Here is a 56,026-nt window from a genome sequence, read left to right on the forward strand (position 1 = left end):
CTTGCCCTTGTCCTTGCCGGACAGAACGACCACCAGGTCGTCCTTACGAATGCTCATCTTATTCATGTCTACTCCTACCCCCTTACAGCACTTCGGGAGCCAGAGACAGGATCTTCATATAATCCTTGTCGCGCAGCTCGCGGGCCACGGGCCCAAAGATACGGGTACCGCGGGGATTCTTGTCGTCCTTGATCAGGACGGCGGCGTTCTCGTCAAACCGGACGTAGCTGCCGTCGGTACGGCGGACGCCCTTGGCGGAACGGACGACGACGGCCTTCACGACCTCGCCCTTCTTCACGGTGCCGCCGGGCTGAGCCTTCCGGACGGAGGCCACCACGACGTCGCCGATGTTGGCGTACCGGCGGCTGGAGCCGCCCAGCACGCGGATGGTCTTGATCTCCTTGGCGCCGGTGTTGTCGGCCACCTTCAGATAAGTTTCCTGCTGAATCATACCGACACCTCCTTACTTCGCCTTTTCGATGATCTCGACCACGCGCCAGCGCTTGTCCTTGGACAGGGGCCGGGTCTCCATGACCCGCACGCGGTCGCCGATGCCACACTCGTTCTTCTCGTCGTGAGCCTTCAGCTTGTAGGTGCTCTTGACGATCTTCTTGTACAGGGGGTGGGCCACACGGTCGGCGATGGCCACCACCACGGTCTTGTCCATCTTATCGGAGACCACCAGGCCGACTCTGGTCTTGCGGGAAGAAGTTCTGTTTTCCATGTCCTAGTTCCTCCTTCTTATCGGCCTGCGAGCTGCTGCTCACGGATGATGGTCTTCACGCGGGCGATGTCCCGCTTGACCTCAGCGATCTTCACCGGATTCTCCAGCTGATTGGTGGCGTGCTGAAGACGCAGCTGGAAGAGATCCTTCTTCAGGTCGCCCAGCTTGTTCTCCAGCTCGGCGGCGCTCATCTTACGGATTTCAGTAGCCTTCATCTTCATTCACCACCATTCTCGGTCTCGGCGGTCTCTTTCGCCACAATCTTGCACTTGACAGGCAGCTTGTGGGAGGCGAGACGCAGGGCCTCGCGGGCAGTCTCCTCAGGGACGCCAGCGATCTCGAACATCACACGGCCGGGCTTGACCACGGCCACCCAGTACTCGGGAGAACCTTTACCGGAACCCATGCGGGTCTCAGCGGGCTTCTCGGTAATGGGCTTATCGGGGAAGATCTTGATCCACACCTTACCGCCACGCTTGGTGTAACGGGTCATGGCGATACGGGCGGCCTCGATCTGGTTGCTGGTGATCCAGCTGGGCTCGGTGGCCTGCAGGCCAAAATCACCGTAGGTCACGGTGTTGCCGCGCATGGCCTTGCCCTTCAGGCGGCCACGGTGCACGCGGCGGTATTTCACTCTCTTAGGCAGCAGCATTAGTTGGACCCTCCTTCCTTGGGAGCGGCAGGACGGGCGCCGCCCTGAGGCCGGTTGTAACCGCCCTGGGGACGGTTGTTGTTGTAGCCGCCCTGAGGACGGTTGTTGTTGCGGTTGAAGCCGCCGTTGCGGTTGAAGCCGCCCTTGCGGTCGCCGTCGCGGCGGTCGCGGCGGGGACGGTCGGAGCGCTCCTTGAAGTTCTTGGTGTCCAGAGTGCGGGGGGTGGTCCGCAGGGTCTGGGTCAGCACCTCGCCCTTGTAGATCCACACCTTCACGCCGATGCGGCCGTAGGTGGTGGCAGCCTCAGCGAAGCCGTAGTCGATGTCGGCCCGCAGGGTCTGCAGGGGAATGGTGCCGTCGTGATAGTGCTCGGTGCGGGCGATCTCGGCGCCGCCCAGACGGCCGGACACCTGAGTCTTGATGCCCCGGGCGCCCATCCGCATGGCGCGGCCCATGGCGTTCTTCATGGCGCGGCGGAAGCCGATGCGCTTCTCCAGCTGCTGGGCGATGTTCTCAGCCACCAGCTGGGCGTCCATGTCGGGGCTCTTGACCTCGACGATGTTCAGGGCAACAGCCTTGCCCAGCATCTTCTCCAGCTTCAGGCGCAGGGCCTCGATGGCCTCGCCGCCCTTGCCGATGACCACGCCGGGACGGGCGCAGTGCAGGTAGATGCGCACCTTGGCGTTGTCACGCTCGATCTCAATCTTGGGGATACCGGCGGAATACAGGGTCTTCTTCAGGTAGTCCCGGATCTTCTTGTCCTCCACCAGCAGGTCGCCCACCTTCTCGTTGCGGGCATACCAGCGGGAGTCCCAGTCCTTAATGACGCCCACGCGCAGGCCGTGGGGATTCACTTTCTGTCCCATATTCTTCCTCCTCCCTTAGCGCTCAGCCACGGCGATGGTGATGTGAGAAGTGCGCTTGTTGATCCGATAGGCACGGCCCTGAGCCCGGGGACGCATCCGCTTGATGATGGGGCCGGGGCAGGCGAACACCTGGGAGACATACAGCTTCTCGGGGTCCATCTGGTGGTTGTTCTCCGCGTTGGACGCGGCGCTCTTGAGGAGCTTCAGCAGCAGCTCGGAGGCAGCCTTGGGGGTCGCCATCAGGATGGCGTTGGCCTGGGCCACGCTCTTGCCGCGGATCAGGTCACAGACGATCTGGACCTTACGGGGAGAGATACGGGCATATCTCAGATGTGCTTTTGCTTCCATGTTCTCTCCTCCTCCTTACTTACCAGACTTGGCGCCGGCGTGGCCGCGGAAGGTACGGGTGGGGGCGAACTCGCCCAGCTTGTGGCCAACCATATCCTCGGTCACATAGACGGGAACGTGCTTGCGGCCGTCGTGCACGGCAAAGGTGTGTCCGACGAAAGAGGGGAAGATGGTGGAGGCGCGGCTCCAGGTCTTCAGGACCTTCTTCTCGCCGGTCTGATTCATTTCGTCGACCCGCTTCAGCAGCTCGGGGGCGCAAAAGGGGCCTTTCTTGATACTTCTGCTCATCTTTTACTGCCTCCCTTACTTCGCGTTGCGGTGCTTGACGATGAACTTCTCGGTGCGGTTCTTCAGCTTGCGGGTCTTGTAACCCATAGCAGGCTTGCCCCAGGGAGTGACGGGGCCGGGACGGCCAACAGGGCTCTTGCCCTCGCCGCCGCCGTGGGGGTGGTCATTGGGGTTCATGACGGAACCGCGGACGGTGGGCCGCCAACCCATGTGACGCTTACGGCCGGCCTTGCCGATCTGGATGTTGGACCAGTCGGTGTTGCCAACCTGGCCGATGGTGGCCTTGCACTCCTCGCGGACGTAGCGGACCTCGCCGGAGGGCAGACGGACCTGAGCCATGCCGTTCTCCTTGGCCATCAGCTGAGCGGCCTCACCGGCGGCACGCACCAGCTGAGCGCCCTTGCCGGGGTACAGCTCGATGCAGTGGATCAGCTCGCCCACGGGGATGTTGGCGATGGGCAGGCAGTTGCCGGGCAGGATGTCGGCGTTGGGACCGGTCATGATCTTGTGGCCGGCCTTCAGGTTCACGGGAGCCAGGATATAGCGCTTCTCGCCGTCCTCGTACTGGATCAGGGCGATGTTGGCGGAGCGGTTGGGATCGTACTGCAGGTTGATCACAGTGGCGGTGCCCTCTTTATCCCGCTTGAAGTCGATGATGCGGTACTTCTTCTTGTTGCCGCCGCCGCGGTGGCGGACGGTGATGCGGCCGTAGCTGTTGCGGCCGGCATTCTTCTTCAGGTTTTCCAGCAGGCTGCGCTCGGGCTTGGCCTTCTTGTCGATGCCCTCGAAGGCGCTCACGGTCATGTGGCGGCGGGAGGGCGTTGTGGGCTTATAAGTTTTGATAGCCATTGTTCCTTATCCTCCTTACACCATGCCTTCGAAGAACTCGATGGTCTTGGAGTCCTCAGTCAGGGTGACCATAGCCTTCTTCCAGCTGGCCCGGCGGCCGGCGGGGAAACGGCCGGTGCGCTTCTCCTTACCCTGCATGTTCAGGGTGTTCACCTTGGCCACCTTCACGCCGAAGATCTCCTCCACCGCCTTGGCGATCTCGATCTTGTTGGCGTCCTTGGCCACCTCGAAGGTGTACTTCTTGGCCTCGGTCTCCGCCATGGACTGCTCGGTGATGACGGGGCGCTTGATGATGTCGTAAGCGGTAGTAGCCATTACGCAAACACCTCCTCGATGACGGCCAGAGCCGCCTTGTCAACGATGAACTTGCCGGCGTTCACGATGTCGTAAACGCTGAGGATCTTGGCAGTGGTGGTCACCACGCCGGGGATGTTGCGGGCGGACTTGATGACGGTCTCGTTCACCTCGGGGGTGACGATGACGGCCTTCTTGGCGCCCACGGTGTTGAGGAAGCCCTGCATGGTCTTGGTCTTGACCTCGTCCAGGTTCAGGCCGTCCACCACCACGATGTCGCCGGAGGCGGCCTTGGCGGACAGAGCGGACTTCAGAGCCAGACGCTTGACCTTCTTGTTCAGCACGTAGCTGTAGTCGCGGGGCTTGGGAGCAAAAACGATACCGCCGTGGGTCCACTGGGGAGCGCGGGTGGAACCCTGACGGGCACGGCCGGTGCCCTTCTGGCGCCAGGGCTTGATGCCGCCGCCGGAGACCTCGGCGCGGGTCAGAGCGGACTGGGTGCCCTGACGGCAGTTGGCCAGGTGGTTCTTGACCACCTCGTGGACAACGGTCTGATTGGGCTCGATCCCGAACACAGCTTCGGAGAGCTCCACTTCGCCGACCTGGTTGCCGGCCATGTTCACAACGATTGCCTTAGGCATTTGAGTTCTCTCCTTTCTTACTTGTTACGGGCGGAAGCCTTCTGGGGATTGACGCGGGCGGAAGCCTTCTGCGGGTTGACGCTGGCGTTGGCGGCGGCGCCCTTCTCCTTGACGTTGATCACGGAGTTGCGCAGATACACGATGCCGCCCTTGGGACCGGGGATGGCGCCCCGGACAGCGATGATGCCCAGCTCGGTGTCGACCTTGATCACGTCCAGGTTCAGGACGGTGACCTGCTCGTTGCCCATCTGGCCGGCGCCGATCTTGCCCTTGAAGATCCGGGAGGGATCGGTGCTGGAGCCCATGGAGCCGGCGTGACGGTGCACAGGGCCGGTACCGTGGGATTCCTTCAGGCGGTGAGCGCCGTGACGCTTGATGACGCCCTGGTAGCCGTGGCCCTTGCTGATGCCGGTGACATCAACGCGGTCGCCCTCGGCGAACACATCAACCTTCACCTCGTCGCCCACGTTCAGGGCGTCGCAGTTGGCCAGCTTGAACTCCTTCAGGGTCTTCTTCCGGGCGTCGCCGGCCTTCTTCAGGTGACCCAGCTCAGGCTTGGTGAGCTTCTTCTCGGCTACGTCCTCGTAGCCCAGCTGAACGGCGTTGTAGCCGTCCTTCTCCTCGGTCTTCTTCTGCACCACGGTGCAGGGGCCCGCCTCGATGACGGTGACCGGGATGACCTTGCCGGCTTCGTCGAAGATCTGCGTCATGCCGACCTTCTTGCCGATAATGGCCTTTTCCATGTGTTTTCCTCCTTATTAAGGTTATTGGTTGGACGAGGTACCCATTGGCTGGTATTGCTCGGCCAACTTGACCCGTCCGCCTCAAAACGCGGCGGACTGCGGTACTAACAAAGGAATGGGTTGCTGTCTCTTACAGCTTGATCTCGATCTCCACACCGGCGGGGAGCTCCAGGCTCATCAGAGCCTCCACGGTCTTGGGAGAGGGCTTCAGGATGTCGATCAGGCGCTTGTGAGTGCGGCGCTCGAACTGCTCGCGGCTGTCCTTGTACTTGTGGACGGCCCGCAGGATGGTGACGACTTCCTTCTTGGTGGGCAGGGGAATGGGGCCGGACACGGAAGCGCCGGTGCGCTTGGCGGTCTCAACGATCTTCTCAGCGCTCTGGTCGATGAGCTGATGATCGTAGGCCTTCAGGCGGATGCGGATCATTTCTTTCTGAGCTGCCATGGTGTTGTTCCTCCTTAAACATACGAAGTGGTGTGCGCTTTCGCCGGGTCCACGGGGCTCCAGCGCGGTGTTTTCCTCGCTTCGTACGGTGAGGGATTTCAGTACACGTTTCCGTGCGTATCACTCCGTGACATGAAGAAAACCGGCACAAGCAGGCCGGTTTCTTCCCTGCATGGCGATATACGCCGTGCACGGATCCCTCAGCCGCCCGATTCTAGCTCGGACATACTCCGCGGAAGTTACCTCATTGCTGAGCAATCTCCCGCATCATCGCACAATACGCCCTAAACAGGCGCTCAATAATAATAGTACAACTTTCTCCCAAAGTCAAGGGGATTTTTGAATTTTTTCCGCACTTCTTTACAGCACGCCGGAAAGCACTTTCTTCATCCGGGCGGCGTCGATCTGGGCGCCGGTAAAGTACTCCAGAGCCAGCACCGCCTGGTTGACCAGCAGGCCGAAGCCGTTGACTGTCTTGTGGCCCCGCTGCTTGGCCTGGCGGAGCAGCTCGGTCTGGGCGGGGGCGTAGATCAGATCCACCACCGGCACACCGGGGCGCAGTCCGTCCAGGAAGGAGAAGTCCTCAAACTGGCCCTTGGTGCCCGCCATGCCCAGGGAGGTACAGTTCACCAGCAGATCGCAGCTCTGCGCCTCCTTATATAAGACAGCGGCGTCAAAGCCCGCCGGGCGGAGATGGGCCGGGTCGTGGGCGCAGATGGCCTCCGCCTTTTCCAGGGTGCGGTTGCACACCGTCACGGCTGCTCCCGCCTGGGCCAGTTTGAGGCACACCGCCTTGGCTGCCCCGCCGGCGCCCAGCACCAGGATCTGCTTTCCCGCCGGGTTGATGCCCTCGTCGGCCAGTGAGCGGAGGAAGCCCTCCCCGTCGGTGTTGTAGCCATAGGCTTTCCCATCCCGGATGCACACGGTATTCACCGCCCCGATGAGGGCGGCGTCGGCGTCCAGCTCATCCATCAGGGGCACCAGCTCCTCCTTGTGGGGCATGGTGGCGTTGAAGCCGGCGTAGCCGGCGAATTTGGCGCAGTCCAGCCACTGCTTACACTTGCCCCGGGGCACCGGCTGGCAGAGATAGACATAGTCCAGGCCCAGTTCCCTGATCATGGTGTTCTGGATCAGGGGGGACTTGGAGTGGAGCACCGGGTCCCCGATGACGCACAGCTTTTTGGTGGAGTTATCCACTTCCACTTTCATATCTGATTCCCCCCGTTTGGATTCCGGCCGGTGGTCGGGCAGGGCGGCGTTGACCGCCAGGGCCACCAGCAGCCCCACCACCGTCTCGATCATGCGGGCGGCGGCGTAGTAGTACCGGGTCACACCGGTGACCCCGGTAATAAGGATGACGCAGGGCAGGATGCAGGCCATGCCGCAGGCGGTGGGCCGCTTGATGAGCAGGCAGATCCACACCCCCGCCACGCATACCGCCCCCAGCACCAGCGTCTTGATCCAGAGATTCTCCAGGGCCGGACCCAGCAGCAGGGTAGCGGTACCCAGGGCGCCCCCTACGATCACCCCGATGAGCCGGGAGATCCCCTGCCGGAAGGTCTGGCCCAGGGTGCTCTGGGTGCAGATGATGCAGGCGATGCAGGCGTACAGGGGTCCCATCTGGCCCAGCACGCCCCCCAGCTCCTCCCGATAGGTAAGCCCGAAGGGCAGAAACAGGGCGTAGGACACCATCACCGCCACAGCGGTCTTGATCACCCGCATGCCGATGCGGGGCAGGGGCACGGAAGGACGTCTCATAAAATCTCCTCGCTCAGGAATGGAAGCTCTCTTTGGTTACTTTCTCTCTCGAGAGAAAGTAACCCATAGCAGCCTCGTAACCGTAGAGGCCCAGGCCGCAGATCTGGCCCACGCAGGCGGGGGCGGTGACGCTCCTGTGCCGGAACTCCTCCCGCTGGTGGACGTTGGAGATGTGTACCTCGATGCAGGGCACGTCCACCGCCTTCAGGGCGTCCAGAATGGCGTAGGAGTAGTGGGTGTAGGCCCCGGGATTCATGACGATGGCGTCAAACTTCCCCTGGGCGGCGTGGATGGCGTCGATGATGGCCCCCTCGTGGTTGGACTGGAAGCACTCCGCGGTGGAATCGTGGGCGGCGGCAAAGTCCGTCAGCCGCCTGCACAGGCTCTCATAGGTATTTTCCCCATAGATACCCGGCTCCCGCTGGCCCAGCAGGTTCAGGTTGGGACCGTTGATGACCAAAAACTTCATGCGTTCAGCACCTCCAAAATCCGCTGTGCGGTCTCCACCGGGGTGGGCTGCACATCCACCACATGGTCGGCCCATTCCAGATAGATGGGTTCCCGGGCGGCGTACCGCTCCAGGAAAGCCTCTCTCCCCTGCTGGCCCAGGGGGCGGCCTCCCATGGACACGTTGTCATAGATCTCCCCCGGGTCCCGCCGGAGGAAGATCACCGTGCCGCTGTATTTCAAGCTGGCAATGGAATCACAACGGGTGGGCAGGCCCCCACCGCAGGAAATGACCAGCCTCCGCTGCTGAGCCAGCTCCTCCGCGGCACCCAGCTCCCAGTCCCGGAAGAAGGCCTCCCCTTCCTTGGCAAAGACGTCGGGGATGGAGCGGCCCAGGGCCTCCTCGATGTACTGGTCGGTGTCCACGAAGGTGAAGCCCAGCTTTCTGGCCAGCAGACCCCCCACCGTGGTCTTGCCGCAGCCCATCATGCCGATGAGCACCACGTTGTCCCTCATGGCTCGTACCCCCGGTAGTTGCCCAGAATGCGGAACTCCGCCGCCAGCTGGCTCAGCTCATGGAGCACTCCGTCCATGCCGTCGGCGGCCAGGTCACCGGTGAAGTCCAGGAAGAACAGATACTCCCAGCCCCGGCCGGGGATGGGCCGGGATTCGATCTTCAGCAGGTTGAAGCCCTGGACGGCAAAGATGGTCAGAATCTCATGGAGGGAGCCGCTCTGGTGGGGCAGGCGGAACATGGCGCTGATCTTGTCCCGGCCGGGCCGCAGCTCGGGCACGGGAGACACCACGGCGAACCGGGTGTGGTTCATGCTGTTGTAGTTGACTCCCTCCGCCAGGATGTGCAGGCCGTAGAGCCTGGCCGCCCGGCGGGAGCAGATGGCGGCGGCGGTGCGGTCCCCGGTCTCGGCCACCAGCTTGGCCGACCCGGCGGTGTCCAGGGTGGGCACCCGCTTCCAGCCCCGGTGGGCGTCCAGATATTTCTCGCTCTGCATCAGACCCTGCTCATGGGAGTAGACGGTCCTGATGTCAGAAAGGTTTACCCCCGGCAGGGCCATCAGGCAGTGCTCCACCTTCACCTGCCACTCCCCCACGATGGAGTAGCGGTACTGGGCCATCAGGTCGTACACCTGCCGGATGGACCCGGTGGAGGAGTTCTCCACCGGCACCACGGCGTAGTCGGCCTCGCCCCGCTCCAGAGCGGCAAACACGTCGTTGAACCAAGGCAGGCCACGGCTGTCCACATCATCCCCGAAGAAACCGGCGGCGGCCTCCTCACTGTAGCAGCCCGGCTCCCCCTGGTACACCACCCGGGGGTGGGCCACCGGCTCTCTGGCCCGGGCCCGGTCGGCCAGGTAGGCGGCGTAGCCCGGGTCCTCCGCCCCCTCCCGCACCAGATGGCGCTGCTGCCGGCGGGAGATGGCCATGATGCTCTCATACAGGGCGGCGATGTCCGCCTTCCGGGCGGGGTCGTCGGTGAGGGCGGTCTTGGCGGCGATGACCTGTTTCTCCCGGCCGGCGTCCAGCACCGGGATGCCCGCCCGCTGCTTGTATTCCCCCACCTTGCCGGTGACCGCCATCCGCTCCAGGAACAACTTGACCAGTTCCCCGTCGATACGGTCGATCTCCTGCCGGTATTGCTCCAGTTCCGTCATTTCTATTCGCTCCTTCAAATGCCCAGCACCGCGCAGGCGGCCAGGGCGGCGGCGGCCTCCACCACCGGCACCGCCCGGGGGACGATGCAGGGGTCGTGGCGGCCGTGGATCTCGATTTCCGTCTCCTCCCCGGTGCGCAGGTCCACGCTCTGCTGGGGCAGGGAGATGGAGGGGGTGGGCCGGAAGGTGGCCTCAAAGACCACCGGCATGCCGTTGGTGATGCCGCCGTTGATGCCTCCGGCGTGGTTGGTGGTGGTGACCACCTTGCCGTTCTCCACGGCGAAGGGGTCGTTGGCCTCGCTGCCCCGCATGAGGGAGAAGGCCGCCCCCGCGCCGAAGTCCACGCCCTTGACGGCGGGCACGGCAAACAGGTACTGGGCGAAAATGCCCTCCACATTGCAGCCGAAGTCGGGGGCGCCCAGCCCGGCGGGCAGGCCCCAGACGGCGCACTCGATGGCACCGCCCACGCTGTCCTGCTGCTCCTTGGCCTCCAGGATGGCCTGGCGCATCTCCTCCCCCTTCTCATCATTGAGGACAGGGAAGGGCTTGTTGGCCACATCCTTCATCTCGTCCAGGTCCCCCAGGGGGGAATCGCAGATGCCGTAGATGGAGCTGATGTGGGCACCCACCCACACGCCCTTGCGCTCCAGCACCTGCTTGGCCACCGCGCCCGCCGCTGTCAGGGGGGCGGTGAGCCGGCCGGAGAAGTGGCCGCCGCCCCGATAGTCCAGGCAGCCCTTGCTCTTGATAAACCCGGCGTAGTCCCCGTGGCTGGGCCGGGGGGTGTAGCGGATGGATTCATAGTCCCTGGAGTGCTGGTCGGAGTTGTAGATCACCATAGCCAGGGGGGCGCCGGTGGTCTTGCCCTCAAACAGGCCGGAGAGCACCTCCACCTTGTCCGCCTCCTTCCGGGCGGTGGCGGTGGGGTCCTTGCCGGGCCGCCGCCGGTCCAGCTCCCACTGGACTTTTTCCAGGTCCAGCTCCAGCCCGGCGGGCACCCCCTCCAGCACCACACCGACGGCGGGGCCGTGGGATTCGCCGAAAATCATGTGCCGCATACCAGTTTACCTCCCAATTTGCGGTAATCCTCCCAGAAATCCGGGTAGGACTTTTTGACGCACTCCGCGCCGGTGACCGTCACCGGCTTCTCGCACCGGATGGCGGCGATAGCGGCCATCATGGCGATGCGGTGGTCGTTGTGGCCGGAGACAGTGACCCCTCCCGCCAGGCGCTCTTTTCCATGGATCACCAGGTGGTCGTCAAATTCCTCCACCTCCGCCCCCAGGGCGTTCAGCACCTGGGTCACCGTGGCCAGCCGGTCGCTCTCCTTGATGCGCAGCCGGGCAGCGTTGACGATAGCGGTGGTCTCTCCCCCCCGCAGGGCGGCCATGGCGGCCAGGGGAGGCACAAGGTCGGGACACTGGCTCACGTCCAGGTCCACCGGGCCCTTCCCCTGTAATTTCATAAAATAGGGCACAATGCGCATATCCCCCTGGGCGGAACAGGCGTTGAGGCCCTGAATCTCCAGATCACAGCCCAGAAAGCAGGCGGCGTACCAGAAGGCGGCGTTGGACCAGTCGGCCTCAATGGTCAGGTCCCGGGGCTGATACGCTTGATTTCCCGGCACCCGGAAGATCCGGTCCCCGTCGTATTCCGCCTGTACCCCGAACTGCTCCAGGGCGTCCAGGGTCATGTCGATATACCCCCGGGATTCCAGGGGGGTGGTCAGCAGGATCCGGCTGTCCCCGCCCAGCAGGGGCAGGGCGTACAGCAGGCCGGTGACGAACTGGGAGGACACGTCCCCCGGCAGGGTGTAGTCCCCTGGGGTCAGCTTTCCCTCCACCGTCAGCGTGCCGTCCTGCTGTTCATAAGAAATCCCCTTCTCCCGAAAGATGGCGAAGTAGGGCTCCTGGGGCCGTTCCATCAGCCGTCCGTGGCCGGTGAACCGTCCCCCGCCCCGGAGGGCCAGGGCCACCGGGATGAGAAAACGCAGGGTGGAGCCGCTCTCGCCGCAGTCCAGCTCCGGCAGTTCCGCGCCCGGCGCTTTCAGGGCGGCCATGCACCGGAGGGTAGCGTCGATGTCCTGGGAGTGGGCCAGATTTTCAATATGGCTCTCCCCCGCCCCCAGGCCGGCGGCGATCAGCAGCCGGTGGGCCTGGGACTTGGAGGGGGGCGGGGTGATGGTCCCCGCCAGCCGGCCCGGCGTGATGGTCACGTTCATTTCAATTCCTCCAGAAGGTCCGCCTTGGGCATCTTGTGGGGCACCGCCCGGCCCAGCTCCTCCAGCAGGATCACCGAGATGTCCGCCCCGGCCCCCTTCTTGTCCAGGCCGATGGCGGCAGTGTATTCCCCGGCGGTACAGGAAATCTCCACCGGCAGGCCCAGAGGGGTCAGCACCTTGACAATGGCCTCTGCCGTCCCGGCAGGGGTTATCCCCAGCTTCTCCCCCAGCTTGGCGGCACGTACCATACCGGCGGCCACCGCCTGGCCGTGGGTCCAGGTCTCGTAGTGCCCCGCCAGCTCATAGGCGTGGCCCAGGGTGTGGCCGAAGTTCAGAAGCATCCGCTTTCCCGTGTCCCGCTCGTCTTGCTCCACTACCATTCGTTTTAAATCGCAGCAGGTATACAGAATGTGTTCGATTTCCCCCATCAGCTGAGCCCGGGAGGGCCGGGCGGCCAGGAAATCAAAGAAGGGTCTGTCAAAAATACAGCCGTATTTGACCACCTCCGCCATGCCGTCGGCAAAGGTGGCGTCGGGCAGGGTGTCCAGGGTGTCCGGGTCCATGAGCACCAGTCTGGGCTGCCAGAAGGCCCCGGCCAGGTTCTTGCCGTGGTCCAGGTCGATGGCCACCTTGCCCCCCACGGAGGAATCCACCTGGGAGAGGAGGGTGGTGGGGATCTGAATAAAATCCACACCCCGGAGGACGGTGGCGGCAGCAAAGCCCGCCAGGTCCCCCACCACGCCGCCGCCCAGGGCCACCACGGCGTCGGTGCGGGTGAGGCCGAAGCCCATCATGGCCTCCCACAGCTGGGCCAGCCGGGCGGCGCACTTGGCGCTCTCCCCGGCGGGGACGGTGTGGACCGTCACGGAAAACCCGGCGGCGGTCAGGCTGCGCTCCAGCCGGGCCCCGTAGAGGGGGCCCACGGTGGAATCGGTGACCACAAACAGCTTGCTGGCCCGGGGCAGCACCGCCCGGCAGTGCTCCCCCGCCCGGTCCAGCAGGCCCCGCTCAATCAGAATGTCATAGCTCCGCCCCGGCAGGGACACGGTGAGGGTTTTCATGGGCTCAGTCCTCCTTGGGATTTTGCGGTATCCGCTTTATTTTATCAAAGTCTTGCCCACCAGGTCAACCAGAGCGGACACCTTGTGCATGAGGCCGTCAAACTTCTGGGGGGTGAGGGACTGCTGGCCGTCGCACTTGGCGTGGGCGGGGTCGTTGTGGACCTCGATGATGAGGCCGTCCGCCCCGGCGGCCACGGCGGCCAGAGCCAGAGGCTCCACCATCCAGTACATGCCGGCGGCGTGGGAGGGGTCCACGATGACGGGCAGGTGGCTCATCTGCTTGACGGCGGGAATGGCGGACACGTCCAGGGTGTTGCGGGTGTAGGTCTCGAAGGTACGCACGCCCCGCTCGCACAGGATCACGTTCTCGTTGCCCTCGCTCATGATGTACTCGGCGGACATGATCCACTCCTCGTAGGTGTTGGCCAGGCCCCGCTTGAGCAGGATGGGCTTGCTCATCTTGCCCACCTCTTTCAGCAGCTCGAAGTTCTGCATGTTCCGGGCGCCCACCTGGACCACGTCCACCTCCCGCTCGAACAGGTCGGCCATGCGGGGATCCATGATCTCGGTGACGATGGGCAGGCCGGTTTTCTCCCGGGCCTCCATCAGCAGGTCCAGGCCGGAGGTGCCCATCCCCTGGAAGGAGTAGGGGGAGGTGCGGGGCTTGAAGGCGCCGCCCCGGAGCAGAGCCGCCCCGGAGGCCTTCACGTCGGCGGCCACCTGGCAGATCTGTTCCTCACTCTCCACCGAGCAGGGCCCGGCGATGACGGAGAAGTTCCCGCCGCCGATCTTGGCGTTCCCCACGGTCACCACGGTGTCCTCCGGGTGGAATTTGCGGTTGGCCTTCTTGTAGGGCTCCTGCACCCGCATGACCCGCTCCACGTGGGGGTTGATGGAGATCTTGTCCATGTCCACGGCGGTGGTATCGCCCACCAGGCCCAGGATGGTGCAGCCGATGCCGTTGGTGACGCCCACTTCCAGATCCAGCTTCTTGAGTTTGGCTACCAGTGCGTCAATATCCTGCTTGCTGGTGCCCGGCTTCATTACGACTACCATAAGTTTCCTCCTTCTTCATAACAAAAAGGGCGCCCATTGATGAACTCAATGAGCGCCCCAAGTTTACCTGGTCCTACAGAGCCCCACAGGGGCCCCGCCCATTTCCTTCATCCCGCTGTTTTCTCCATGCCAAAAAAGCCGGTGCCCATAAATCGAGCCCAGCCAAAGGAAAACAGATAGGATGCAGTTGTGAGGCTTCGGTCGTTCATAATAAAATCCCTCACAATAACAGGTTGTTGCCATTATAAACCCATCGTTTTACAATTTCAATCGGGATTTTTCACAAATGGACCCCCGCTCCGCCTGGGATATGGGGTCATCTCGTCCGTCAGGCCCAGGAGGTAGTCCACGCTGGTACCATAGAACCGAGCCAATGTTACCACCACTTCCAGCGGATAATTCAGCGTACCGGTCTCATACTGCGAATATGTGTTCTGCTTGATATGGAGTACATCCGCAACCTCCTGCTGGGTCAGGTCCCGGTCAACCCTGAGGTTTCGAATTCGTTCATAGCGTAAAGGTTCCACTCTCATATTATCACCTACGCCATCTTAAAATATCTGTTTTTCAGATATTGCTTTTTATCTGAAAATCAGATATTTTAGAATTGAGGTGATCTTATGGATTTATACAAGGAAATTCTGATCCACGCCCTGGCCTATCAGGAGGTGGAGGTACGCTTTCCCAACCTGTCCCTGACCGGAGAGGAACTGGTCCATTCCGTCTGCTACAAGGCCCTGGTACAGATCCGGGACATCGTGCGCAACGAGGCTCTCTCCGACCCGGAGTGCTTTGATCGGGTGGAGGAGATCGTCCGGGCGCTAGAGGCCGCCGGCAGCGACGGCGGTTTCCGCCACGATTTCGGCTAGAAAACCGCAAAAAAGCCCGGAGCAGTCGCTCCGGGCTTTTTTCCAATAGAATAGATCTTAGTAGGCCACGCCCCAGTACACCATGTGCTTGGCGGGCTTGCCGCAGACGGGACACACGTCGCCCAGGTGCTCCTGCTCCAGCGGGATGCAGCGGGAGGACACGCCGGCGATCTCCTTCATCTTCAGCTCGCACTCCAGGTCGCCGCACCACATGGTCTTGGCAAAGCCGCCCTGGGTGGCCATCTTCTCCTTGACCTCCTCCACGGTGGAGCAGGCGTAGGTGTTCTCCTCCAGGTTCTTCTTGGCCTTGTCGTACAGGCCCTTCTGCACCGCGTCCAGCATGGTCTTGACGGTCTCCTCGATGTTGTCCAGGGAGACGAAGCTCTTCTCGCCGTTGTCCCGGCGGACCAGCACGCACTGGTTCTTCTCCATGTCCTTGGGACCCATCTCCAGACGCAAGGGCACGCCCTTCATCTCATACTCGGCGAACTTCCAGCCGGCGGACTGGTCGGACACGTCCATCTTCACCCGGATGCCGGCGGCCTTCAGGCGGGCCATGACGGCCTCGTTGGCCTCGATGACGCCCTCCTTGTGCTGGGCCACAGGGATGATGATGACCTGGGTGGGGGCGATCTTGGGGGGCAGCACCAGACCGTTGTTGTCGCCGTGGGTCATGATGACGCCGCCGATGAGCCGGGTGGACACACCCCAGGAGGTCTGGAAGGGGTGGTGGGGCTTGTTGTCCTTGCCGGTGAAGGTGATGTCAAAGGCGGTGGCGAAGCCGTCGCCGAAGTAGTGGGAGGTGCCGGCCTGGAGGGCCTTCTTGTCGTGCATCATGCACTCCACGGTGTAGGTGGCCTCGGCGCCGGAGAACTTCTCCTTATCGGTCTTGCGGCCCTTTACCACGGGCATGGCCAGGTAATTCTCACAGAAGTCGGCGTAGATGTTGAACATCCGCACAGTCTCCTCCATGGCCTCCTCGGCGGTGGCGTGCATGGTGTGGCCCTCCTGCCACAGGAACTCCCGGTGGCGCAGGAAGGGGCGGGAGGTCTTTTCCCACCGCAGCACGGAGCACCACTGGTTGTACAGCTTGGGCAGGTCACGGTGGGAGTGGATGATGTTGGCGTAGTGCTCACAGAACAGGGTCTCGGAAGTGGGGCGGATGCAGTAGCGCTCCTCCAGCTTCTCGGAGCCGCCCATGGTCACCCAGGCGCACTCGGGGGCGAAGCCCTCCACGTGGTCCTTCTCCTTCTGGAGCAGGCTCTCGGGGATCAGCATGGGCAGATACACGTTCTCATGCCCGGTCTCCTTGAACTTCTCGTCCAGAATCTTCTGAAAATTCTCCCAGATGGCGTAGCCATAGGGGCGGAGGATGAACATGCCCTTGATGGAGGAGTAGTCGATGAGCTCCGCCTTCTTGCACACGTCGGTGAACCACTTGGCGAAGTCCACCTCCATATCGGTGATCTGTTCCACCTGCTTTTTGTCCTGTGCCATAACTCTATCTCAATCCTTTATTATAAAATACAACATGGGTTCTTCCTATTTTATTCATTCGGTGCCCAAAAGTCAAGGGTTACCCGGCGTTTGCAGCCGGTGAGACGCATAAGATCCCGTTTTTTCCGCACACTGAGGGGGAAAGGGCGGTGTCGGACAGTGCTGGTAGGCGTCTGGGAGGAAAACGAGGGCATCGGGGCGGCGGTGGAAGCCGGCGTAAAGCGGGCCGGCGGAAGGCTGGTGACCGGGCGGCACCCGGCGGAGCTGGCGGAACAGGGGCTGGATCTGCTGGCGGTGTCCCCCGGGGCCCGGGGCTGGGCGGGTGCGGGGGCCATCCCCTGCCGGACGGTGCTTCTCCCCGGCGGCGTGGGGGCCCTGGCCCGCCACCTGCGGGCGGAGCAGGCGGTGAGCTACGGCACCTCTCCCCGGGATACCATCACCTTTTCCAGCCTGGAAGGGGACCGGCTGTGCCTGGCCCTCCAGCGGGAGCTGGTCACCCTCACCGGCACGGTGGTGGAGCAGCAGGAGCTGGTCGTACCCTGTCCCAGCGGCCCCTCCCCTCTGCCCACTCTGGCGGCGGCAGGGATCCTTCTGCTGGCCGGGCTGCCGCCGGAGGCGCTGCCCGGGCTGCTGGGAGTCTAAAAAAGGCCCGGACCGTCCGGTCCGGGCCTTTTCAGCTGTTTATGCCATTTTCACAACCAACGTAGCCACAAATTCGCCGCCGGAATAGCTGCCGTAGATCTGCACCGAATCGCCGGCCTTTAACCCGCCCAGGGAGGTGCTGCCGCCGGAGGCGGTGACAAAGCTGGCATCCGACACATCAATCGTCAGGGTGTTGCCGTTGTCCGGCTGGATCATCAGGGTCTTGGCAGAGGAGTTGGTCAGCAGCACCTTGCCGGTAAGCTGGGTGTTGGAGCCGGAACCCTTAGCCACCTCGATGGAGATGACCTCGTCCCCGCTGACCACCATGGCCACCTTGTCATTGGGCTTGAGGGAGTAGAGGGAGACGATGGAGCCGTTCTGGGTCACCGTCACCCCTTCCGCCACAGTGTAGGAGGTGGTGGAGCCGCCGGCAAGCTGCACATCAATGGTAACGCCGGAGGTGTCCTGCACCACCCGGGTGATGGTGCCGGTGACGTTGGCGCTCTGGCTGGTGGTCTCCAACCGGTTCACCTGGTGGTAGCGGACGGTGACGATGATGGAGTCCCCGCTGCGGATCTTGTCGATGGTGCTGCTCTTGCCGTCCCGGTAGACGGTGGGCAGGTTGGTCAGATCGATCTCAAAGGTCACCACGCCGCCGTCGGCAGTGCGCACCGACAGAGTGGTGGGGGTGCCGAAGGCGATGGATTCCACCACGCCCTCGGTGGTGGTGGAGCCGGGCCAGGCGTCGATCTCCGCCGCCTGACCGCCGGAGAGCCGGACGGTGGCGTAGCTGCCCTTCTCCAGGTTCTTCAGGGCGATCTCCGCGCCGTTGTAGCGCACCACGGCATTGGCGGCGATGTTATAGGTGGTGTAGGAGCTGGAGCCCACCTTGCTGATGGTAATGGTGTTCACGTCCTTGGCGTAGGTGTAGTTGTTCACCACGCCCTGGATATACTGGGTGACGGTATCCACAGAGAGGCTCACCAGCTGATTGCCGCTGTCGTTGCTCACCCGCATGCTCACATAGTCCCCCACATGGGCGGTGGACAGGCTGCCCACCACGCCGTTGACGGTGACGCCGGCGCCCACGGGCAGGGTGTACCGCTGGGTCTCGCCGTTGAAGGAGGACACCTGGAGGCTCTGGCCGCTGGAGGCCTCCACCACGGAGACCAGGATGCCCTCGGCGCTGTGGCTGCCGCCGGAGAGCTTCAGGCCCGCCAGATGGCCCATGGAGTCCACATAGCACTGGGCGGTGGTGTAGCCCGCCTGGAGGTCAATGAGCTCCGCTCCGCCGGCGGTACCCCCCACCTGCACCGCAGTAAAGCGGTCAATGGCCAGGCTGCGGGTAGTACCGTTGGCCAGCAGATTCACCCGGTCCCGGGTGATGCTGTTCACCGTTCCGCTGAAGGCAGTCAGGGTGCCGCCCAGACGCACCGACTGGGCGGTGCCGCTCTTGCTCAGGTTCACCCGGGCATACTGGCCCACCCGCAGGGCGGAGGTGCCGGAGAGCATGTTGTTCTCATAGATCTTCACATCGGAGGGCAGGGAGATGCTGGTGGTGCCGGTGATGTCGCTGTTCAGGGTCAGCAAGGTGGTGCCGCTGCCCCCGGAGGTCACCGCGGCGATGGTGCCGCCCGTCCAGGCATAGTCGGTATAGGCGGGCAGCTCAGCGTACAGGCCCCGCTCCTCCATGAAGTCCATGGTACGGCGGAGCATGACGGCCATCTCCGCCCGGGTGAGGGAGCGGCTGGGCAGGAACTGGTTGTACTGATTGCCCTCCACGATGCCGTAGCTGTAGAGCACATATACGTAGGGCTGCAGCGCGGCGGAGATGGAGGTGGCGTCGGCAAAGCTCAGCGGATAGCTGGTCAGGCTTTTGGCCAGAGGCTCCAGCTGCATGGCCCGTACCAGGTACATGGCCAGGGTCTCCCGGCTGATGGCCTTCACCAGCCCGCCGGACTGGCTGAGGGAACGCAGTTCGGTCTCAGAGATGATGCCGGTCTCCAGGCAGACCGCCATTTCCTCCCCCGCCCAGGAGTACAGGGATTCGGGCATGATCTCCTTCAGAGTGGCCGCCCATTTCTGGGAGATTTTGGTCTTGTCCGTGGCGGACACGCCGGTGGCACGGGAACAGAAGATCACCGCCTCACAGGCGGTCATGGCCCGGTCGGGAGTAAAGGTGGTGGCGCTGGTGCCGTTGATCACGCCCTGGGTGGCCAGATATTCCACATCGGTCTTGGCCCAGTGGTTGGTCATATCGGAAAACGTGACGGCCCCTGCGGTCACCGTCAGCAGAGAGATGGTCAGAACGACCGTCATGGCCCAGGCCAGAAATCGCTTCCCTTTCATACTCGTCCCTCCATTATGCAGGTTGGTTTCCATAACTATCATAAATTATAACGGCTCCCTATGGAAAAAGCAACAGCAAAAAGGCGCCGGGGAATCCCCCGGCGCCTTTGGGTCCCCGGCGGAGTTCAGGCCGCCAGGTTGCGCACGATATTGAAGATGGAGATGGCCAGCACGATCAGCTGGACCGCGTTGAAGGCCTTTTCCACCGACGCCTCGGAGCACTTCTTGTTCAGGCTGGCTCCGATGAAGCCGCCGGCGATGGCGCCGATGATCATGACCGGGGCGATGGACAGGTCAAAGGCCCCGAACCCGGTGGTGAGGGCCACCGTGCCCAGCTTGGAGATCTGGGCGAACAGGATGGTCACCAGGGAGCACACCGTGGCCGTCTTGGTGTCGAAGGAGAACAGGTAGATGATGAGGGCCACGTTGATGGGGCCGCCGCCGATGCCCAGGAAGGAGGAGCAGACGCCCAGGAAGACGCCCACCAGCAGGGAGACCACCACGCCGCTCAGGTGCTTGCTGGGGATACGGCTCTTGTTCTTCATGTAGAGGAACACGGCCAGGATCAGCAGGGAGAGCACCACGTTCTGCACCACCGTCACGGCGGAGTTGGCCTGGAGCGCGTCCACGATGACCTGGAGCAGCTTCTCCCCCACCAGGCCGCCCACCACCGAGCCTAACGCCAGGGGGATGGCGGTACCGAAGGGGATCTTGGTCTTGGCCAGCATCTGCTTGCCGATGGAGACCACCGACATGGAAAACACGGTGAGGGAGGACAGCACCCCGATGGTCTGCACGTCAAAGCCGTGGAGCACATCCATCAGGGGCTTGATAATCACCCCACCCCCCATGCCCGTCAGGGAACCCACAGTGGTGGCCCCGATGGCGATGAGGAAATAGATTACATACTGCAAGGCAGCGCCTTCTTTCTATCGGTCAGTCCGTCCTCAGCACCCGCAGGGAGTTCCGGCAATGGGGGTCCCGTTGAGGGCGGGGTCCTTCATGCACAGATGGACCGCCGCGGTGGTGAAGGTCTTGGGCAGAGCCAGAATGTTGGGGTTGGGGCCGGTGTACTTCTTCATGGCGTCCTGGAGGGCCTCCTCAAAGGTGGCCCGGGTCTTCAGGCCCATGCCGCGGGCGATGCCGGGCTCCCGGGCGCCCACGATGTAGATGGCGCTGGTGTTCATCTCGGCGATGTGGCCGCAGCTCATCATGGAGAAGCCGTGGAAGGGGTGGAAGGCGTTGGCAAAGCGGTATTTGCGGATATACTCCTCCTTGGTGGCAAAGTACTCGCCGTACCGGTTCATGTCCGCCAGGGTGTTCATATAGTCGTGCTGGAACATCTCGTACAGCTCCCGCAGGTAGGGCCAGCGCTCGTCGTGGAAGTAGCCGTCGCAGATGGAGGAGACGATGAACACGCAGTGGTCGGCCATGATACGCTTGTGCCGGATCACCTGGGCGGACAGGGCCTGCATCATCTGGATGGGGTTGGTGCCCATGCCGTTGCCGTAGTGGAAGTTGGTGGGCATGCCGAAGACGATGATGTCGTACTTCTTCTCCGCCCAGTGGACGTAGGTCCGCTTGTCGGCCATCTTCCAGGAGATGGGCTGCATCTCCTTGGCCCAGCCGGAGTTGATCTCGATCTGACGGGACTTGGTATCCAGCACCGCGTCGCAGCAGAAGAACTTCTTGCCCATCTTCTCTTCCATGTGCATGCCCTGCTGGTCGAATTTGTGCCGCATCTCGCTGTTGGTGGACACGGGCACAAAGTCCTGCCGGTGCATGACCTGGGGCACGTGGTGGGCGGAGATGCTGCGCCAGTGGGAGATGCCGGTGGCGCAGTGCTTGTAGCCGCCGGAGTAGCCGCCGTAGGGGTTGCCCTGGGTGTGGCCGATGAGGATGGCCACGTCGGCGTCGTACACGTACTTGTTCATGATCACGTGGTCGCCCTGGGCGGTGTAGCCCAGATCCACCAGGTGGTCGTAGTCCTCGCTGTCGTGGCTGGTGATCTGGCCGGAGGGGTAGAACTCGTTGAACAGCTCCTCGCCCAGGATGGTGCGCATCTCGGCCACGGTGGCACGGGGGTGCAGGCCGTTGGAGAAGAGCAGCAGGATGTCCTTCTTCTCCACGCCGGCGGCGTACAGCTCGTCCAGGCAGGCCCGGATGGCCACCTTCCGGTGGGAGGTGGGCTGGTTGCCGCCCTTCACGATGTCGGGAATGACGATGACCACGGTGCTGCCCTTGTGGGCCAGCTCCCGCAGGGTGGGCATGCCGATGGGGTGCCGGATGGACTCCATGGTGGCGTTGTACAGGCTGTCCCAGTCCTGAGGCAGGCAGGGGGGATCCGCCACCGTCTCGCCGGGGATGAAGATGTCGGTGCTGTCGGGCAGCTCAGCGCTCATCAGGCCCTGGCCGTACTCAAAATCCAGTTTCATAGTTTACCTCCGTCTTTTAATGGCCCATGTAGAGCCGGATGATTTCCAGATACTCCTCCGGGTAGAAGCCGATCTCCCCGCTGAAGCGGGTGAGGGCGATGAGACCGCCGTCGATCTCAGGGATGGAGGCCAGCATGGCGGCGTTGTCCGCCTTCAGGCCGCCGCCGTACACCACATCCAGGCCGCCGGTCTGCTCCTTGACGAAGCGGGCGATCTTCTCGATGTAGGGCTTGTCGGCAGGGGTCTTGCCGGGGCCGATGGACCAGATGGGCTCGTAGGCGATGACAACCTTGCTCTTGTCCACCCCGTCCAGGCCGATGGAGAGCTGGTCACCCAGCACCTTCTGCCACTGGTCCTGCTCCTCGCTCTTCTCGCCGATGCAGTAGAGCACCTTCAGGCCGGCGGCCTGAGCGCACTTGATCTCCTGGTTCAGCAGGCGGTTGACGGCGGCGGTGTCGGTCACCCCGGCCTCAGCCAGGATGCCCACCTTGTCGTTGCGCTCCTCGCAGTGGCCGATGAGGGTCCAGCCGCAGCCCAGGGCGGCGGCGGCGTGAGCGGGCCGGTTGGTGGTGAAGGCGCCGAAGTTGCCGCCCACGGCGGTATCCGCCCGGTACACGCTCTGGCAGCCCAGCTCCACCTTGCTGTCGGGGGTGCGGGCGGCGGCGGCGGGGATCAGATGGGCCTCAGGGAAGAAGTCCACGAACTCCACCTCATTGGCGGCGTAGCCGGTGAGGCCCTTCTGGGTCTCGGACACGATGACCTTGCCCCAGTCGGCCATGGGGGCCAGGCGGTTCACGCCGCCCAGCTCCACCGGCACGTCGAAGCGCTTCAGATTCAAAAAGATGTGTTTCATTCAGTTAGCACCCGGCTTTCCCAGATTTTTGAACATATAGCCCTTGTAGGCCTCCACACCCGGCTGGTCAAAGGGGTTGACCCCGGTCAGCTTGCAGGACAGGTAGCAGGCAAACAGGAAGAAGTAGAACATCTCGCCCAGGGTGTGGGCGTCCAGAGCGGGGACGGACAGGTTCAGGCAGGGGATGCCTCTCTCGCTGTGGGCCTCGATGGTGGCTTTCCGGGCGGTGTCGTTGATGTCCCAGAAATCCTTGCCGTCCAGGTACTGGAAGTAGTCCTTCTTGGTCTCTTCCGGCATCACCACGCTGAAGTCCCGCTGGCGCACCTCGATAAAGGTCTCGAACAGGATGGGGCTGCCCTGCTGGATGAACTGGCCGATGGAGTGGAGATCCTCGGAGTCGGAGGCGCACACCGGGTACAGGCCCTTGCCCTCCTTGCCCTCGCTCTCGGCGAAGGCCTGGATCCACCACTTGGCAAAGTAGTCCAGCCGGGGCTCAAAGAAGGCCATCATCTCCAGCCGGAAGCCGTGGTCGTACATCAGGTTCCGCAGGCAGGCATACTTCAGGGCGATGTTCTCCTCAGCGGGCTCGGAGAAGAGCCGGTCCCGCATGTCCCGCATGCCCTGGGTCATGGTCTTGATGTCGATGCCCGCCACCGCCATGGGGAACAGACCCACGTCGCTGCCGATGGAGTACCGGCCGCCGATGCGCTCGGGAAACTCCAGGAAGGTGTAGCCGTTGTCCTTGCACAGCTGGTGCAGGGTGGAGCCGGGGGTGCCGGTGGCGAAGATCCGCCGGGCGGCGTCCGCCTCCCCGTACCGCTTCTCCAGATAGTGCCGCAGCATCCGGAAGGCGATGCCGGGCTCCAGGGTCTCAAAGTTCTTGGCGATGCAGTCGATGTAGATGGATTTATACTGGTCCAGCTCCTCCAGGGTGCGGGCCATCTCGCAGGCGGAGATGGTGTTGCCAGCCCACAGGATGGCGGGGCCATCCTTGGGCCGCAGGGCCTTCACCGCGGCACGGGAGGCCTGGTTGGAGCCGCCGATGCCGATGACCACGAAGGCGTCGCCGTCAGCACGGACCCGGGCGGCCTGCTCCAGCAGGAAGTCCACCCGCTCCGGACCGGCAGCCTCGTCCACGCTGAACCAGCCCAGGCTGTCCTGGTACTGCTCCTCACCGGCCACTACCGCCGCCAGCACGGGGGCGGCAGCTTTGACCTTTTCCTCCAGCTCGCCGGGAGCCAGCACCGGCTTGCGGTCCAGGTAGGAGAGGGTAATGTCTTTCATGTTACACGCCCTCCTTGGCGTACCGGGCGGCCATGTCCTCCAGGGAGGCCATCTCCACCAGAGGAGCGCGGCCGTAGCTGCCGAACTCCACGATCAGGGTGCCCACGGCCTCCTTCACGCCCCGGCGCATGGCGTCGGTGACCAGAGCCACGGAGCCCTCGTCGCCGGTGCCGTACATGACGGTGTCCATGATGGGGGCCAGGAAGGCCCGGGGATCAAAGGCGTCCCGCTTCTCGTCCAGCAGCTTCCAGATGCCGCCCACCTTGGCGTCCTCCTTCAGCTCGGGGTGATCCCGGAACAGCTCCCGGAAGTTGCGGGTGACGGCCAGACGGATGTCGGTATCCACGTTGATCTTGCCGATGCCGCAGGGGATGGCGGCCTTCAGCTCTTCCTTGGAGATGCCGTAGGCGTTCTTGATGTCGCCGCCCAGGGCGTTGATCTCGTTGACGATGTACTGGGGCACGGTGGAGGAGCCGTGGGACACCAGCACGCCCTGGATGCCCTCGTGGTTCATGCACTCCTTGATGGCGATGGGGATCTCCTTGCGGAGCTTCACGTTCTTGCCCTTGCTGGCGCCGTGCATGGTGCCGTAGCTGATGGCCAGGGCGTCCACGCCGGTCTTCTTGAAGAACTCGATGGCGGACAGGGGGTTGGTGTAGGTGGAGTTGGCGGCGAACACGTGGTCCTCCACGCCGGCCAGCACGCCCAGCTCGCCCTCCACGGACACGCCGCGGGCATGGGCGTACTTCACCACCTCACGGGTGAGCTCCACGTTCTCCTCAAAGGGGAGAGAGGAGCCGTCGATCATCACGGAGGTGTAGCCGCCCTCGATGGCGGCCACGCAGGAGTCGAAGTTCTTGCCGTGGTCCAGATGGAGCACCACGGGGATGGGGCTGTCGGCGGCGATCTTCTTCACCGCCTCGGCGATGTTGCGGGCGCCCTTCTTCTTGTCCTCCAGGGTGCCGTTGGCAAAGTCCACCCGGCCGCCCATAAAGGCGTTGGCCAGGTCGGCGCCCTGCAGGATGGCGGGGGAACGGAACATCTCATGGACGGCGATCACGGCCTCAGCCTGGGCCACAGCGTTCACGTTGAAGGCCCCCTGGGCGTAGCCATACTTCACAGTGGCGTCCAGCACGGGACGCATAGGTACCAGAGGCATAATCATTCTCCTTTACAAATTTAATCTATGTTCAGGTGCGGGTATACACAGTACGGCCGCCTACGATGGTGCGGACCACCTGGGAATCGGCGTCCAGGAGCACCAGGTCGGCGTCCTTCCCCTGGGCGATCTCGCCCTTGCCGGTCCAGCCCATGAGCCGGGCGGGGTTGGCGGTCATCAGGGGCACCACGGTCTCGGTGCTCTTGCCGGTGAACTTCATCAGGTTGCGCAGGGCCTGGGCCAGGGTGAGGGTGGAGCCGGCCCGGACGCCGTTGAGCAGCTTGGCGTCTCCGTCCTCCACCACCACGTCGTTGACCCCCAGCTTATACTTGCCGTCGGGCAGGCCGGCGGCCATGATGGAGTCGGTGATGGCCAGCACCCGGTCGTAGCCCTTGGCCTTCAGATAGAGGCGGACGGTGCCGGGGTGGAGGTGGCGGCCGTCGCAGATGGCCTCCGTATACACATCGGTCTCCAGGGCGGCGCCGAAGATGGCGGGGTCATGCTGGTGGAACAGCCGCATGGCGTTGCCCAGGTGGGTGCAGGAGCGGACGCCGGCCTTGACGCAGGCCATGGCCTGGTCGTAGCTTGCCCCGCTGTGGCCCATGGCACACACGATGCCCATGGCGGTGAGCTGGGGAATCAGCTCGGCCACCCCAGGGATCTCCGGGGAGAGGGTGACATAGCGGATGTGGCCGCCGCTGGCCTTCTGATAGCGCTCAAACAGCCCGGCGTCAGCGGTGTGCATCAGCAGATGCTCGGGCATGGCGCCCTTGTATTCGGTGGACAGGCAGGGGCCCTCCAGATGGACGCCCAGCAGGGCCGCCCCGTCGTAGGGCCCGCCCTCGATGACCTGCTTGGCCTGCTCCAGACACCAGAGGGTCTGGTCCACCGTGTCGGTGAGGATGGAGCACAGCCAGCCGGTGACGCCCTGGCTGGCGAAGAACCGGCCGATGGTGCGCAGGCCCTCCACGTCGGCGGCGTTCACATCCACCCCGGCGGCGCCGTGGGTATGTACATCCAGGAAACCGGGCACCACCCGCATCCCGGCGGCGTCCAGCTCAGGCAGAGCCTTCACGTTGTGACAGCCCTGGGTAACGGCGGTGATTTTGCCGTCCTCCACCGCCAGGTCGGCGGGGACGAAGGCGCCGTTCAGCAGAACGGCACCGTTTTTCAGATAAAAGGAGCCTTCCATGGTGGCCTCCTTAATAGGCCTTCTGGGCGGCGTTGGCGTTGACGTACAGCACCGCGTCAGGGTGGGTCTGGGCCAGGGTGGCGGGGAAGGAGGCGCTCACCTCGCCGTAGGCGGCCCGGCGGCACACGGCCCGGTGCCAGTCGCGGAACACGGCCAGACGGATCTTCCGGGCGGAGAGGATCTCCTTCATGCCGATGGTGACACACTTGTGGGGCATATCCTCCAGAGCGCCGCCCAGGTCGCCGATGCAGTTGGTGGCCCGGGTCTCGGCGGAGATGTTCAGCACCCGGGTGGGCAGCTGGGCAAACTGCTCGGCCGTCAGGTCGGGCTGGGGCTCGTTGAAGGCCAGGTGGCCGGTGATGCCGATGCCGCCGAAGGTGATATCCACGCCGCCCAGCTTCTCAATGAGGGCGGGGATATGGCCCAGGTCGTTAGGATCGGGGAACACACGCTGCTCCTCGGGCATCAGCAGCTCGGGGTCGATCTTGCCGTACACCTCACGGGCCATGAAGCCCCGGAAGGACAGGGGGTCGTTCTTGTCGATCCACTGGCCGTCATCGGTCAGGTACTCGTCCATGTTGATGAACCAGCAGTTCTTCAGGGACAGCTTCTCCCGGTTGACCAGGCGGACAAAGATGGGGTACTGGCCCACAGGGCCCACAGGGCAGATGAACACGGTGTGCTTGCCGGCGGCGTTGTTGGCGCGGATCTCGGCGCACATCTCGGCGGCCAGCTCATAGAAAACCTCACCGGAGTCGCCCAGCTTCACGATGGGCAGCTTGGCGTCCTTACCCAGGTCCTGGGCGGAAATGTGATAGTAATCCATAACAATATCTCCTTCCATTACTGAAACAGATGCTCCAAACTCATCTGATGGATCAGTTTGACGATTTCTTTGGTGCGGGAACAGCCGAACTTGTTCAGCAGTCCCTTGATCTGGGTCTTGACGGTGACCACCTCCACGCACCGCAGCTTGGCGATCTCCGCCACCTTCTTGCCCTGGAGCAGCAGCTTGACCAGCTCGTGCTCGGCAGGGGTCAGGTGGGCCACATTGTTGATGAAAAAGATGAGGGAACGCTCGCTGCGGCGCAGGCGGGCGTACTCCTGCATCACGGTATTCTGGATCCGGGGCTCCAGCTCCGCCCGGCCCTGGCTGGCCCGGCGGATGTGCTCCAGCAGCTTCTCCTCCTCGCAGCCCTTCACCACATAGTCCACCGCGCCGGTGCCCATGGCATTGGTGATCATATCATCGGTCTCGTGGGCGGTGAGAAAGAGGATCTTGATCTCCGGGTTCTTGGCGGTAATGACCTCCGCCGCCCGGATGCCGGCGTCGATGGTCTCCATCTCAATGTCCATCAGGATCACGTCGCAGGGGGTCTTGGCCGCCAGGGCCACGATCTCCTCCCCGGAGGCGGCGGACCCCACCACCTCCATATCCTCCTGGGAGGATACCACATCACAGAAGTCCTCCCGCAGCAGAGGCAGGTCCTCCGCTACCATCACACGGATCTTCTCTTCCACGGCTCTCCCTCCTTTTGATGGGTGTCATACAGGGGCAGCATGATAAAAAAGCTGGTCCCCCCATCTGGGCGGCTCTCCAGCCGGAGACGGCCCAGATGGCTTTTGACGATTTTCCTGACATAGTACAGCCCCATGCCCCAGTTGTGATTGGTGTTCTTGCTGGTAAAGAAGGGCTCAAAGATCTTGTTCTGAAGCTCCTGTGGGATGCCCTTTCCGTTGTCGGCGGCCTCTATCACGGTCCACATCCGCTCGCCCCGCACCCGCAGGATTACCCGGGGGTCCTCCCGGCCGGCCTGCACCGCCGCCTCATAGCCGTTGCACAGCAGATTGCAGATGGCCTCGCTGAGATGGCCCAGATCGGCCAGCACCTGCCGGTGGGTGGTCAGCTCCACCGTCACCGGCTGGTCCGGGTACTTGCCGTGGAAGCACTCCACGGCGGTGAGGGCCAGCTGCTCTACCGTCACCGGGGTCAGGGTGATGGCGTTGTTCTTTACCGAGCGGTACAGCTCGTCCATCCGCCGCAGCATGCCCTCGTTCAGGTCGTTGAGCTGTCTGGCACAGGCCCGCACCTGCTCCAAATCCGGCGGATCCTCCGCCAAAGCCCGGGACAGCTTCTTGTGGAGCACCCGGCTGGAGAGCAGCTGGTTCTTCACCCCGTGGACGAATACCGACACGCCCATGCCCGCCGCGTCAAACTTCCGCTGGAGGATCATGTCCTGGCGGGTGTCGTCATAGCCGATCTGAGTATAGCGCACCATATTATAACTGCCCAGCACCACGGTAAACACCGTGCACAGGCCCAGCATGATCCAGCCCAGTCCGGGCAGAGTGGAACTGATGTAGCTGGTGATCCCCAGGCGGATGTACTCCGACATAAACATGTTGTAGATCTGGGCGGGGTCCTTGCTGGCATAGAGCAGGTAGAGGACGGAAATGCTGAGAAAGCTCAGCAGCACGTAGCGGAAGTTGCGTTTGAATACCGGCATGGTGGTGGCCCGGTACTCCAGCACCATCAGGACCGCCGCAGCCGCCAGATAAGCCACAATCCCCGCCAGCATCAGGTTGATGAGGATGGGCAGAATCCACAGCCGGCCGTTGATCAGCCGGTAAAAAAACGCCGGATAATAGTAGACCAGCCACAGGGCAGGGATCACACATGACAGTATCCGCAGACTTTTCAGCCTGCGGCGGAAAAAGGGTATCATCGTGGTCTCCAGGGCGGCCAGCAGGGCAAACAGTGGGAACAGGGAGCGGCCGACGGCCACCACGTAGCCCAGCTTGTCCATGGGCAGCGGAAGAAATTGCAGCCAGGTCTGCAGTTCAGGTACCAGGAACAAAAAGGCGCGCTGCTGGGCGGCCGTGCCGCCCATTTTTGCGATATAGATGACGATACCGGTCAGCATAACCAGGTTGCAGACGCTCATGCCCAGCAGATAAAGTGCCAGTATGTCCCGCCGGCGCAGAGCCACGTACACCGCCGTGCCCAGGCACAGAATCAGCACCAGGATCAGCACAGTCCTCACCCCCATCAACCGCTATTATACCCCGTAAGCCCCCGTCGTGTAAACACCGACAATAAAAGAGCGCCGGGGCTCCGCCAAACACGGAGCCCCGGCGGGGTAAGCAGTCGTTTACTTGGAGGCGCTGTAAGCGTCGTAAGCCTGCTGCATCACGTCGAAGAGCACATAGTTGTCAACGGGAACTTCCTCGGTGATGGTGCCGTTGTTCAGGAACACCTGCTGCTGAGCCTCGTACAGGCTGCGGATGGTGTCGAAATCACCCATGCAGTCCACGGCGCCCTGCCAGTCGCCCTCACCCACGGAGAGGAGCATGGTATCCTCGGGAGCGTCCAGGTCGGCGGCCAGGGTCTTGGCGACCTCTTCGATGTTGGCGGCACGATAGACCTGAGCCTTCAGGATGGCCTGGGAGAAGCGGACCAGGATGTCCTGGTTGGCCTCGGCGTACTCGGGGGTGCAGATGAAGCTGGAGGGGAAGGCGGCCTGGTCGGTGTAGTCGGTGTTGGTGCCCAGAACCAGGTAGTCATCGCCCAGGGTCTGCTCCAGGGTCACGGTGTTGGGGGACCAGGTAGCAGCGGCGTCGATCTGGCCGGAGATCAGAGCGGTGGTCATGCCTTCCACGTTCATCTCGACGGTGTTGATGTCGTCCATGGTCAGGCCGGCGTCAGCCAGCACGAACTGGAGGATGATCTCGGAGGAGGTGCCGGAGGACACAGCGACGGTCTTGCCCTTCAGGTCAGCGGCGGTCTCGATGCCCTTGGCCTTGTTGGCCACCACGGCGTCAGCCTGGGAGAGCTGGTCGAAAGCGAACACAACAGCGTCGCCCTGGATGCACAGGGAGTGGGCGCCGTGGCCGATCTGGGAGATGTCGATGTCGCCGGAAGCCATGGCGGCGATCTCAGCGGGGCCGCCGGAGAACTGGGAGGTCTCCACGGTCAGGCCCACCTCATCGAAGTAGCCCTGATGAATGGCGGTGAACAGAGAGGAGGCGGAGCCCAGGTTGGGCATGTAGGCCACGCGGATGGTGGCGGGCTCGTAGTTGTTCTCAACAGCGGGGGTATCGCTGGTCACAGCAGGGGTATCGGTGTTGCCGGCAGCGGGGCTCTCAGTGGTGTTGCCGTTGCTGCCGCAGGCGGCCAGACCAAAGATCATACCGCAGGCCAGCGCAAGAGCAAGCAGTTTCTTCTTCATTATGGTATTTCCTCCTTATTGATTTGATTCTATCTCGACCCGACTTGTGTCGGAACGATCCCATTACTTGCGGACGGACAGATACTCCTGATAGACCTGGCTCCAGATGTGGTTCTTCAGCTCCAGGAACCGGGGGCTCATCTTGGTCTCCTGGTCGCGGGGATAGGGGATGTCGATGTCCACGATCTCCTTCACGCGGCCGGGGCGGGCGCACATGATGACCACCCGCTGGGCCAGAATGATGGCCTCTTCCACGTCGTGGGTGATAAAGAAGCAGGTCTTCTGCTCCTTCTCCCAGGTGTTCAGCAGTTCCTGCTGCAGCTGGGTACGGGTCTGGGCGTCCAGGGCGCCGAAGGGCTCATCCATCAGCAGCACCTTGGGGTTGACGGCGTAGGCGCGGGCGATGGCCACGCGCTGCTTCATGCCGCCGGACAGCTCCTTGGGGTAGGCCTTGGCGAATCCCTCCAGGTCCACCATCTTCAGGTACTTGTGGGCCAGTTCCTCGCACTCTTCCTTGCTCTTGCCCTGGAGCTTCAGGCCGAACTCAACGTTCTTCTCCACAGTCAGCCAGGGGAACAGGGCGTACTGCTGGAACACGATGCCGCGGTCAGGGCCGGGGCCCTGGACCTCTTTGCCGTCCACCAGCACCTTGCCCTCAGTGGGGGTCTCCAGGCCGCCGATGATGTTCAGCAGGGTGGACTTGCCGCAGCCTGAGGGGCCCACCACACAAATAAACTCGTTTTCGTGGATGTCCATGTCCACGCCGTTCAAGGCAACCATCTCGCCATTGCGGCCGTTGAACTTCTTGACCACATGGTCGATATGTACTTTTACTGCTGAATTGTTTCCTGCCATCCTGTAAACCTCCTCTCAAGGAATCTCACAATCTTTTCGAAGCAGATGCCGATGATGCCCAGCAGGATCACGCCCATGAGCACCACGTCCATCTGGTAGTAGCCGCTGGCCTGCTGGATCATCATACCGATACCTTTATCGCCGCCCACGATCTCAGAAGCCATCAGAGTGGTCATGGAAGTGGACAGGCCCAGCCGGGCAGCTACCAGAATAAAGGGGGTAGAAGCGGGAATGGTGATCTTGAAGAAAATGTCGCTCTGTTTGGCGCCCAGCACCCGGGCCGCCTTGATGAGGGTGGTATCCACGCCCTTGACGCCCTGATAGATGGTAATGACCATCACTAGGAAGGCCGCGATGAAGATAACCGTCACCTTGGCCACCTGGCCAATGCCCAGAGCGGCAACGATCAGGAACACGTAGGCCAGAGGGGGAATGTTGCGGATGAACTGGATCCAGGGCTCCACCACATGGCGGAAGGGATCATACCAGGCCATCAGGAAAGCCACCGGAATAGACACCACAAACGCAATGGCGAAGCCGGACAGCACACGGGACAAGCTGGCCCAGAAGTGACCGATCAGCACGCCGCTGGCCGCCTTGCTGATAAAGGCATCGATCACGGCCTTGGGGGTGGCAAACACTGCGGGCCACGTATACGCGGCAAGCAGCCAGAGGATGATGGCTACAGCCAGGGAGATGAGCAGCCATACCCAGTTGGGTACCTTGCTCCAGAAAGACGATTTTTTCAGTCTCATGGACACCGAGCCTCCTTTTGTTGATACCAGTATAACCAAACTCTTTAGTTTTGGTAAGTATGAAGTTTTATCATACTTTTTTCTCCAGTACGCAAAAACGCGGCCGATCCCGGGATCGGCCGCGTTAAGTATGCTGTCAGGTTCAGACCAGCCGCGCCATGGAGGGCAGCTCCGGCCCGATGAGGGGCTTGCACCAGCGGCAGAACTCCTCCGTCACGTCGGTGCCGTCGGCACTCAGGTACTCGGGCAGCAACACCCGCTCCCCCAGCATGACCTCCTCGATGGGGATGAGGAAGGTCTCGCAGCGGTAGGGCTCCGTGGACAGGCGGCGGAAGCCCACCATCTTGCCCGTCTCCCCCGCCAGGGCGGCCCGGCAGGCCTCCCGGCCGGCCAGTTCGGCCTCCGCCGCGTCCACCGGGGACTGCCAGGCGATGGAGGCCCGGGCCAGGATCCCCGGCTTCTCGCTGCGGGCCTTGATGCCCAGCCGCCGCACGATCATCTGGGCCAGGTGGGAGGACACGTCGCCGAAATAAGTAGAGCGGCCGGTCTGGAAAATGGGGGGCACGATGGGCTTGCCCTCGTCGTCGTGGAGGCCCTCGCTGGCCACCACCACCACGCCGCCCAGCTTGCGGTACATGTCGCCCACACGGTCCAGGAACTCGTCCTCATGGAAGGGGCGCTCCGGGGGATAGATCAGATGAGGGGCATCCCCTCCCTGCTCCCGGGCCAGGGCGGAGGCGGCGGTGGTCCAGCCGGCGTTGCGGCCCAGGGACTCCAGCACCACCACGTGGATGGGCAGGCTGCGCACGTCCACGCCCAGCTCCCGCACGGTGCCCGCCATGTAGCGGGCCACGCTGCCGAAGCCAGGGCAGTGGTCGGTGACGGCAATGTCGTTGTCCATGGTCTTGGGAATACCCATGACCTTGATACCCTTGTCCTTGCAGGCGGCCGCCAGCTTGCCGCAGGCGTCCATGGTGCCGTTGCCGCCGTTCATCAGCACATAGCGGATGTTGTGCTTCTCCAGGATCTCCGTCATCTTGGCATAGTGCTCCGCCTCCAGGGCATCCCGGGAGGTGCCGATGGCGGTGGCGGGGGTAGTGGGCAGCAGCTCCAGCTGCTCCTCCGGCACGGTGTTGAAGTCCAGCAGCTGCTCCCGCAGCAGGCCGCCGGTGCCGCCCACGGCGCCGTAGACGTGCTCCACCGCGCCGCTCTTCTGAGCTTCCCGGATCGCTCCGTACAGAGAGCAATTGAGCACAGCGGTGGGACCGCCGCCGTGAATAATAATCAGGTTCTCTTTCAAGGGATCCCCTCCTCTTTATAATCCTTTTCTCCTTATTATAATGCGCCCCAGCCGCCGCCGCAAGGAGGATTTCTTATCCTCCTTTTTGTCCGTTCCAGCGCCGGGCCCGGAACAGGCGGACAACATCCAGCACCGTGTGTCCCAGCTGCCGCACACTGTCCAGGATGTCGGGCAGCTTGAGCCACCAGGACAGCAGAGAACCCGCAATGCCGAAGAGCACGATATTGCCCAGGGCCAGGATCGCCTCGTTGATCCGCCCCCGCTCTCCCAGCGTGGTCACCCCGTTTTCCAGACTGTCCAGCAGCAGGGAGGTGACCAGGAAGAGCATCAGATAGAGGACCACGCTCCCCACCTGCCGCAGGTGGCTGCCCAGCATCCGCTGCCGCCAGGTACTGCCGCCGGCCGGCACCGTCTTGAGCAGGCGCACGGCCGTATCCCAATGGGGAAGCGCTCCCGCCGGCCGGGGAGCGGCGTCGGTGCTGTCGGGCTGGAGAAAGCGATGGACCCCCGTCTGTCCGTCCGCCCAGTAACCCGCCAGCCGCTCCAGAAAACCAGGAGGAAAGCCGGCACCCGTCCCGGCGCTCTCCTCCAGGCCGGAGATGCTGCCCGCCATGGTGTAGTTGTAGCACAGGTCCACAATGGCCTCCGCCATACAGCGGTCCTCCCGCGGGCCTCCGTCTGCCAGCAGGGCCGCGTACCAGTCGCTGCGGCGGTTGGGGGAACCCTGCGCCGCCACCTGATCCCACAGCCGCTCCAGCACCCCGGCGCCCCGGCCCAGCTGTTCCCACAGGGGCCAGGCCGGGTCCGGCGGAGCCTGGCGGCAGGCCTGGAGCACCTGCTCCAGCACCGCGGTCATGGGCCGGGATCTGACCTGCCGCTCCGGATTGACCGCCAGAGGCTCCCGGCTGAGGCAGAGGAGCAGCTCCACATAGGCCTTGGCAAAGGCCAGCCGCTGCCTGTCCTCCTCCGACCGGGCCGGGCAGGTATCCAGCACGGCGGGGTCGCTGTACCGGAGGGCGTAGGCGATGGCCCGCAGCACCGCCCGATCGGTGGAACGGAAGGGCAGGGCGGAAAACAGGAAGGTCTCTCCCGTATCGTTGAGGCACCGCTCCACCGAATCCTGTACATAGTGGGAGGCGGTGCGGATCACCCGCTGGGGCGCCCGGTCGGGCAGGGGCTCATAGGCCTTCAGCGCTCCCTGGCGGAAGAGTGCCCCGTGTTCCCGGCGGCAGTCGGCCAACTGGTCCATGATGGACTGCCGCTCCTGGTGAGACAGGCCGTCGTAGTAGCTCGGCGGCGCGTAGCGGGAGTACTTCAGGGCGCCCATCCGGAACAGCTCCAGGATCTGGCCGTAGCTCTTCTCCTCCCCCACGGCGCAGAGGAAGCCGTGGGAATCGGTGAGCTGATTGAAGGTGAGCACCACCCGATTCCCTTTGAGTGCCACTTCCCGGAACAGGGCTCGCTGCCCCCGCAGGATCTCCTCCGGCGTATTGCGGACCGAGTCCAGCTCGAACAGATACACCAGCTCGTCCATCTTTTCGCCCCCAGAATTGGTTTTCCTCATTGTACCATGTCCTCATTCCCCTGTCTTGACCTTTTTCCAAAAAGCCGCCATAATAAAAACAGAATTGTTGGATGTAAAAGGAGTAACATCGTATGAATGGGATCGCCCGGTATCAGCAGCTCTGCGCACGCTTCCCCCAGGCCTTCGGTCCGGAGTGTACGGAGGCCGCCCGCCGCTGGGCGGCCCTGTCCCCGGCGGAACAGGCAGGCCTGGGCGTGGTGGAGGAGCACCCCCGCTGGCTGTGGGTGCGGGAACAGGGGCCGGACGGGCCCCGGGAGCGGCCCGTCTACCTGGATCCCCGGCTGGAAAAGCAGATCGAGGGCTACTTTGCCCTGATGGAGGCCCGGCCGGAGCTGTTTTTCCCTTCGGAGCTCTACCCCATCTGCGCCGACCGCCGGATGCTGCTGGCCTTTGAGGAGGAAACCGGCCGGCCGGCGGGACTGGTGTTCGACAACCTGCCCTACTACCAGACAGTGGCCGACCTGATCCTGGGGGAGCCTCCTTATTTATATGGACGGGTGGTCTATCCCGACCCGTCGGTGGGGGGTACGGTGATGGTCCCCCTGCTGGAGACAGCAGAGGGACCCCGGTACGGCCTGCTCCAGGTGTACCGCCACAGCATCCGCGGCCTGTCCGGCGGGGAGTTCCCCCGGGGCTACCAGTGCCAGGGCATCTCCCCGGAGGAAAACGCAAAAAAGGAGCTGTGGGAGGAACTGGCCATCCCGCCGGAGCAGGTGGCGGAGCTGACCTTCCTGGGCCGCACCCGGCCGGACACCGGACTGAGCGGCGCGTTGGTCTCCATTTACCTGGCCCGGGTCACCGCCGCCCCCACCCCCAGCCTGGGCTATGAGGGAATCACGGGGCTGGAGTGGCTCAGCCGGGAGGAGCTGCTCCGCCGCCTGGGGGCGGGGGAGATCACCGACGGCCTCACCCAGTCCGCCGCCCTGCTCTGTCTGCTCCATTCTCAGCCCGATGGACCTGGATCCGCATAAAAAGCTTGACAATTTATGCCGGATCAAACATGATATGTAATGTGGGAATGGTAATTAATTGACATAGAGAGGGTCACTATGGATATTCTGGAGCAGATCAGAGCCAACTACGGCTCCTTCAGCCGCCCCCGCCAGCGCATCTCCGATTATATTTTACAGCATCCGGAGCAGTGCTGCTTTCTTTCCCTGCGCAGTTTTGCCCAGCAGGTGGACACCACGGAGGTCACCGTGCTGAATTTTTGCCGCAGCCTGGGTCTGGGCAGCTATACGGACCTGAAGAAGGCCCTGCAGGACTATCTGATTGTACGGGTCAACACCGAAGAGCGCCTGAAGCTGGCGGTGGCGGGCAGCGGCAGCGCCCGGGACCTGTGCCAGCGGGTCAGCCGGGATGAGCGGGACGCCCTGCAGAACACACTGGACGGTAACTCGGTGGAGCTGCTGCTGGCCTTTGTGCAGGCGCTGCGCCGTGCCAAGCGGATCTTTATCGCCGCCCACGACTTCAGCCGCTTTGCCGCCAGCTACCTGGAACACCGGCTGCTCACCCTGGAGCTGGACTGCCGCATGCTGGACCTCCAGGCCAGACAGGATATGTTCCGCCGCCTCTCCTCCCTGCCCCCCGAGGACGGCCTGCTCATCCCCATCACCATTCCTCCGTACAGCACCGACACCATCGCCGTCACCCGCTACTGCGCCTCCATCGGCATGCCCATCGCCGCCCTCACCGACCGTCCCGCCTCCCCGGTGGTGGCCCACGCCCAGACCACCCTGCTCTGCCACGTGGAGCTGATGGGCATGACCAACTCCTGCACCTCCATGATCGGCCTGGTGGATACCCTGGCCATGCTCTATACCTTTACCAGCGACGCCCCTTCCCAGGCGGAGAAATCCCATCGCACCACATTGCGTCAGAAGTTTGACAATTGCTTCGACCAGCGAAACACTTCAATATGAATTTAATCTTGCAAAAAGTCCCGCTCTTTTCAAAAAGAGCGGGACTTTTTTCTTAATTTGCCTGGTACTCTGTCGTGAAAAAGTGTTGCAATTGACAAAAGCATTTGCTATAATTTATCTCATCAAACTACAGTAAATACTGTAGATACAAGGAGGAGTATGCATGAACCGTACTGCACGGAAGCTGACTGCGCTGTCTCTTGCCGCCGTGATGGGTCTGAGCCTGGCGGCCTGCGGCAGCAGTGACAAGGGTTCCAGCAACACCGGCAACCCCGATTCCACCGGCTCTGCCAACGCCGAACAGACTTCCTACGCCGACCAGATCGTAGTGGGCATCACCGCCGAGCCCAAGTACATTGAGCCCAACGCCCCCGGCATGGGCCCCGCTGAGGTCCAGGTGTCCCAGCAGATCTTTGAGGGTCTGGTCCGCACCGGCGACGACGGCACCATCCAGCCCCAGCTGGCCACCGACTGGACCATCAGCGATGACGGCCTGACCTACACCTTTAATCTGGTGCAGGGTGTGAAGTTCTCCAACGGCGAGGATGTGGAGCCCAGCGACTGGGTGTGGTCCCTGTACCGCGCCCGCGACTATGAGACTTCCAACTACCGCTACATTGCCGAGTCCATCGACACCGTGGAGGCCACCGACGAGCAGGTGGTCATCACCCTCACTCAGCCCAACGCCGCTTTCCTGGCCGAGCTGGGCTGCTTCAACATGGTGCTGGGCGACCAGTCCTATGCTGAGAGCATGAGCGACGAGGAGTACCTGAAGAACCCCGTGGGCACCGGTCCCTACATGCTGAAGGACTGGACCCAGGGCTCCAGCCTGACTCTGGAGGCCAACCCCTACTACCGCACCGAGGGCATGCCCAAGACCAAGGAGATCAAGTACGTGCTGGTGTCCGATGACAACACCCGTCTGATGCAGCTCCAGTCCGGCCAGATCGACGTGGCCCCCACCTTCCCCTTCTCCCTGGCTCAGGGCGTGGAGAGCGATGACAGCCTGGCGCTGGACATCTTCCCCTCCACTCAGATCTATTACCTGACCCTCAACACCACTCAGGCTCCCTTTGACGACGTGAAGGTCCGTCAGGCCCTGTATTACGCGCTGAACCGCTCCGAGCTGGCCAGCACCATCGCCGGCGAGTACGGCGCCCCCGTGGCCGCCATCGTCTCCGAGACCCAGGGCGAGTGGTGCAACACCGACCTGCAGGTCACCGACTATGATCCCGACACCGCCAAGCAGATGCTGGCCGACGCCGGCTACACCGAGCCCGTGGAGTTTACCCTGTCCATCCGCACCGGCTCCACCTTCTATGAGCAGATCGCCACGCTGATCAAGTCCGAAGTGGACCAGGCCGGCTTCAACTGCAACATCGAGCTGCTGGAGTCCGCCACCCTCAGCGACAAGTACAGCTCCCTGAGCCACCAGGCCACCATCCTCCAGTGGGTGGACGACTATCAGGACCCCTCCGGCGTGGTGGGCTGGACCGTGGACTACAACCAGGCTCAGTGCTTCTACACCGGCCTCAACGACGAGGAGCTGGACGCCCTCTACATGCAGGCCCAGACCGAGATGGACCACAACAAGCGCGTGGAGATGTATCAGGAGATCCAGCAGCGGGTCTATGACAACGCCAACGTGATCCCCCTGTACCGCAACGACTTTGCTTTTGCCCGTTCCGCCAAGGTGGAGGGTCTGCAGGTCAACCCCTTCTACGTGTACCAGGCCATGTACTGGACCAAGGCCAACTAACCAGCCGTCTCGCCATCCTCCCGGACTGTGAGGCAGCAGAACACGGGGGGTGGAGCGTGTGCTCCATCCCCCCGTTCTTTTTGCGGGACGTTCTGGCCATATGGGGCGTGCCGGTCCCATATGGCCAAGGCGTTCCGTATCTATTACGAACCCAAAGCCACGGCCCTATGAACTGACAGAGGCAGGTGTATCCTTTTGAATCGACTGAACTACATTCTAAAACGGATCTTACAAATGATCCCCGTCCTGTTCGTGGTCACCATTCTGGTGTTCGCGCTCATCCGTTTCATCCCCGGTGAGCCCGCCCGGCTGATTCTGGGCGAAAAGGCCACCGAGCAGGCGGTGGCGGCCCTGACGGAAAAGCTGGGTCTGAACGAGCCTCTGCTCACCCAGTACTTCCTCTTTTTAAAGCAGATCTTCACGCTGGATTTCGGCAACTCCTTTACCTATCAGATGCCGGTGGCGGATCTGCTGGCCTCCCGCTTCCCGGTGACCCTGGCCCTCACCCTGATGAGCACCGTTATCTCCCTCGTCATCAGCCTGCCCCTGGGCTACTTTGCCGGCGTGCATAAGGACAAGCTGGGGGACCAGGTGGTGCGCACCACCTCCCTGGTGGCCATCTCCATGCCCTCCTTCTGGGTCGGCCTGCTGCTGATGATCGTCTTTGCCCTGAAGCTGAAGTGGCTGCCCGCCGGCGGCTGGGCAGACACGCTTCCGGGTCAGTTCCGCTGTCTGATCCTGCCCGCCATCACCCAGTCCCTGATGACCACCGCCCTGCTGCTGCGCAACACCCGCAACTCGGTGGTGGATATCACCCGCATGGACTATGTGGACTTTGCCCGCAGCAAGGGCATCTCCAGCGGCGAGGTGCGCTCCCGCCACGTGATGCGCAACGCCATGATCTCCACCGTCACTCTGCTGAGCATGCGCATGGCGGCCATGCTGGGCGGCTCGGTCATCATTGAGACGGTGTTCTCCATCCCCGGCATCGGCAAGCTGGCCAGCGACGCCATCTTCGGCCGGGACTATGCGGTGGTGCAGTTCGTGGTGCTGCTCTTCGCGGTACTGGTGCTGGTCATCAACCTGATCACCGATATCCTCTATTCCTTCCTGGACCCCCGGGTCAATCTGTAAGAGAGGGGTGTACACATGAAACGATATCACGGCGTCAGTCCGCTGGAGCGCAAGCGCTCCATGCCCGCCTGGCTGACCAAGCCCTCTCTCATCGTCGGTGCGATCATTGTGCTGATCGTGGTCATCCTGTCCCTGTTCCCCCAGTTTATCGCCCCCTATGATCCCATCGCCACCGATACCCTGGTGTCCAACCAGCCCCCCAGCGCCGCCCACCTGTTCGGCACGGACTTCTACGGCCGGGACATCTTCTCCCGGGTCATCTGGGGCACCCGCATCGACCTGCTCATCGGTGTGCTGGGCGTCATCATTCCCTTCATCATCGGCGGCCTCATCGGCCTGCTGGCAGGCTACTACGGCGGCGTGCTGGACAGCCTGCTGATGCGGATCACCGACATCATGATGGCCTTCCCCTTCACCATCCTGGTCATCACCATCATGGCCATTCTGGGCCAGGGCCTCATCAACCTGTTTATCGCCCTGTGGCTGGTGGGCTGGATGAGCTATGCCAAGCTGGTGCGCAGCGAGGTGTTGGTGCTGAAGGACTCCGAGTTCATTCAGGCCGCCCGGGTGGCCGGCTTCTCCGACGCCCGGATCCTGTTCCGCCACCTGCTGCCCAACGTCATCAGCTCGGCGGTGGTGTTCGCCGCCTCCGACGTGGTGATGTGCATGCTCACCGGCGCGTCCATGAGCTTCCTGGGTCTGGGCGTCCAGCCCCCCACCCCGGAATGGGGCGCCATCCTCAACGAGGGGCGCACCTTCATCACCTTTGCCTGGTGGGAGACCTTCTTCCCCGGCCTGTTCCTGGCTGTCAGCGGCGTGGGCTTCTCCCTGCTGGGCGACGGTCTGACCGACTTCCTGCGTACGAAAGGACGGTGATCCCGGCATGGAAAAACTGCTTGAAGTAAAAGACCTGCACGTGGCCTTCCCCAGCAAACAGGAGACCGTCCGCGCCGTGGACGGCGTATCCTTCGAGGTGTTCGAGGGCGAGACCTTCGGCCTGGTGGGCGAGTCCGGCTGCGGCAAGAGCCAGACCCTCCGCTCCATCCTGGGGCTGCTGAAGCAGCCCGGCCGGGTCACCGGCGGCGAGATCCTCTACAAGGGCACCGACATCACCAAGATGAACCAGCGGGCCCTCCAGAAGATCCGTGGCAAGGAGATCTCCCTCATCTTTCAGGAGCCCATGACCTCCCTCAACCCGGTGCTGCGCATCCGCACCCAGATATACGAGGCCTTTGAGCGGGAGAAGCTCACCAAGGAAGAGAAGCAGAAGCGGGCCATTGAGCTGCTCAAGCTGGTGGGCATTCCCTCCCCCGAGACCCGGCTGGACGAGTATCCCCACCAGTTCTCCGGCGGCATGCGCCAGCGGGCCATGATCGCCATCGCTCTGGGCGCCAAGCCCAAGCTGCTGCTGGCCGACGAGCCCACCACCGCTCTGGACGTGACCATTCAGGATCAGATCATGAAGCTGCTCAACCAGCTCAAGCAGGAGCTGGGCATGAGCATCATCCTGGTCACCCACGACCTGGGCGTCATCGCCCAGATGTGCGACCGGGTGGCGGTGATGTACGCCGGCCAGATCGTGGAGATGACCGACACCGTCACTCTGTTCAGCAAGCCCCGCCACCCCTATACCTACGGTCTGATGGGCTCCCTGCCCAATGAGGACACCGCCGGCACCACCCTGGAGGCCATCCAGGGCTCTCCCCCCAACCTGGCCCACCTGCCGGAGGGCTGTCCCTTCGCGCCCCGGTGCAAATTCGCCTGCGAGGTCTGCCACAAGGAGCGCCCGGAGATCACCGAGGTGGAGCCGGGCCACTTTGCCCGCTGCCACCGGCCGGAGATCACCCAGACCTTCCAGGGTCTGATCCAGGTGCCGGACCAGAACGGCGGAAAGGAGGAGGCAAACCATGTCTGAATCCCGTCCTTTGCTGCTGGAGGTGGACCACCTGTGCAAGTGGTTCCCCCTGAAGCGCACCATAGCCGATGTGGCCCACCACAAGGAGCGCGCCTATCTGAAGGCGGTCAACGACGTATCCTTCCACCTCTACAAGGGTGAAAACCTGGGTCTGGTGGGAGAATCGGGCTGCGGCAAATCCACCCTGGCCCGCACCATCCTCCGGCTGTACGAGCCCACCAGCGGCACCGTAAAGCTGAACGGCCAGGACATCTCCCACATGAAGGGCTCCCAGCTGCGCAGGCTGCGGCCCCAGATGCAGATGATCTTCCAGGACCCCTATTCCTCCCTCAACCCCCGCATGTCGGTGTATGACACCATCGCCGAGATGCTGAAGGTCCACCACATGGTCCCGCCGGAGGAGATCCCCGCCCGGGTGGAGGAGCTGCTCACCATGAGCGGTCTGACCATGGATATTGCCCAGCGGTTCCCCGGCGAGTTCTCCGGCGGCCAGCGGCAGCGCATCGGCATCGCCCGGGCCCTATCCCTGAAGCCCGCCTTCATCGTGGCCGATGAGCCGGTGTCCGCTCTGGATGTATCCATCCAGGCCCAGATCATCAACCTGCTGTCCAAGCTCCAGAAGGAGCTGGATCTGACGGTCCTCTTCATCTCCCACGACCTGCGGGTGGTGCGCCACATCACCCACCGGGTCATGGTCATGTACCTGGGCAGCAACGTGGAGGTGGGTCCCACCGAGGAGATCTTCAAACACCCCGCTCACCCCTACACCCAGGTGCTCACCAAGGCGGCTCCCAAGCTGGACCCCCTGAACCGCCAGCGGGACTACGCCATCGAGGGCGAGCCCCCCAGCCCCATCAACACCCCCTCGGGGTGCAAGTTCCACCCCCGCTGCCCCTACTGCACGGACAAGTGCCGCACGGAGGTCCCCGAATTGAAGGAGGTCGCCCCCGGCCACCTGTGCGCCTGTCACTATCCACTCTGAAGCCCGCCAAAAGGCCCGCTTCTTGATCTACAAGGAGGTAGTATTTATGCGTTTATCCAACCTGACCTGGCCCCATGCGGAGGAGTACTTCCGCGATCACGACACCGTTCTCATCGGCATCGGCTCCATCGAGTGCCACGGCCGCCACATGCCCCTGGGCACCGACACCCTGATCCCCGACTTCCTCATCGACAAGATCGAGGCCAAGACCGACGCCCTCATCTGCCCCACCATCCCCTACGGCGCCACCGAGAGCCTGTGCGACTATCCCGGCACCATCAACCTGGGCACCGAGCTGCTCTACCAGGTGCTCAGCCGGGTGTGCGACAGCCTGTTCCAGCACGGCGCCCGCCGGTTCGTCATCCTCAACGGCCACGGCGGCAACGTGAAGGCCATTGACCGGGTGGGCTATGACATCCAGCGCAAGGGCGGCATCCTGGCCGAGCTGAACTGGTGGCTCATGGCCTGGGACATGGACCCGGCCTGGAAGGGCGGCCACGGCGGCGGCGAGGAGACCGCCGCTATCCTGGGTATCGACCCCTCTCTGGTGGACCAGAGCGAGGTGCCCGGCCCCATGAAGCTCCACGACGTGTCCGACACCCTGAAGGCCACCGGCTTCACCTCCATCGAGTACAAGGGCGTCACCGTCAACATCCCCCGTCTGACCCCCACCGTCACCCACAACGGCTGGATCGGCCCCGACCATCCGGAGACCGCCACCGAGGAGTGGGGCAAGAAGATGCTCCAGACCACCGCCGATTACATCGCCGACTTCATCGAGGAGTTCAAGAAGGTGGACATCGCCAAGGCCTGCGGCACTGAGTTTTAACTTGTCAGAAATGGTGGTAGGAAGAATGGATAAAAAACGATCTGTAGAGCTGTGCGCCGCCCTGTCCAACGCCAAGGGCGCGCCCGGTTTTGAGGACCAGGTGCTCACCGTGGTCCGCCAGTACGGCCAGGACCTGGGTACCTTCCGGGAGGACAAGATGCGCAACCTGTACCTCTCCCGCAGCGGGAACAAGGGCGGCCGTCCCATGGTCCAGCTGGACGCCCACACCGACGAGGTGGGCTTCATGGTGCAGGCCATCAAGCCCAACGGCACCCTGCGCTTCACCACCCTGGGCGGGTGGGTGAACTCCAACATCCCCGCCCACCGGGTGTGGGTACAGACCGCCGAGGGGGAGTACATCCCCGGCGTCATCGCCAGCAAGCCCCCCCACTTCATGAGCGAGGCCGAGCGGAAGGCCCAGCCCAATGTGGAGGATATGAGCATCGACATCGGCGCCTCCTCCCGGGAGGAGGTCATCCGGGACTTCCATGTGCGCATGGGCGCTCCGGTGGTGCCCGACGTGACTTTCGAGTACCAGGAGAAGCACGACCTGATGATCGGCAAGGGCTTTGACTGCCGGCTGGGCTGCGCCTCCATCCTCCGCACCCTGGACAATCTGAAGGGCAAGGAGCTGAACGTGGACGTCACCGGCGCCTTCGCCGTTCAGGAGGAGATGGGCACCCGGGGCGCCACCGTCACCGCCAACACCGTCAAGCCCGACCTGGCCATCGTCTTTGAGGGCTGTCCCGCCGACGACACGGTGGTGGAGCCCTACATGATCCAGACCGCCATCCACAAGGGCCCCATGCTGCGCCACATCGACGCCCGCATGATCACCCATCCCCGGTTCCAGCGCTATGCCCTGGACCTGGCGGAGGAGCTGGGCATCCCGGTGCAGGAGAGCGTGCGTACCGGCGGCTCCACCAACGGCGCCCCCATCCACCTGTCCAACCAGGGCGTGCCCGTCATCGTCATCGGCATCCCGGTGCGCTACATCCACACCCACTACGGCCTGGCCGCCCACAGCGACGTGGAGAACGCCGCCAAGCTGGCCGCCGCCATTCTGGAGCGGATGGATCAGGCCACCCTGGACCGTTTCTAAGCGTTTTTCTATCCAAAAAAGGACGCGCTGCGTTGCAGCGCGTCCTTTTTGCAAGCATTATATTGTCAGATAGCGGTCTCATCAGTGTTCAGATACCGGACGTCTGTTACTTCAGCGGCAGGTGGATGACTTCGCCGGTGGCGGCGGACAGGTCCGCCGCAAAGACCACTTCCTGGGTCTTGACCGCGTCGGACATGGGGCAGTCGGTCTCCCTGTCGTGGATGATGCAGTCCATGAAGTGGGCGGCCTCTTCCGGGAAGGGGTGGTGCTTCACATCGCCGCTGTTGGGGGTCAGCACGGGCAGCTCCAGATAATCCCGCTGCTCGCTGATCTGGCTGGGGGACCACAGCTTCTCGTTCCACAGGGTGCCCTTGGTGCCGCACAGGTGGATGTTGAACACATAGGGGCTGATGAAGTCGTAGCTGCTGCCCACCTTGGCCACGGAGCCGTTTTTGAACTTCAGGATGATGGAGATGGTGCCGTCGTACTCCAGATCCTTTCGCATCCGGCAGGACTGGGCATAGACGGAGACCACCTCGTCCTGCATGAACCACCGGGCCGCGTCCACCGCGTGGCAGCCGCCGGCCAGCAGGGAGCTGCCCCCCACGCTCTTCTTGCAGGTCCACTCGTAGCAGGGGATCTCGCTGGTCACCCGGTGGAAGTAGTCCGCCTCCACGTACTTCAGATCGCCGATAAAGTCCTTCTGCAGCTTCTTGGCGGTGACGAACAGGGGGTTATAGTGGAGCACATATCCCACCAGCGTCTTGACCCCCGCCTTGCGCACCGCCTCGTCCATCCGCTTGGTGTCCTCCCAGGTCAGGGCCGCCGGCTTCTCGATGAGGATGTGCTTGCCCGCCTCGGCGGCCATGACGGTCTGCTCACAGTGCATGTCGTTGGGGGTGCAGATCACCACGATGTCCACGTTGGGGTCCTTCAGACCCTCCGCATAGTCGGTGTATACCTTGCAGCGGTCCTGGATGCCGTACTCCCGGGCCTTTGCCTCCCCCTTCTCCCTGGAGCGGGAGACGATGGCTGTGACCTGGGCGTCCTGCGTCATTTCAAAGGCCCGGATGTGCTCTCCGGATACCCAACCGGTTCCAACGATCATAACACCGTACTTCTTCATCTTGGATCATCCTCTCAATTCAAATTTTTTGCAAAGGGTCTCCAGAGTTTCCCGCGCATGGCGCAGGGTTTGATCCACCAAGAAATGAGCCGGGGGGATCAGCTCCACCATCAGGTCGCCGTCAAAGCCGATGTCGCGGATGGCCTCCATAACGGCGGGATAGTCCACGTCCCCGTCCAGCAGGTTGGTAAAGCCGTTGATGTTGTCCACCGACATCCGGTAGTCCTTGCAGTGGAACTCCCGGATGCGCCCGCCCAGGGTGCGGATCCACTGCTCCGGATAGCCGAACCGCCTGGCGTTGGCAATGTCAAAGCAGATTCCGATGTTGCGCCGCCCCGTCTCGTCCACGAACCGTGCCATTTCCAGGGGGCTGTACAGCATATTGTTCCAGACGTTTTCGATCATCAGGCACACGCCGGGGGCGTGGTCAGCCAGGGCGGTCAGCCGCTCCTGGGCCAGCCGGTACCCCTCCTCATAGCCCATGTCCGGGGTGAGCATCCCCGGGATCACCAGGGCGGAGGATGCGCCGATGGCCTGGGCGGCGTCCAGCATCCGCCGCACCGCGTCCATGCTCTTCTGAGCCGTGTCCGGGTCCCGGGCGGTCAGCGGGTAGATGGAGAAGCTGACGATGCCCCCCACGCTGCTCAGGGGCAGGCCGATCTCCTCTGACAGGCCACGGAGGGCGGAAAATTCCCGCGCTCCCGCGTGCTCGTGGAGCAGGGAATTGAAGTACCCGCTGATGTCCAGCGCGTCGGTCACCCCGCCGGCGGAGCAGCCGGAGGGCCGGTCCGCGGTCAGGCACACCTCCATACACTCGTAGCCCAGCGCCTTGGCCCGCTCCATGGCCTCCCGGACCTGACAGGGCGCCGGAAAGCAGAACTGATTGATTCCGATCCGCATGGTTCTCTCCTTTCCCGCCGGGGCTCAGTCTTTTTTGAACATCTGCTGGGCGGCCACCACCACCAGGATGATGCAGCCCTGGACGATCAGCTTGCCCACCTCGCTGATGCCCAGCATGGTGAGAATGGCCATCAGCAGCATCATGAAGAAGGCGCCCAGCACCACGCCCCAGACGCCGCCCCGTCCGCCTTCGATGGCGTTTCCGCCGATGAGGGCCGCGGCCAGGGAGTTCATGGCGTAGTCCCCCTGAAGGGTCAGGGAGGCGATATTGTGGTAGCCGGTGAGGATCAGGCCGGCGCAGGCGGCCATCAGGGCGGAGAAGATGTAGGCGCCCGCCACCACCCGCATGTTGGCGATACCGCTGAGCCGGGAGGCCCTGGGGCTTCCGCCCACGGCATAGAGCTTCCGGCCCAGGGAGGTGAAGCGGAGCACCAGGAACACGATGACCGACAGGATCAGCCAGATCAGGGTGGAGTAGGGGATCCCCATCCACCGGCCGGTGCCCAGCGCCCGGATAAAGGGGGCCGCGCTGCCGGTGGGGGCGCCCTTGGTGTAGACGTAGCAGATGCCCTCGCAGATCATGCTGGTACACAGGGTCATCACGAAGGGAGCGATCTTCAGCAGCAGCACGCCGGCCGCGTTGGCCGCGCCGATGATCAGGGCCAGCAGCAGGCAGACCAGCACGCCCTGGACGCCCCGGGCGTCGCTGCCGCCCATCACGGCAATGCAGAAGATGTTGACGATCATGACGGTGGTGCCCACCGACAGGTCGATGCCGCCCACCAGGATCACCAGGGCCTGGCCCAGGGTGACGATGCCCAGGGCGGAGGCCTGCCGGGAAATAATGAGCAGCTGGTCCATGGTCAGGGAGCCGGGCACCAGAATGCCCTGGGCCAGGATCATGACCAGGATAATGACCAGCAGGATCAACGGCTGAAAGGAGCTGCCCTTGATCAGCCGGCTGTGTTTCATCAGAGAATCAGGCTTCACGGCGACGCACCTCCAACCGCCCGGAAATGGAGTAGATGACCATGGCTGCAATGAGCAGGACGCCCTTCATGACGTACTGATAGAACTGGTTGATCTCCAGAATGTTCATCATGTTGGACAGCATACCGATGAGGAAGGCCCCCGCCACGGTGCCGGACAGCAGCCCGGTGCCGCCGGCCAGGGAGGTCCCGCCGATCACGGTGGCCGCGATGGAGTCCATGCTGTAGGTGGTCCCGCAGGTGGGATCGCCCACCCGCATCCGGCAGGCCAGCAGCAGGCCGGTGACCGCGGCGCACAGGGCGGCCAGGATGTAGGTCTTGACGCTGGCCCGGGTGGTCTTGACCCCCATGGACGCGGCGATGGTCCGGTTCTCACCCACCGCGTAGATACTGGTGCCCGTCCTGGTGTGATACATCAGGTAGCGCATGATGAGGAACAGCACGATCATGATGATCAGGGGCATACTGAGGATGTCCCACTTCTTGTAGACGGTCCGGGCAAAGTCCGCGTTGATCTTGCCGCCCGCCACCGGCAGGATCCAGAGGGCCACGCCGTTCAGGATGGTGCTGGTGCACAGGGTGGTGATCATGGGGGGCACCTTCAGGTAATTGATACAGACGCCGTTCACCGTGCCCACCAGGACGGCGAAGGCGATGACCACCACCAGCCCCAGAGCCACCTGGACCGGGTTGTCGCTGCCCATGAGGCGGGCGGCGATGGCGGTGCACACGCTGATGGTGGAGCCCACGGAGAGGTCGATGCCGCCGCCGATGATGACCAGGGTCTGACCCAGACTGGCGCAGGCCAGCGGCGCGCACTGGGCCAGCACGTTGGTGATGTTGTATACGGAGCGGTAGCTCTCCGAATAGGCGCACATACAGCCGAAGATGACCAGGAGCAGGCCGCAGATGGTCAGAACGCTGCCCATCTGAGGTGTGGCGGCAAATTTTCTGCGTAAACGTTCCATCATCTCATCACTCCTCCGTCATCCCGCTGGCGGCCTTCATGACCTTTTCCTCCGTGATCTCGGCCCGGCTCAGCTCCCGGACGATCCGCCCCTCGTAGAGCACCAGGGTGCGGTCCGACAGGCCGATGAGCTCCACCATGTCGCTGGTGAGCATCACGATGCCGATGCCGGAGCGGGTCAGCTGATCCATGATCTGATAAATGGACATGCGGGCGCCGATGTCAATGCCCTTGGTGGGCTCGTCGATGATGAGCACCTTGGGCCGTGTCATCAGCCAGCGGGTCAGCATGACCTTCTGCTGGTTGCCGCCGGAGAGGTGGGACACCAGATCCTCCAGGGAGGAGGCCTTGATCTGGAAGGCGTCCGCCAGCTTGCCCACTTCCTCCTTCTCCTGCTTCTCCCGCATCCATCCCACTGGGGTGGACAGCCGCCGGAGGGAGGCCAGAGCGCCGTTTTTCCGGATGGACTGGGTGAGCACCAGGCCCTCGCCTCTCCGGTCGTGGGTCACATAGGCCACGCCGCTCTGGATCCGCCGGGCGATGCTCCCCTTCAGGGGCTTCCCCTCCACCAGGACCTGGCCCTGGCTGATCCGCTGGTCGCCGAAGATGGCCCGCACCACGGCCCGCTGGCCCTGGCCCTCCAGGCCGCCCAGGCCCACGATCTCACCCGCCCGGACGGTGAAGCTGACGTGGTCCGCCTTGCCGGGAATGGTCAGATCCTCCACCTTCAGCAGCTCCTCCCCCAGGGGGGGATCGCTCCGGTCGGGATAGATGTCCTCAATGACCCGGCCCACCATCATCTTGACCATCCGGTCCTTGTTCAGCTGGTCCCGGTCCAGGGTGCCCACCAGCTTGCCGTCCTTCAGCACGGTCACCCGGTCGGCCAGCTCCATGATCTCGTCCAGACGGTGGGAGATGTACAAAATGGACACGCCCTGCTTCTTCAGGTTCCGCACGTTGCGGAACAGACGGGCCACCTCGTCCTCGTCCAGGGCGGCGGTCGGCTCGTCCAGAATGAGGATCTTCGGCTCGCCCAGCAGGGCACGGGTGATCTCCACGCTCTGCCGCTCGGCCAGGTTCAGATCCGACACCCGCCGCTCCGGCTGCAGCTGATAGCCCAGGCTGCGGCTGCACGCCAGGATCTCCTGACACATCCGCTTTTTGTCCGTCCGGCCCAGCCTGGTCACCCGTTCCCGGCCCAGGAAGATGTTCTCATAAACAGCCAGATTGTCCAGCAGGTTGGATTCCTGGTGGACAAAGCCGATTCCCATCCGGAAGGCCTCGATGGGGCTGGTCACCCGCACCGCCTTGCCGTCCAGATAGATCTCGCCCTCTTCCGGCTGGAGATTTCCACCTAAAATATTCATCAGGGTGCTTTTTCCTGCACCGTTTTCGCCCACCAGAGCGTGGATCTCCCCCTGGCGCACCTCCATGGACACATCGTCCAGAGCTACAACGCCGGGGAACCGCTTGGTGATATGGCGGAATTCCAGATAATGATTCTGCACGCCTTTCATCCTCCCGCTGCGGGTCATAAGGAACCGGCGCGTGAACGCGCCTGACGGGGATCACGCGCCGGTTCGGAGCTTGCCTGATTCAGAAGAGGGTGACGAACTTCGCCACCCTCTTCCGGTATTTTTCTTAGTGGTCGTTGGCCACGCCTTCGCCGCTGAGGCCCTGAGAACCGTCGTTGCCGTTGCCGTACAGGGTCTGGATGTCCTCCTCACTCATGTGAGTGCCGCACCAGAAGCTGTCGGACAGGTCGGGCCGGACATAGTCGTCCACCTCATCGTTGGTGATGGTGGGAATCTCCACCACGATGTCCTTCTCGCCCTCGTAGGTGCCGTTCAGGATCTCCAGGCCCAGCTCGGCGCCGTAGGCGAACAGCCAGGTGGGCAGAGAGGTGGCGATGCAGGACAGGCCCTCATCCTTGTACTGGCTCCACAGCTTCAAAAAGCCGTTGCAGTCCTCACCCATCATGGGGATCCAGTCCCGGCCGGAGTCGGCCCAAACCTCGATGGCCGCGCGGGTCATGTCGCCGCCGGAGGACCAGATGCCGTCGATGTCGTCATAGGCGGCCAGCAGGTTCTCCATGACGGGCTTGGCGGTGGCATAGTCCCAGTCGGCGTACTCGGAGGCCAGGACCTTGATGCCGGGATACTCGGCAAAGGCGTCCATGGCGCCCTCCATGCGGAGGACGGCGCTGGACAGGCCGGCCATGCCGTCCAGGCAGACGATGTTGCCCTCGCCGCCCAGCTCCTCGCACAGCCACTTGGCGCCCACGTAGCCAAAGTCATAGTCCTTGGCTACCACGGACACGCTGTACTTGTCGGTGACATCGGACAGCGGGGAGGTGCAGTCCACCACCACGATGCCGGCGTCATAGGCCTCTTCCACCACCGCAGCCACGGATTCGGCGGAGATGGGCTGCAGGATCAGCATATCCACGCCCTTGGCAATCAGATCCTCGATATCGGAGATCTGCTTGTTCACGTCGTTGTCGGCGTTGTAGATGTAGTACTCGGACACCTGATCGTTGTTCTTCAGGAAGGCCTCCAGCTCGTTGACGCACTGGACGCCCCAGGTGTTGCCTACCCACACGTTGGAGAAGCCCACCTTGTAGGTCTTTCCCTCCGTGTTCTCACCGGCAGGTGCGCTGGAGGAGGGATTCGGGCTGGAGGAATCGGGATTCTGGTCTCCGCTGGAGCAGCCGGCCACAAGGCCAATGACCATTGCGCAGGACAGGAGAATTGCAAGCAGCTTTTTCATTCCATCCACTTCCTTCTCTAGATTTTAATTTTGAGATGTGCATATTACCAAGATATCGCAACCTTATGCCCATCTCTTTTATTTATATACTACAATCCGCTTTCGATAGAATCAATCTCATTTCCGGTATTGTTTCTAACAAAAGTGGCTGGTCTCTTGGATTTTTCTTTGTGTGGTGTTATAATGAAAATCATGTTTTTACCCATTTTATTAGACAATCCTACTATTTTCCAGGCGTTTCTCGGAGTGTTTCGCCGCAGAATTTATCATTTCCGGCTGGTATCCTGCACACGGGAGGTTTCAAATGCGAGGTTTTAACTGGGAATATGAATTTGATCCCGTTTTCCCCATCCATCTGTTCCATTATAATGTGGCAGGAAACCGGGACCGGATGCACTGGCACCTCTACCATGAGATCGGCCTGTGCACCGGCGGCCAGGGGAAATTTGTCTATCTGAATAAGGTCTACACGGTTCACCCCGGAGATATTTTTATTTCCAACAACTACGAGAATCACGTGGCTGTTTCTGATTCAGGGGAGGAGACCCAATACCTCTTCCTCATTTTCCTCCCCTCCATTATCTCTGATCCCGGCGGGCAGTCTGTGGATTCCCAGTACCTGCACTTTCTGGACTATAATCCGCTGCTGTTCCAGAACCAGATCCCGGCGGATGATCCTGCCGCCGCCCGCCTGGGAGAGCTGATTCAGGAGGCTTATCAAGTATATTCCCGCCGGGGCTCCTTTTACCAGATGGAACTGGATATCCTGCTGCGGCAGATCCTGCTGACCCTCTCCCGGGCCAGAAGCGGTGTGGAGAGGAGTGATGGAGGCAGTGCCAGCGAACATCCCAAGATCGCGGCGGCCCGGGAGTACATCAACGATCACTACACAAGTCCCCTGACCCTCCGCCAGGTGGCCGAACACCTGCAGTTGAACGAGTCCTACTTCCGGCACCTGTTTAAAGAAGAGATGCGCATTTCCTTCAAAGCGTATATCACCTTGCTCCGTCTGGCCCATGCGCAGAAGCTGCTGATCGCCTCAGATCACAGCATCAACGAGATCATTCAGGAGGTGGGCTACAGCAACATCAGCCAGTTTTATAAAGTATTTGAGTTGAATTACAATCTGACCCCGGCAGAGTACCGCCGCCGTTACCAGAAGCAATATTCACCGCTGCACATGGACACCTATTCCATATGACAAATTCCTTTCCTACACCCACTGCTTCCACTGTCTCTCAGCGCAGGAAACCGAAGTCTTCAGGCGGCGGAGCCTCAGTTGGGCGGAAACTGACAGCTCAATCATCCATGGTCCGCTCCGGGGCGCGCCGCCCACCCTCTTCCGGGAATCTGCGGCAGTCTGCTGAGGTACAGAGGTAAGCCGCAGTCATGGCATTTTTAAGAATCACCGTGAAAAAGGGCCGGGGCAGCTTCGTTTGCTGCCCCGGCCCTTTCTCAGGGAAGTCTTATTCCGCATCAGCGGCAAAGAGGGCGCTGGCCCGCACAACCAGAGCGGCCAGCTCGGCACGGGAGGCGGAGCCCTGAGGATTCAGCGCTCCGGCATTGCCCTTCAGCAGGCCGTTGGACACGGCCCAGGTCACGGCGTCCTGAGCGAAGGCGGACACAGAGCTGCCGTCGGAGTAGGCCGACAGGTCGCCGGTAGCGGTCACATCCAGGCCCTGGAGCTGTGCGTAGCGGTACAGCATGGTCACCGCCTGCTCCCGGGTGAGGGTGTTGTCGGGAGCAAAGGTGCTGTTGCCCACACCGGACACCACGCTCTTCTCATAGGCCCAATCCACAGCGGCGGCACAGTAGGAGGTGTCGGCCACATCGGTGAAGGGAGCGGAGACGGCGGCGTCGGGCTCACCGGCCATGCGGTACAGAATGGTGGCCATCATGCCCCGGGTGGTGGTGACATCGGGGGCGAAGGCAGTGCCGCTGACGCCCTTCATCAGGCCCTGCTGGGTCACGGCCATGACATCGCCGGCATACCAGGCGTCAACCGCCACATCGGAGTAGCCGGTGCCGGTCATCACGCTGTCAAAGGCGAAGTTGGAGATGAAATTGAACTCATCCCGCTGGTGGACCTTGTTGGTCAGGGTGTTGGCGAAGAGGACCACGTCCAGGTCGGCGCCGTCGGCGCCCTTGCCCTCATAGGAGATGGCCTGGATGGAATCGTTCAGGAAGTCGCTGTAGTGCTCGCCGGTGCTGGGCAGGAAGCCCTCCAGCAGCTCCTTGGAGCTGTCCAGCTGTACCAGCACCTTGGCGCCATCGGGGATGGCGGCGAAGTAGCCGGCGCCGTAGCCGTAGAGGATGTCATCGCCCTCCGCCGCATAGCTGGCGGTGACCATGCTGCTGGTGGGGTAGGTCACATGGGCCAGAGCGTCCATGGCATTGCGGCTGACGGTCTCATATACCAGCTGACCGTCGGCAAAGAGGCCGGTGGCGGACTGCATGGCGTCATAGCCATAGCCGATGTAGGGGGTGCCGCTCTTCACGGCGGCCAGAGCCTGGTCATCCAGCCCGGCAGCGCCGATGATCACGTCGGCCTTGGAGGCGTCGTCGGTGACGGTGAAGCCAAGCAGCTCCATGGCCTGGCGGTCGTAGTTGTACTCGTAGGAGCCGCTGACCAGAGTGGTCTTGACAAAGCCCTCGTCATTGTCGCCGGGCTTGCCGGAGATGTACACCACAGGGGCCTTGGTGAGGGTCTGGGCGGCAGGGGCGCTCTCCACACCGATGCCGGTGATCAGATAGTCATCGGCCACGCTCTGCCAGTCGGCGTAGGAGCACAGGAAGCTGCCCTTGTACTGGCCCTGGGTGATGACGGATACCGCCTTGCCCGCCTTCAGCAGGGCATTGACGGCGGCGGTGGAGTCCTCGGAGCTGTTCATCAGGATGACCTGAGCGTTCTTCACGCCGGTGAAGGAGGAATCCAGGCTGGCGATGTAGGTCTGGGCGTCCTCATAGTTCATGGCGTCGCCGCAGACGGCGGCGATGGTCTTGTAGGCGGCGGGCTCGGCGCACACCACCATGTCGAAGCCACGGGTCTCGTTGAAGGCGGTGATGCCCTCAGAGTAGAGGACGGGCCACTCGGTGATGACGGTGCCGTCATACAGCACGCCGTTGGCCACGCTCCGCTTGGCCTGGTACATGGATACGATCAGGGTGCCGGCGGGGTACTCCACCCCGTCATAGGTAAAGGCCTTCCCGGTGATGTTGACCTTGACGCCGTTGCGGGTCAGGTACTCCATCATGTCGGCGGCGGCCTGCAGGTTGGACTGGTTGGCGCCGTCCATGGGGATGATGTAGCACTCGGGGTAGAAGTTGCCGTTCTGGCCCTCGCCGTCGTACTCAGGACGGAACAGGTCGGCCTCGGCGCCCTCCACATCGTACTGGTCGCAGAACCACTGGCCCACCAGGTCGTAGGCATCGGAGTTGGCGTTGGTCACGCCCCGCTCAAAGATCTTGGCCTGGTCCAGCAGATAGCTGTCCTTGTTGGCGGCGATGTACACGCTCTGGCCCAGCTGACCATAGGCCACGCCCTGCACCATGTAGTCGTCGTAGGCGGGCACCTCAACGGTGTAGGACACGGTGCCGTGGAGCATGGCGTACTGGGGGGTGTAGCTGGTGGACATGTCGTCCCAGGGGTCCAGCCACTGGGTCTGGTTGTCTCCGTCGGCGGTCTTCTCGCCGGTGTAGGTCAGATAGTCACGCTGGGGGATCACATAGCTGTTGTGGCCGTCGTTGTTGGCTACGGCGGCAATGCCCAGAGCCTCGCCGCCGGTCATCAGGTGCTCGGCCAGCAGGTCGTACTCAAAGTTGGGCTCGTGAGGGGGATCGCAGGGCTCACACTGGAAGGCGGACACCCGGCCGTGGAACTCGGTGAAGCTGACGGGGTTCCAGGCGGCGATGAGCTGGGTCATGTTCTGGGTCTCGGCCTGGGTCTGGAAGGAGTTGTCCCGGTTCAGATCGAAGCCGCCGGAGGAGGTCCGGGTCACATAGGTGCGGCCCTCCACATTCTCCTCGGGAACGATGATGAAGAACACGTCGTCCAGCAGGTCGTCCACATTTACCGTCTCGGTCTCCACGGTGTAGTACTTCTCCAGGTCCACCACGGTGGAGTTGCTGGCGGTGGTGCCGTCGGCGTTCTCACCCTTGATGTAGCCCAGATAGGTGGCGGTGTCGGCCACCAGGTCGGGGATGGCCAGAGAACCCTCCTCACCCACGGGGCCCATCTGGGCGGCCAGTTCGGCCTCGCCCTCGGCGGTGAAGCCGGTGAGCTTGTCGTAGTCGATGGTGCCGCTCTCGGAGGCAGCGGTCTTTACCAGCATCCAGGCAAAGGTCAGCACGCCGTCGGCGGCGGCCACCTCATTGGCGTGGACGTTGGAGTAGAGCACGGGCACCTGGTAGTCCCCCAGGGTGCCGTTCTCGATCTTCTGGATCAGGGCGGTGGGATCGCTCTCGGCCTGGGCCTTGATCTGCTGCCACTTGTCCACCGCAGCCTTGCTCTTGGCCACGATCAGGTAGGGCATATCCAGGCTCTCCATGCCGTTGTCGCCCTGGCT

Annotated in this window: 56 protein-coding genes and 1 pseudogene (2 of these 57 cut by a window edge); 12 read left to right on the forward strand and 45 right to left on the reverse strand. The window is 62.9% G+C overall.

Annotation, left to right across the window (positions count from 1 at the left end):
• From E0E41_RS19265 to E0E41_RS09450, 22 genes and pseudogenes are all read right to left on the reverse strand, one after another.
• Positions 1 to 66: pseudogene (locus tag E0E41_RS19265) on the reverse strand (KOW motif-containing protein); its annotated part reaches 63 nt to the left of the window's first position; the annotation flags it as partial.
• A gap of 16 nt (positions 67 to 82) precedes the next feature.
• On the reverse strand, positions 83 to 451 hold the full coding sequence (gene rplN, locus E0E41_RS09350; protein WP_130869687.1) for a 50S ribosomal protein L14: 369 nt from the start codon (positions 449 to 451) through the stop codon (positions 83 to 85).
• A 12-nt stretch (positions 452 to 463) separates the two neighbouring features.
• Entirely contained in the window at positions 464 to 724 is a 261-nt protein-coding gene (rpsQ, locus tag E0E41_RS09355) for a 30S ribosomal protein S17 (protein WP_007494646.1), read from the reverse strand.
• 17 nt (positions 725 to 741) lie between these two features.
• A complete protein-coding gene (gene rpmC, locus E0E41_RS09360; protein WP_130869688.1) occupies positions 742 to 945 on the reverse strand; it encodes a 50S ribosomal protein L29 in 204 nt (67 codons plus the stop codon).
• A complete protein-coding gene (gene rplP, locus E0E41_RS09365; protein WP_130869689.1) occupies positions 942 to 1,376 on the reverse strand; it encodes a 50S ribosomal protein L16 in 435 nt (144 codons plus the stop codon). The genes rpmC and rplP overlap by 4 nt, the downstream gene beginning before the upstream one ends.
• Positions 1,376 to 2,242: a 30S ribosomal protein S3 gene (gene rpsC, locus E0E41_RS09370; RefSeq protein ID WP_130869690.1), complete on the reverse strand. Its 867-nt coding sequence runs from the start codon at positions 2,240 to 2,242 to the stop codon at positions 1,376 to 1,378. Before rpsC ends, rplP begins: the two co-directional genes overlap by 1 nt.
• Before the next feature lie 15 nt (positions 2,243 to 2,257).
• A complete protein-coding gene (gene rplV / locus E0E41_RS09375) occupies positions 2,258 to 2,590 on the reverse strand; it encodes a 50S ribosomal protein L22 (protein ID WP_130869691.1) in 333 nt (110 codons plus the stop codon).
• Between the two features lie 15 nt (positions 2,591 to 2,605).
• A complete protein-coding gene (gene rpsS / locus E0E41_RS09380) occupies positions 2,606 to 2,878 on the reverse strand; it encodes a 30S ribosomal protein S19 (protein WP_087187785.1) in 273 nt (90 codons plus the stop codon).
• A 15-nt stretch (positions 2,879 to 2,893) separates the two neighbouring features.
• Entirely contained in the window at positions 2,894 to 3,727 is an 834-nt protein-coding gene (gene rplB, locus E0E41_RS09385; RefSeq protein ID WP_130869692.1) for a 50S ribosomal protein L2, read from the reverse strand.
• A gap of 15 nt (positions 3,728 to 3,742) precedes the next feature.
• Entirely contained in the window at positions 3,743 to 4,042 is a 300-nt protein-coding gene (rplW, locus tag E0E41_RS09390; RefSeq protein WP_130869693.1) for a 50S ribosomal protein L23, read from the reverse strand.
• Positions 4,042 to 4,662 (reverse strand): 50S ribosomal protein L4, encoded by a 621-nt coding sequence (gene rplD, locus E0E41_RS09395; protein ID WP_130869694.1) that lies wholly within the window; start codon positions 4,660 to 4,662, stop codon positions 4,042 to 4,044. Before rplD ends, rplW begins: the two co-directional genes overlap by 1 nt.
• Positions 4,663 to 4,679: 17 nt before the next feature.
• Positions 4,680 to 5,405, reverse strand: coding sequence for a 50S ribosomal protein L3 (gene rplC / locus E0E41_RS09400; RefSeq protein ID WP_130869695.1), 726 nt, complete (start codon positions 5,403 to 5,405; stop codon positions 4,680 to 4,682).
• A 130-nt stretch (positions 5,406 to 5,535) separates the two neighbouring features.
• A complete protein-coding gene (rpsJ, locus tag E0E41_RS09405) occupies positions 5,536 to 5,850 on the reverse strand; it encodes a 30S ribosomal protein S10 (protein WP_006573401.1) in 315 nt (104 codons plus the stop codon).
• 360 nt (positions 5,851 to 6,210) lie between these two features.
• Positions 6,211 to 7,608 (reverse strand): shikimate dehydrogenase, encoded by a 1,398-nt coding sequence (gene aroE, locus E0E41_RS09410; RefSeq protein WP_130869696.1) that lies wholly within the window; start codon positions 7,606 to 7,608, stop codon positions 6,211 to 6,213.
• Between the two features lie 13 nt (positions 7,609 to 7,621).
• On the reverse strand, positions 7,622 to 8,077 hold the full coding sequence (aroQ, locus tag E0E41_RS09415) for a type II 3-dehydroquinate dehydratase (RefSeq protein ID WP_130869697.1): 456 nt from the start codon (positions 8,075 to 8,077) through the stop codon (positions 7,622 to 7,624).
• Entirely contained in the window at positions 8,074 to 8,571 is a 498-nt protein-coding gene (locus tag E0E41_RS09420; protein WP_130869698.1) for a shikimate kinase, read from the reverse strand. Before E0E41_RS09420 ends, aroQ begins: the two co-directional genes overlap by 4 nt.
• Positions 8,568 to 9,725: a bifunctional chorismate mutase/prephenate dehydratase gene (locus E0E41_RS09425; RefSeq protein WP_130869699.1), complete on the reverse strand. Its 1,158-nt coding sequence runs from the start codon at positions 9,723 to 9,725 to the stop codon at positions 8,568 to 8,570. The genes E0E41_RS09420 and E0E41_RS09425 overlap by 4 nt, the downstream gene beginning before the upstream one ends.
• A gap of 14 nt (positions 9,726 to 9,739) precedes the next feature.
• Complete coding sequence (gene aroC, locus E0E41_RS09430; RefSeq protein ID WP_438819465.1) at positions 9,740 to 10,774, reverse strand: chorismate synthase; 1,035 nt, start codon at positions 10,772 to 10,774, stop codon at positions 9,740 to 9,742.
• Positions 10,771 to 11,946 carry a 3-phosphoshikimate 1-carboxyvinyltransferase gene (locus E0E41_RS09435; RefSeq protein ID WP_130869701.1) on the reverse strand — a complete coding sequence of 392 codons (1,176 nt, stop codon included), beginning with the start codon at positions 11,944 to 11,946 and terminating at the stop codon, positions 10,771 to 10,773. Before E0E41_RS09435 ends, aroC begins: the two co-directional genes overlap by 4 nt.
• Positions 11,943 to 13,007 carry a 3-dehydroquinate synthase gene (gene aroB, locus E0E41_RS09440; protein ID WP_130869702.1) on the reverse strand — a complete coding sequence of 355 codons (1,065 nt, stop codon included), beginning with the start codon at positions 13,005 to 13,007 and terminating at the stop codon, positions 11,943 to 11,945. Before aroB ends, E0E41_RS09435 begins: the two co-directional genes overlap by 4 nt.
• Before the next feature lie 36 nt (positions 13,008 to 13,043).
• Positions 13,044 to 14,063 carry a 3-deoxy-7-phosphoheptulonate synthase gene (aroF, locus tag E0E41_RS09445; protein WP_130869703.1) on the reverse strand — a complete coding sequence of 340 codons (1,020 nt, stop codon included), beginning with the start codon at positions 14,061 to 14,063 and terminating at the stop codon, positions 13,044 to 13,046.
• A 266-nt stretch (positions 14,064 to 14,329) separates the two neighbouring features.
• Positions 14,330 to 14,596 carry a helix-turn-helix domain-containing protein gene (locus E0E41_RS09450; protein WP_130869704.1) on the reverse strand — a complete coding sequence of 89 codons (267 nt, stop codon included), beginning with the start codon at positions 14,594 to 14,596 and terminating at the stop codon, positions 14,330 to 14,332.
• Between the two features lie 87 nt (positions 14,597 to 14,683).
• Here E0E41_RS09450 and E0E41_RS09455 point away from each other — a divergent pair, with 87 nt between their 5' ends.
• Positions 14,684 to 14,932: a hypothetical protein gene (locus tag E0E41_RS09455; RefSeq protein ID WP_130869705.1), complete on the forward strand. Its 249-nt coding sequence runs from the start codon at positions 14,684 to 14,686 to the stop codon at positions 14,930 to 14,932.
• A 57-nt stretch (positions 14,933 to 14,989) separates the two neighbouring features.
• Here the strand turns inward: E0E41_RS09455 and proS are convergent, their stop codons facing one another.
• Positions 14,990 to 16,429: a proline--tRNA ligase gene (gene proS / locus E0E41_RS09460; protein ID WP_130869706.1), complete on the reverse strand. Its 1,440-nt coding sequence runs from the start codon at positions 16,427 to 16,429 to the stop codon at positions 14,990 to 14,992.
• Positions 16,430 to 16,588: 159 nt separating this feature from the next.
• Here proS and E0E41_RS09465 point away from each other — a divergent pair, with 159 nt between their 5' ends.
• The gene (locus tag E0E41_RS09465; protein ID WP_242623746.1) at positions 16,589 to 17,071 is read left to right on the forward strand and encodes a hypothetical protein; all 483 of its coding nucleotides are present in this window, start codon (positions 16,589 to 16,591) and stop codon (positions 17,069 to 17,071) included.
• A 39-nt stretch (positions 17,072 to 17,110) separates the two neighbouring features.
• Here E0E41_RS09465 and E0E41_RS09470 read toward each other — a convergent pair whose 3' ends face one another.
• The 15 genes from E0E41_RS09470 to E0E41_RS09540 all read right to left on the reverse strand — a co-directional run bounded on the left by E0E41_RS09470 (position 17,111) and on the right by E0E41_RS09540 (position 35,016).
• Positions 17,111 to 19,420 carry an S-layer homology domain-containing protein gene (locus E0E41_RS09470; protein WP_130869707.1) on the reverse strand — a complete coding sequence of 770 codons (2,310 nt, stop codon included), beginning with the start codon at positions 19,418 to 19,420 and terminating at the stop codon, positions 17,111 to 17,113.
• Between the two features lie 125 nt (positions 19,421 to 19,545).
• Positions 19,546 to 20,334, reverse strand: a complete 789-nt coding sequence (locus E0E41_RS09475) for a sulfite exporter TauE/SafE family protein (RefSeq protein WP_130869708.1) — start codon at positions 20,332 to 20,334, stop codon at positions 19,546 to 19,548.
• Positions 20,335 to 20,367: 33 nt separating this feature from the next.
• Positions 20,368 to 21,855: a lactate racemase domain-containing protein gene (locus E0E41_RS09480; protein ID WP_130869709.1), complete on the reverse strand. Its 1,488-nt coding sequence runs from the start codon at positions 21,853 to 21,855 to the stop codon at positions 20,368 to 20,370.
• Positions 21,856 to 21,871: 16 nt separating this feature from the next.
• Positions 21,872 to 22,708 (reverse strand): triose-phosphate isomerase family protein, encoded by an 837-nt coding sequence (locus tag E0E41_RS09485; protein ID WP_130869710.1) that lies wholly within the window; start codon positions 22,706 to 22,708, stop codon positions 21,872 to 21,874.
• Positions 22,709 to 23,992, reverse strand: coding sequence for a glucose-6-phosphate isomerase (locus E0E41_RS09490; protein ID WP_130869711.1), 1,284 nt, complete (start codon positions 23,990 to 23,992; stop codon positions 22,709 to 22,711).
• A gap of 1 nt (position 23,993) precedes the next feature.
• Complete coding sequence (locus E0E41_RS09495; protein ID WP_130869712.1) at positions 23,994 to 25,151, reverse strand: class II fructose-bisphosphate aldolase; 1,158 nt, start codon at positions 25,149 to 25,151, stop codon at positions 23,994 to 23,996.
• A 31-nt stretch (positions 25,152 to 25,182) separates the two neighbouring features.
• Positions 25,183 to 26,343, reverse strand: a complete 1,161-nt coding sequence (gene nagA / locus E0E41_RS09500; RefSeq protein ID WP_130869713.1) for an N-acetylglucosamine-6-phosphate deacetylase — start codon at positions 26,341 to 26,343, stop codon at positions 25,183 to 25,185.
• A gap of 10 nt (positions 26,344 to 26,353) precedes the next feature.
• Positions 26,354 to 27,169, reverse strand: coding sequence for a glucosamine-6-phosphate isomerase (locus E0E41_RS09505; protein WP_130869714.1), 816 nt, complete (start codon positions 27,167 to 27,169; stop codon positions 26,354 to 26,356).
• Positions 27,170 to 27,186: 17 nt separating this feature from the next.
• Positions 27,187 to 27,864 carry a response regulator transcription factor gene (locus E0E41_RS09510; protein WP_130869715.1) on the reverse strand — a complete coding sequence of 226 codons (678 nt, stop codon included), beginning with the start codon at positions 27,862 to 27,864 and terminating at the stop codon, positions 27,187 to 27,189.
• On the reverse strand, positions 27,843 to 29,378 hold the full coding sequence (locus E0E41_RS09515) for a sensor histidine kinase (RefSeq protein WP_130869716.1): 1,536 nt from the start codon (positions 29,376 to 29,378) through the stop codon (positions 27,843 to 27,845). The genes E0E41_RS09510 and E0E41_RS09515 overlap by 22 nt, the downstream gene beginning before the upstream one ends.
• Positions 29,379 to 29,495: 117 nt before the next feature.
• Complete coding sequence (locus tag E0E41_RS09520) at positions 29,496 to 30,572, reverse strand: ABC transporter substrate-binding protein (RefSeq protein ID WP_130869717.1); 1,077 nt, start codon at positions 30,570 to 30,572, stop codon at positions 29,496 to 29,498.
• A 63-nt stretch (positions 30,573 to 30,635) separates the two neighbouring features.
• Positions 30,636 to 31,427: an ABC transporter ATP-binding protein gene (locus tag E0E41_RS09525; RefSeq protein ID WP_130869718.1), complete on the reverse strand. Its 792-nt coding sequence runs from the start codon at positions 31,425 to 31,427 to the stop codon at positions 30,636 to 30,638.
• Positions 31,403 to 32,182, reverse strand: coding sequence for an ABC transporter permease (locus tag E0E41_RS09530; RefSeq protein WP_130869719.1), 780 nt, complete (start codon positions 32,180 to 32,182; stop codon positions 31,403 to 31,405). Before E0E41_RS09530 ends, E0E41_RS09525 begins: the two co-directional genes overlap by 25 nt.
• Positions 32,183 to 32,324: 142 nt before the next feature.
• Entirely contained in the window at positions 32,325 to 33,482 is a 1,158-nt protein-coding gene (locus tag E0E41_RS09535; RefSeq protein ID WP_130869720.1) for a diphosphate--fructose-6-phosphate 1-phosphotransferase, read from the reverse strand.
• A 73-nt stretch (positions 33,483 to 33,555) separates the two neighbouring features.
• Complete coding sequence (locus E0E41_RS09540) at positions 33,556 to 35,016, reverse strand: hypothetical protein (RefSeq protein ID WP_130869721.1); 1,461 nt, start codon at positions 35,014 to 35,016, stop codon at positions 33,556 to 33,558.
• 122 nt (positions 35,017 to 35,138) lie between these two features.
• Between E0E41_RS09540 and E0E41_RS09545 the strand changes: the two genes are divergently transcribed.
• The 9 genes from E0E41_RS09545 to E0E41_RS09585 all read left to right on the forward strand — a co-directional run bounded on the left by E0E41_RS09545 (position 35,139) and on the right by E0E41_RS09585 (position 44,710).
• Positions 35,139 to 36,038: an NUDIX hydrolase gene (locus tag E0E41_RS09545; RefSeq protein WP_130869722.1), complete on the forward strand. Its 900-nt coding sequence runs from the start codon at positions 35,139 to 35,141 to the stop codon at positions 36,036 to 36,038.
• A gap of 78 nt (positions 36,039 to 36,116) precedes the next feature.
• A complete protein-coding gene (locus E0E41_RS09550; RefSeq protein ID WP_130869723.1) occupies positions 36,117 to 36,989 on the forward strand; it encodes a MurR/RpiR family transcriptional regulator in 873 nt (290 codons plus the stop codon).
• Between the two features lie 163 nt (positions 36,990 to 37,152).
• Entirely contained in the window at positions 37,153 to 38,748 is a 1,596-nt protein-coding gene (locus E0E41_RS09555; protein WP_130869724.1) for an ABC transporter substrate-binding protein, read from the forward strand.
• 195 nt (positions 38,749 to 38,943) lie between these two features.
• Positions 38,944 to 39,882, forward strand: a complete 939-nt coding sequence (locus E0E41_RS09560) for an ABC transporter permease (protein WP_130869725.1) — start codon at positions 38,944 to 38,946, stop codon at positions 39,880 to 39,882.
• A gap of 15 nt (positions 39,883 to 39,897) precedes the next feature.
• Entirely contained in the window at positions 39,898 to 40,758 is an 861-nt protein-coding gene (locus E0E41_RS09565; protein ID WP_130869726.1) for an ABC transporter permease, read from the forward strand.
• Between the two features lie 7 nt (positions 40,759 to 40,765).
• Entirely contained in the window at positions 40,766 to 41,797 is a 1,032-nt protein-coding gene (locus tag E0E41_RS09570) for an ABC transporter ATP-binding protein (RefSeq protein ID WP_130869727.1), read from the forward strand.
• The gene (locus E0E41_RS09575) at positions 41,790 to 42,779 is read left to right on the forward strand and encodes an ABC transporter ATP-binding protein (protein WP_130869728.1); all 990 of its coding nucleotides are present in this window, start codon (positions 41,790 to 41,792) and stop codon (positions 42,777 to 42,779) included. The genes E0E41_RS09570 and E0E41_RS09575 overlap by 8 nt, the downstream gene beginning before the upstream one ends.
• Before the next feature lie 46 nt (positions 42,780 to 42,825).
• The gene (locus tag E0E41_RS09580; protein ID WP_130869729.1) at positions 42,826 to 43,608 is read left to right on the forward strand and encodes a creatininase family protein; all 783 of its coding nucleotides are present in this window, start codon (positions 42,826 to 42,828) and stop codon (positions 43,606 to 43,608) included.
• Positions 43,609 to 43,633: 25 nt separating this feature from the next.
• Positions 43,634 to 44,710, forward strand: a complete 1,077-nt coding sequence (locus E0E41_RS09585; RefSeq protein WP_130869730.1) for a M42 family metallopeptidase — start codon at positions 43,634 to 43,636, stop codon at positions 44,708 to 44,710.
• A gap of 106 nt (positions 44,711 to 44,816) precedes the next feature.
• Here the strand turns inward: E0E41_RS09585 and E0E41_RS09590 are convergent, their stop codons facing one another.
• The 6 genes from E0E41_RS09590 to E0E41_RS09615 form a co-directional block, all read right to left on the reverse strand.
• The gene (locus E0E41_RS09590; RefSeq protein ID WP_130869731.1) at positions 44,817 to 45,836 is read right to left on the reverse strand and encodes a Gfo/Idh/MocA family protein; all 1,020 of its coding nucleotides are present in this window, start codon (positions 45,834 to 45,836) and stop codon (positions 44,817 to 44,819) included.
• A gap of 6 nt (positions 45,837 to 45,842) precedes the next feature.
• Positions 45,843 to 46,736 carry a sugar phosphate isomerase/epimerase family protein gene (locus E0E41_RS09595; RefSeq protein ID WP_130869732.1) on the reverse strand — a complete coding sequence of 298 codons (894 nt, stop codon included), beginning with the start codon at positions 46,734 to 46,736 and terminating at the stop codon, positions 45,843 to 45,845.
• A gap of 24 nt (positions 46,737 to 46,760) precedes the next feature.
• Positions 46,761 to 47,726: an ABC transporter permease gene (locus tag E0E41_RS09600; protein ID WP_242623747.1), complete on the reverse strand. Its 966-nt coding sequence runs from the start codon at positions 47,724 to 47,726 to the stop codon at positions 46,761 to 46,763.
• Entirely contained in the window at positions 47,716 to 48,696 is a 981-nt protein-coding gene (locus E0E41_RS09605) for an ABC transporter permease (RefSeq protein WP_130869733.1), read from the reverse strand. The genes E0E41_RS09600 and E0E41_RS09605 overlap by 11 nt, the downstream gene beginning before the upstream one ends.
• A 4-nt stretch (positions 48,697 to 48,700) precedes the next feature.
• Positions 48,701 to 50,200, reverse strand: a complete 1,500-nt coding sequence (locus tag E0E41_RS09610) for a sugar ABC transporter ATP-binding protein (RefSeq protein WP_242623748.1) — start codon at positions 50,198 to 50,200, stop codon at positions 48,701 to 48,703.
• Between the two features lie 133 nt (positions 50,201 to 50,333).
• Positions 50,334 to 51,461 (reverse strand): ABC transporter substrate-binding protein, encoded by a 1,128-nt coding sequence (locus E0E41_RS09615; RefSeq protein WP_130869735.1) that lies wholly within the window; start codon positions 51,459 to 51,461, stop codon positions 50,334 to 50,336.
• A gap of 304 nt (positions 51,462 to 51,765) precedes the next feature.
• Here E0E41_RS09615 and E0E41_RS09620 point away from each other — a divergent pair, with 304 nt between their 5' ends.
• A complete protein-coding gene (locus tag E0E41_RS09620) occupies positions 51,766 to 52,662 on the forward strand; it encodes an AraC family transcriptional regulator (protein ID WP_130869736.1) in 897 nt (298 codons plus the stop codon).
• A gap of 265 nt (positions 52,663 to 52,927) precedes the next feature.
• Here E0E41_RS09620 and E0E41_RS09625 read toward each other — a convergent pair whose 3' ends face one another.
• On the reverse strand, positions 52,928 to 56,026 hold the 3' portion of the coding sequence (locus tag E0E41_RS09625; RefSeq protein ID WP_130869737.1) for a M14 family metallopeptidase. Its footprint extends 669 nt past the window's final position; 3,099 of the gene's 3,768 nt are visible here — the last part of the coding sequence; the start codon falls outside the window, past its right edge; it ends in the stop codon at positions 52,928 to 52,930.

Source organism: Intestinimonas massiliensis (ex Afouda et al. 2020), from assembly GCF_900626285.1.
Taxonomy (GTDB): Bacteria; Bacillota; Clostridia; order Oscillospirales; family Oscillospiraceae; genus Flavonifractor; species Flavonifractor massiliensis_A.

Bases quoted from the DNA above. Each gene is read 5' to 3' on its own strand.
- rpmC (WP_130869688.1), bottom strand. From the start codon at position 945: ATGAAGATGAAGGCTACTGAAATCCGTAAGATGAGCGCCGCCGAGCTG.
- E0E41_RS09520 (WP_130869717.1), bottom strand. From the start codon at position 30,572: ATGAAGAAGAAACTGCTTGCTCTTGCGCTGGCCTGCGGTATGATCTTT.
- E0E41_RS09490 (WP_130869711.1), bottom strand. From the start codon at position 23,992: ATGAAAGACATTACCCTCTCCTACCTGGACCGCAAGCCGGTGCTGGCT.
- aroE (WP_130869696.1), bottom strand. From the start codon at position 7,608: ATGAGACGTCCTTCCGTGCCCCTGCCCCGCATCGGCATGCGGGTGATC.
- E0E41_RS09605 (WP_130869733.1), bottom strand. From the start codon at position 48,696: ATGATGGAACGTTTACGCAGAAAATTTGCCGCCACACCTCAGATGGGC.
- E0E41_RS09550 (WP_130869723.1), top strand. From the start codon at position 36,117: ATGGATATTCTGGAGCAGATCAGAGCCAACTACGGCTCCTTCAGCCGC.
- rplV (WP_130869691.1), bottom strand. From the start codon at position 2,590: ATGGAAGCAAAAGCACATCTGAGATATGCCCGTATCTCTCCCCGTAAG.
- aroC (WP_438819465.1), bottom strand. From the start codon at position 10,774: ATGATTTTCGGCGAATCCCACGGCCCCGCCGTCGGTGTGGTGCTGGAG.
- E0E41_RS09615 (WP_130869735.1), bottom strand. From the start codon at position 51,461: ATGAAAAAGCTGCTTGCAATTCTCCTGTCCTGCGCAATGGTCATTGGC.
- E0E41_RS09450 (WP_130869704.1), bottom strand. From the start codon at position 14,596: ATGAGAGTGGAACCTTTACGCTATGAACGAATTCGAAACCTCAGGGTT.
- E0E41_RS09575 (WP_130869728.1), top strand. From the start codon at position 41,790: ATGTCTGAATCCCGTCCTTTGCTGCTGGAGGTGGACCACCTGTGCAAG.
- rplB (WP_130869692.1), bottom strand. From the start codon at position 3,727: ATGGCTATCAAAACTTATAAGCCCACAACGCCCTCCCGCCGCCACATG.
- rpsJ (WP_006573401.1), bottom strand. From the start codon at position 5,850: ATGGCAGCTCAGAAAGAAATGATCCGCATCCGCCTGAAGGCCTACGAT.
- rplN (WP_130869687.1), bottom strand. From the start codon at position 451: ATGATTCAGCAGGAAACTTATCTGAAGGTGGCCGACAACACCGGCGCC.
- E0E41_RS09455 (WP_130869705.1), top strand. From the start codon at position 14,684: ATGGATTTATACAAGGAAATTCTGATCCACGCCCTGGCCTATCAGGAG.
- rplW (WP_130869693.1), bottom strand. From the start codon at position 4,042: ATGGCTACTACCGCTTACGACATCATCAAGCGCCCCGTCATCACCGAG.
- E0E41_RS09420 (WP_130869698.1), bottom strand. From the start codon at position 8,571: ATGAGGGACAACGTGGTGCTCATCGGCATGATGGGCTGCGGCAAGACC.
- E0E41_RS09565 (WP_130869726.1), top strand. From the start codon at position 39,898: ATGAAACGATATCACGGCGTCAGTCCGCTGGAGCGCAAGCGCTCCATG.
- proS (WP_130869706.1), bottom strand. From the start codon at position 16,429: ATGGCACAGGACAAAAAGCAGGTGGAACAGATCACCGATATGGAGGTG.
- E0E41_RS09495 (WP_130869712.1), bottom strand. From the start codon at position 25,151: ATGCCTCTGGTACCTATGCGTCCCGTGCTGGACGCCACTGTGAAGTAT.
- E0E41_RS09470 (WP_130869707.1), bottom strand. From the start codon at position 19,420: ATGAAAGGGAAGCGATTTCTGGCCTGGGCCATGACGGTCGTTCTGACC.
- E0E41_RS09580 (WP_130869729.1), top strand. From the start codon at position 42,826: ATGCGTTTATCCAACCTGACCTGGCCCCATGCGGAGGAGTACTTCCGC.
- E0E41_RS09425 (WP_130869699.1), bottom strand. From the start codon at position 9,725: ATGACGGAACTGGAGCAATACCGGCAGGAGATCGACCGTATCGACGGG.
- aroF (WP_130869703.1), bottom strand. From the start codon at position 14,063: ATGGTAGTCGTAATGAAGCCGGGCACCAGCAAGCAGGATATTGACGCA.
- E0E41_RS09540 (WP_130869721.1), bottom strand. From the start codon at position 35,016: ATGGACGAGCTGGTGTATCTGTTCGAGCTGGACTCGGTCCGCAATACG.
- rpsS (WP_087187785.1), bottom strand. From the start codon at position 2,878: ATGAGCAGAAGTATCAAGAAAGGCCCCTTTTGCGCCCCCGAGCTGCTG.
- E0E41_RS09620 (WP_130869736.1), top strand. From the start codon at position 51,766: ATGCGAGGTTTTAACTGGGAATATGAATTTGATCCCGTTTTCCCCATC.
- E0E41_RS09590 (WP_130869731.1), bottom strand. From the start codon at position 45,836: ATGAAGAAGTACGGTGTTATGATCGTTGGAACCGGTTGGGTATCCGGA.
- rpsC (WP_130869690.1), bottom strand. From the start codon at position 2,242: ATGGGACAGAAAGTGAATCCCCACGGCCTGCGCGTGGGCGTCATTAAG.
- E0E41_RS09585 (WP_130869730.1), top strand. From the start codon at position 43,634: ATGGATAAAAAACGATCTGTAGAGCTGTGCGCCGCCCTGTCCAACGCC.
- nagA (WP_130869713.1), bottom strand. From the start codon at position 26,343: ATGGAAGGCTCCTTTTATCTGAAAAACGGTGCCGTTCTGCTGAACGGC.
- E0E41_RS09480 (WP_130869709.1), bottom strand. From the start codon at position 21,855: ATGAAACTGGATTTTGAGTACGGCCAGGGCCTGATGAGCGCTGAGCTG.
- E0E41_RS09525 (WP_130869718.1), bottom strand. From the start codon at position 31,427: ATGGCAGGAAACAATTCAGCAGTAAAAGTACATATCGACCATGTGGTC.
- rplP (WP_130869689.1), bottom strand. From the start codon at position 1,376: ATGCTGCTGCCTAAGAGAGTGAAATACCGCCGCGTGCACCGTGGCCGC.
- E0E41_RS09530 (WP_130869719.1), bottom strand. From the start codon at position 32,182: ATGAGACTGAAAAAATCGTCTTTCTGGAGCAAGGTACCCAACTGGGTA.
- E0E41_RS09505 (WP_130869714.1), bottom strand. From the start codon at position 27,169: ATGGATTACTATCACATTTCCGCCCAGGACCTGGGTAAGGACGCCAAG.
- aroB (WP_130869702.1), bottom strand. From the start codon at position 13,007: ATGAAAACCCTCACCGTGTCCCTGCCGGGGCGGAGCTATGACATTCTG.
- rpsQ (WP_007494646.1), bottom strand. From the start codon at position 724: ATGGAAAACAGAACTTCTTCCCGCAAGACCAGAGTCGGCCTGGTGGTC.
- E0E41_RS09555 (WP_130869724.1), top strand. From the start codon at position 37,153: ATGAACCGTACTGCACGGAAGCTGACTGCGCTGTCTCTTGCCGCCGTG.
- E0E41_RS09435 (WP_130869701.1), bottom strand. From the start codon at position 11,946: ATGAACGTGACCATCACGCCGGGCCGGCTGGCGGGGACCATCACCCCG.
- rplC (WP_130869695.1), bottom strand. From the start codon at position 5,405: ATGGAAAAGGCCATTATCGGCAAGAAGGTCGGCATGACGCAGATCTTC.
- E0E41_RS09570 (WP_130869727.1), top strand. From the start codon at position 40,766: ATGGAAAAACTGCTTGAAGTAAAAGACCTGCACGTGGCCTTCCCCAGC.
- rplD (WP_130869694.1), bottom strand. From the start codon at position 4,662: ATGCCTAAGGCAATCGTTGTGAACATGGCCGGCAACCAGGTCGGCGAA.
- E0E41_RS09595 (WP_130869732.1), bottom strand. From the start codon at position 46,736: ATGCGGATCGGAATCAATCAGTTCTGCTTTCCGGCGCCCTGTCAGGTC.
- aroQ (WP_130869697.1), bottom strand. From the start codon at position 8,077: ATGAAGTTTTTGGTCATCAACGGTCCCAACCTGAACCTGCTGGGCCAG.
- E0E41_RS09485 (WP_130869710.1), bottom strand. From the start codon at position 22,708: ATGAAACACATCTTTTTGAATCTGAAGCGCTTCGACGTGCCGGTGGAG.
- E0E41_RS09545 (WP_130869722.1), top strand. From the start codon at position 35,139: ATGAATGGGATCGCCCGGTATCAGCAGCTCTGCGCACGCTTCCCCCAG.